Source organism: Vibrio sp. 1751 (genome assembly GCF_033339895.1).
Lineage (GTDB): Bacteria > Pseudomonadota > Gammaproteobacteria > Enterobacterales > Vibrionaceae > Vibrio > Vibrio alginolyticus.
Genome location: NZ_JAWOVM010000026.1, coordinates 1 through 49,970, shown reverse-complemented (window position 1 = coordinate 49,970; position 49,970 = coordinate 1). Strand labels below are relative to the sequence as shown.

Below are 49,970 nucleotides of genomic sequence, written 5' to 3'. Positions count from 1 at the left end.
TTTCCTTATTGTTTCAATGCTTGGAAAATAATTTCTGCTAAAGAGTGACTTATTCCCGGTACTTTGGCGATTTCTTCGACACTTGCACGTTTAAGTTCTTGTAACCCACCCATGTACTTGAGTAACGCCTGACGTCGTTTAGGGCCGATTCCCTCAATCCCTTCGAGTGCACTCGTACGTCTGGTTTTACCTCGCTTAGCACGGTGCCCCGCTATAGCATGGTTATGGCTTTCATCACGAATATGTTGGATAAGGTGCAGCGCAGGAGCATCGCTTGGTAAATGAAACTCCTCCCCATCGACTGTAATCAGCGTTTCTAAACCTGGTTTGCGAGTAACGCCTTTTGCAATACCAATCATGATGGGACGCTTTGGCCAATCCCCCCAATATTGCGAAATGATGTCATGCGCACGATTTAACTGACCTTTACCGCCATCGATAAAGATGATGTCGGGAATTTTCTCTACGTCCAATTGCTTCGAATAACGGCGCTCCAACGCTTGTCCCATTGCTGCGTAATCATCACCACCGGTAATCCCAGTAATGTTGTAGCGACGATACTCTTGCTTTACGGGGCCTTCGTTGTTGAACACCACGCATGACGCAATCGTGCTTTCCCCCATCGTATGGGAGATATCAAAACATTCCATTCGAGCTATAGACTCCAACTTCAATGTTTCGCGAAGCGCATGAAAACGCTGATTAATTGTCATCTTGTGATTGATTTTGGTGGTAATCGCCGTTAGTGCATTCGTGTTCGAAAGCTTGAGATACCTTGCTCGAGAGCCAGTTGGCGACGTATGAAAATGAACCTTACGGCCTGCCACTTCACTTAACGCTTTCTGTATTGGCGCAATATCTTCTGCCAACTCTTGATTCAAAATAATACGAGAAGGAATTGTACGTGCTTCGTTATGGCTCAAATAATATTGAGTCAGAAAACTATCGAACACTTCCTGCTGGCTTGTATTTTGTGGGATTTTCGGAAAATGGCTACGGCTACCAAGCACTTTGCCTTGGCGTATCATCAGGATATGGATACACGCGATACCATTCTCCTGAGCAAACCCGAGTACATCCATATCATCCATGCTGTCTTCTGAGACGTACTGCTGCTCTTGAACACGCCTAATCGCTTGGATTTGATCGCGAAATTTAGCGGCATCTTCAAAGCGCAATTGCTGACTGGCAACTTCCATTTTCTCGATCAGTTGTTTGAGTACTTGCTGATCTTTGCCTTGCAAAAACATGCGCACAAAGCCAACCAACTCTGCATATTCTTCATCAGAAATGATGGTATTAACGCATGGTCCTGCACAACGACCAATTTGGTACATCAAACATGGGCGCGTTCGGTTGGAATAGACAGTGTCTTCACACTGGCGCACAGGAAATATCTTTTGCAGCAAATGCAATGTTTCTCTTACTGCACCAGAATCTGGGTAGGGGCCAAAATATTCACCTTTGCGCTTCTTGGCGCCACGGTGGATAGAAAGCCGTGGGTGCTTATGACCGCTAATAAAGATATAAGGGTAAGACTTATCATCTCGCAGCAACACATTGTATTTCGGCAAATACTGCTTGATGTAGTTATGCTCTAAGATCAGCGCTTCTGTCTCAGTGTGAGTCACCGTGACGTCTATTTTGGCGATATTACTGACAAGCGCGCGAGTTTTCTCACTGTCTACTTTTTTCCGAAAGTAGCTTGAAAGGCGCTTTTTAAGGTCTTTGGCTTTACCTACGTAGATTACAACAGCTTCGGCGTTGTACATTCTGTAAACGCCGGGCTGATTAGTTACTGTCTTGAGAAAGGAAGCCGAATCGAAGGGAGGATTCACGCTAAAGGGTCTCGGTGTCCAGCATTCCGTGGCGAATCGCTAAGTGAGTTAACTCAACGTCACCATTAATGTCCAATTTACTAAAGAGTCGGTAGCGATAGCTGTTGACTGTCTTTGGACTTAAATTAAGTTGCTCAGAAATATCCGTTACCTTTTGGCCTTTGGTGATCATAAGCATGATCTGCAATTCACGCTCGGATAAGTCTTTAAAAGGGTTCTCAGAGGCTGGAGAAAATTGACTCAATGCCATCTGCTGCGCAATCTCTGGCGAGATGTAACGCTGCCCACTATTAACTACACGAATCGCATTCACCATTTCGTCAGGGCCAGCACCTTTGGTTAAATAACCAGACGCACCTGCCTGCATCACCTTGGTTGGAAACGGGTTTTCTGTATGAACGGTAAGTACGATGATTTTCACATCAGGATTCACGCGAAGAATTTTTTTAGTGGCTTCCAAGCCGCCAATTCCTGGCATGTTCATGTCCATTAAAACGACGTCAGCATGATTACTGCGACACCATTTTACTGCATCTTCACCGCTGTCAGCTTCTCCTGCTACGTTCATTCCACGGACGTCTTCAATAATACGTCGTATCCCTGTGCGAACCAGCTCGTGATCATCTACAAGGAAAACATTTATCAAACTTGTATCTCCACACTTTGTATTGGTTCTGCACCCACATAACCATTACTTGTTAAATGTGGATATCAGTATGACTGCCTATATACTAACGTAATCGACAAAAAATTGCTTTCTATGAATATGTGCTGAAACGCAAACTTTAGCAAGAACTTATTCATAAACCACTCTATTATTTTAGAGCGTGATGAGCAGAACCGAAATCTAAGAAAAGACAATTAACAACATTAAGTACAATAAATCAAGTAACTAGGTTTCATATTGCCCAGAGAAACACGCTATAACTTAAAATGACACTGTCCCTCTTGCACCAAAGACTAACTTGTAATCACTAATTCCAGCAAAAATTTGAGACGCTTTCTTTACTGGTTATTTTTACAGTTCTTAGTGTTAAACTAACGTTCTTCAAGTTTTCTAAGGTTTCTCACATTTGAATATTCAACAAGGCTTCCTGCTAACTCGACAGGCACGAGACATCAAAGGTCAAACTCAAATCGAGCTGTGGCTTTCGACAGAAGCAGGTCCTACTCAGTTACTTATTAATGGTGAGAAGCCAGTATTTTTCATCGCTCAGAAACACTCAGAGCAAGCAAAGACACTCGCACGAGAAAAAAACATATTCGTCGACATCCGCCTTTTGGATCTCAAAACGTTTGAACATACGCCTCTTGCTGCCTGCTATACCAATGTAACCAGAGACGCTCTCGCACTCAAAGACACATTCGCTCAAAAAGATATCACTACGTATGAAAGTGATATTCGCCTCGCCGATCGCTACCTAATGGAGCGTTTTATCAAAGGCAGTATCGAGTTTACAGGCAATGTGACTCGCACCAATGGCTACCAACGCGTCCAAAGCGCAAAATGCCGTGCGGGGCAATATGAGCCGAAGTTAAACGTTGTCTCGTTAGATCTAGAATGCTCTGAGAAAGGCATTCTTTACTCAATCGGATTAGACAGCGTCATGGATTCCCGCGTTATCATGATCGGAGAACCAGAACCTTCGGAGACACCGATACAATGGGTTAAGGATGAAAAAGCGCTTCTAGAAGCACTCATCGTTTGGTTTAAACAATTCGACCCCGATGTCATTGTCGGTTGGAACGTCATTGATTTTGACTTTCGTCTGCTACACAAACGAGCAGAATGGCACAACATGAAGCTAATGCTTGGTAGAGCAGACCAAGCCAGCTTTTTCAGAAGTTCATCTCAAAGCCAACAAGGGTTTATTTCCATTCCAGGGCGAGTTGTAATGGACGGTATCGATACGTTAAAAACGGCGACTTATCACTTTCGATCTTGGTCATTAGAGTCTGTATCTCAAGAACTCTTAGGGGAAGGGAAAGAAATCCACAACGTTCATGACCGCATGGATGAGATCAATCGTATGTACCGCTCCGACAAACCATCGCTGGCTAAATATAATTTACAAGACTGCGTGTTAGTGAATAAGATTTTCAATCACACTCACCTGCTCGACTTTGCAATAGAGCGCTCTCGTCTCACTGGTGTCGAACTGGATCGTGTCGGCGGTTCGGTTGCAGCATTCACAAACCTATACATGCCTCAGATACACCGAGCAGGCTACGTTGCTCCGAACCTACACCCTGAAAATTGGATTGCCAGCCCCGGCGGTTACGTGATGGACTCCATCCCTAACCTATATGATTCTGTTTTAGTATTGGATTTTAAGAGTCTATATCCATCGATTATTCGCTCTTTCTTGATTGATCCTATGGGTTTAGTTGAGGGGTTATTGCTCGATATTGGAAAAGAAGAAAATCAGGCTGTACCTGGCTTTCGCGGTGGGAAGTTCCATCGTACGAAACACTTTTTACCAGAAATGATTGAAAAGCTTTGGGCAGCACGTGATGTGGCAAAGAAGAACAATGAAAAAGCTTTTTCTCAGGCAATCAAAATCATCATGAACTCCTTTTATGGCGTACTGGGCTCATCGGGATGTCGTTTCTTTGATACTCGGTTAGCTTCTAGTATTACCATGCGCGGACATGAAATCATGAAGCAAACTAAGGTGCTGATTGAGGAGCAAGGATATCAAGTGATTTACGGCGATACGGATTCCACATTCGTGTCGTTGAATCGACCATACAGTCAAGTAGAAGCTGACGCTGTTGGAAATCAATTAGTTGATTACATCAACTCTTGGTGGAAAGAACACCTGCGTTCTGAGTACAACCTAACATCTATGTTGGAAATCGAGTATGAAACCCATTATCGCAGATTCCTTATGCCAACGATTCGTGGCGCAGAAACTGGCTCGAAAAAGCGCTATGCGGGTTTAATCGGTGAAGGAGAGCAAGAAAGGATTGTATTTAAAGGGTTAGAAAGTGCCCGTACTGACTGGACCTCGTTAGCACAGAAATTTCAAAATACACTCTATAGCATGATTTTCCATGGTGAAGATCCAAGCGACTATGTCCGAGAGATGGTTGAGAAAACTAACAACGGTGAATTTGATGAACAGTTGGTGTATCAAAAGCGACTGCGCAGAAAACTGCATGAGTATCAGAAGAACGTCCCGCCACAAGTGCGTGCAGCTCGTTTAGCGGATGAGATAAATGCCAAGCTTGGCCGCCCATTACAGTATCAAAACAAAGGACGAATTGAATACATTATTACCGTGAACGGTCCTGAACCTTATGAGTACCTCAATAGCCCGATTGATTATCAACATTACATTGATAAACAACTCAAACCCGTTGCAGATGCGATTCTCCCTTTCATTGGGACGGATTTTGACAGGCTTTCAGCGCCACAAATGGGGTTGTTTTAGCCGATACGAAACTCTGTTTTCTGGTACTGTTTGACTAACCAATCACCAAACGCATCAATTAGCCCGATAACAGAACGCTTGGGAATACCCCGGCCAGAAAGTAAAATTTCTAGCCGCTCGATCTCAAGCTGCTTTTCAGGATGATAAGTTAAGAATACCTTGCCACATTGTATAGGGTCATCAAACCAACGTTTATCTCGATACATCACCAAAGAGTATGACGCTCTTAGTAACTTTTTAGCAATCACTCGCTGGGCGGCCACCTGCTCTTCTATCGTCTTCGCTTGTACGATTTTTTTGCGATACACCGTAATCCAATCTTCCACATCCATATTCCAGTGCTTAGCAATTTCCCAACTTGGGACGTAATCACCGAAGCAGTCTGCTAGATCATCACCATAAACACAGACACAGCAATGCTTAAGCATAAAGCCCCAAGTAAAAATACTATCTAAATTAGCCACTTCGCTCACTAAGGCTGTACGGACCGATACACCATTAACGTGAGGGTAACTCTGCTGCGCACGCCACTTAATTGTGTTGAGCAAAGTCGCGCGATTGTGCTCAAAGGATGATTGAGTAACGACAACCAGGTCTAAGTTCGACCTCTCAACGATCGCTGTTTTGCGAGCAACACTACCGTATACATAAACGCTGTGTAAGTTTTGCCCCAGTCCACCTTTGAGACAAGCGGTGACTTCCCTAATTAAAGGCGCAAACTCTGGTTGAAATGGTTGTTTAGGATCGATAACAGGCAGAGACATGACTTAAAACGTGTTCTCAGATGGTTCAAGAAGTTGGGCTATATGTTCTCTTAGCCAACTCACCGAATCAAGTCCATTCAGGTGTTTAGTCATGGGAGTAACAACAAATTTCTGCAATGAATTTTAATGCTAGGCGGCTAACTTAGCGCTATAATCACCGGGTTTTGCTTAATAAGTATGAATAGGAATATACAATGCCAAAGGCAAGTGAAATCAAAAAAGGCTTCGCAATCGAGTCTAATGGTAAAACTCTTCTAGTTAAAGACATCGAAGTAACGACTCCTGGCGGTCGTGGCGGCGCTAAAATCTACAAAATGCGTTGTACAGATCTAAACACGGGCGCACGTGTAGATGAGCGTTACAAGTCTGATGACGTTGTTGAAACGGTAGAAATGAACAAACGTGCAGTTGTGTACTCATACGCTGACGGCGATGAGCACATCTTCATGGATAACGAAGACTACTCACAATACACATTCAAGCACAATGAAGTTGAAGACGACATGCTGTTCATCAACGAAGATACACAAGGTATCCACATTATCCTTGTTAACGGTGCTGCAGTGGGTATTGAACTACCATCTTCTGTTGAGCTAGTGATTGAAGAAACTGACCCTTCAATCAAAGGTGCTTCTGCATCTGCTCGTACTAAACCAGCACGCTTCGCTTCAGGTCTTGTCATCCAGGTTCCTGAGTACATTGCAACTGGTGACCGTGTTATCATTAACACAGCTGAACGTAAATACATGAGCCGAGCATAAGCATGTCTGATTTGATTTCTTACGACGACGTCATCGACGCAGCGTACGACATTTTCCTTGAGATGGCTCCAGATAACCTAGAGCCAGCTGACGTGATTCTGTTTACTGCGCAATTTGAAGATCGTGGTGCCGCAGAACTTGTTGAAACCGGTGATGACTGGGTTGAACATGTTGGCTTCGAGATCGACAAAGAAGTATATGCAGAGGTTCGTATCGGCCTAGTAAATGAGGAAAATGACGTTCTTGATGACGTATTTGCTCGTATGCTAATCAGCCGAGACCCTGAACATAAGTTCTGCCATATGCTTTGGAAACGCGATTAACGTTTCTTCATCATGAACAAAGATACCAGCCTAGTGCTGGTATTTTTTTATCTGTTGTTTTCGTCTAGCTGAGATATATGTTTATACAAAGCACCCTGCTCTATATAGGCTTTAGATCCTTTTGTTATGTAACAGATAAGAAAAAGGCTTGCCGAATTGGCAAGCCTTTCTGATGTTTTGCTATCGATTAACGATGCTTGTTGCGTGCGCCTTGGTCACCAGCAGTCTTCTTCGGCTTACGACGAGAAGGGTTGTTGCTGCGACCTTTTGGCGTGTTAACACGCTCTTCATGGCGCTTAACTGCGCGACGAATTTTTTGGCTGCGTGCACGCTCTCGTTTGCGTGACGTATTGTCTTTGTTCAGATCAAGCATGGTTTCTTTCTCTGGACGAAGCTCTACAAGCTCACGCAAGTAGTTTACTTCTTTCAGGTCAAGTTCCATCCAACCGCCACGAGGCAGTTTCTTGTCTAAGAAGATGTCGCCGTAACGAACACGTTTCAGACGGCTAACGGTACACTCTTGCGATTCCCATAGTCGACGAACTTCGCGGTTACGACCTTCGTTGATAACAACGTAAAACGTGTGGTTCATGCCTTCACCACCCGCGTAAACAACATCTTCAAAGCGAGCTAAACCGTCTTCCAGTTCAACACCTTTTACTAGATTACGAACTTTCTGTTCAGTTACTTCACCGAACACACGTACTAGGTATTCACGTTCAACTTGGCGGCTTGGGTGCATTAAGCGGTTCGCCAGTTCACCATCCGTTGTGAAAAGTAGAAGACCAGAAGTGTTCGCATCCAGACGACCAACTGAAATCCAACGAGAGCCACGAATTTTTGGCAGACGATCAAAAACAGTACGACGACCTTCTGGATCGTGACGAGTACACAGTTCACCCTCAGGTTTGTAGTACGCAAGTACACGACAAATCACTTCTTCTTGAATCTTTGCAGAGACAATGTGACCATCGATACGAACTACGCTGCTCTCGTCTTCAAGTCTTTCACCAAGCTTAGCGACTACACCGTTCACGCTAACGCGACCAGATTTAATTAACGATTCAATCTCACGACGAGAACCGTGACCAGCACGTGCTAATACTTTTTGTAACTTTTCGCTCATTTATCTACCTATGTGTCGTCTTCACAGACGTCTAGACCAGGATTGGTCTGTATTTTGCTATTTACCCATTTCAGTGGGATTTTTCGGTCGGACATTATACGTAACTTTCTTAGTTAATGTAAGCTAAATCGGCGCCATTCTCCACACCAAAATTCACTTCAAAAATGACCGAAATATTTGTCCTATTCTGCAACTTTTTTACTACTTAAAGCAGGCATTGCTCAACGAGAATCCCACTAATATCGGTCTTCCTGAACCACTTTAACCACGCGGTACCTGATAAAATTGTCAGGGTTACAACAATAACCACTTGGGGTGTGTTTACTGTTCGTATTGCTAGAAAGCAACGAAGAATAAGCCGTCCCTGTTTGCTGCTAAGTAATACCAATCACCGCAGACAATGAGCGCTCATAGCAAAGCAAGGTCGTGGGTAACAAGACAAAAATTGTCTTTAAGTCATTAGTTCACATCAAAAATAACACTAATGCTATCGTGTACTCTGACTCACTAGGTTCGCTCTGCACTCTCGGTGATTGGCATAAATCAGACAAAAAGGAATAGAACAATGTCTATGCTAAATCTCGACCTAAATTGGATTTTTGGGACATCTCAAGATGACGATATGACAGGCACAAAAGGCTCTGAAACAACCGATATTTTCTTCGGCTTCTGTGGTGATGATAAGTTTGTAGGATACGGAGGTAATGATATTGTCTTCGGTGGCTGGGGAGACGATACCTTGCTTGGTGGCCGAGGTAACGACTTTGTTTCTGGCGGCTTTGGAAACGATTTCCTATCCGGCGGATTAGGAAACGACAAACTCTTTGGTGGCTGTGGCGACGACACAATTTTTGATTATTCAGGCAACAACTACTTGAGTGGTGGCTGGGGTAACGACACACTCGTTGTTGGTGATGGTGAATCAGTACTGAGCGGTGGCTGTGGAGACGACACCTTCGTGCTTACAAACCGCCTGGCTATTGGTGTACCTGATCAGCCAGTATCTTCCAACGATATTGATGTCAAAGCCGACATTGTCGATTTTAATATTTTCCATGACAAACTTGTCTTTGATATGGGCCGAGACACTGATAACGATGGCATTCGAGATACGTTCTTGGATTCAGCGGATGATCTGACTTTATCTTACAATGAATGTGGCTGGGCAGTATTCTCAAGTGATGAATACAATGTTGAAGTGACACTAAACGGTGTGAGCTCTGCATACATCAACTATGCAGAACAAAATGGTATCGACATTTTCGATTTCGCTTAACCTCAATCAGTTAAGTTCAATGAGATATTCGATATGACAACTAAAATAGGAGGCGCGATGCCTCCTATTTTGTTTGGCGGTGGTGTGCGTCTACTATTCGAATGGTGCAGGGTCACCTGATCCCAAACGAACTACAACAGGTTCACCTTCGCTAAAGTCAATTACAGTCGTAGGTTGTTCACCTAGGTAACCGCCATTAAGAATCACATCAACCGCATGTTCTAGTTTATCGCGAATATCCTCTGGATCAGATTCTGTTACGTCACTGCCAGGTAGAATCAACGACGTAGACATCATCGGCTCACCTAATGCTTCCAACAAGTCCAAGGCAATTTGATTGTCTGGGACACGGATACCGATGGTCTTACGTTTTGCATTCATCAAACGACGCGGTACTTCTTTAGTACCTTTGAAGATGAAGGTGTAAGGACCTGGTGTGTTATTTTTCAGCAGTCGGAATGCAGAGTTATCCACTCGCGCATAGAGAGAAAGCTCCGACAAATCACGACACAGTAAAGTAAAGTTATGCTTATCATCCAGACGACGAATCTGACAGATTCGTTCCAGTGCCTGTTTGTTCTCCAACTGACAGCCAAGTGCGTACCCTGAATCAGTAGGGTAAACCACAACGCCGCCGTTACGAATGATTGCTACTGCTTGATTAATCAAGCGAGCCTGTGGGTTTTCTGGGTGAACGTAAAAAAACTGGCTCATTGTAATTCCTCATTATCGAGCCTCTCGGCTCTATATTTTTATGGGTTCTCGACTTCGTATTACTGAGTATTATTCAACGAAGGATCTATTCCCCAATCTTTCCAAACTGGTTCGACGCCAGCAGGCAACCATAGGTTCCTTCCTAGCTCCATCCACGGTGATGGGTAGTGAAAATCACTGCCTTGAGAGGCTAATAGTTTGTATTGTATAGCATAATCAGCCAAGTTGCGCCTTTCTTGTTGCGCTTGCTGTGGCTGTGCAACTTCCATCGCATCACCACCCGCTTCGACAAACGCTGCTAGAAGACGCTTAATCCACTTCGCTGTCAACTTATATCTACCAGGATGCGCTAATACCGCCATTCCACCAGCCGCATGGATAGCATCAACCGCATCCTTCATCGAACACCAATTCGGTGGTACATAACCTGGGTTATTACGCGTTAGGTATTTTTTAAACACCATTTGCATGGTTTTTGCGTAACCATTATCTACCAACCATTTCGCGAAATGCGCTCTTGTCACTGGAGCATCACCGGCGATTTGCCTTACCTCTTCAAGCACACCTACTCGAGTTGCTTTTTGTAGTCGCTCTGCAATTAACTCAGATCGTGTTATGCGATGCTGCTTCTGTTGTTCTATGAGGGCAGATAATTGTTCATTTTCCGGATCGATATTCAGGCCGACAATATGAATATCTTTGTTTTGCCAGACGGTCGATATCTCAATGCCATTGATGATTTTTATCGGCAAATTATTATCTTGAACGTATTGCTTAGCTAACGCCAAACCGTCAACCGTATCATGATCAGTGATCGCCAAAACCTCGATATCAAAACTCAGCGCCCTTTCCACTAAATCTTTAGGTTCTAACCGACCGTCCGATGCAGTGGTGTGACTATGTAAATCAATTCTCATATTTTTATCGTTTTAATGCCGTTTTGGGGTTGACTTTTTACTCTCGCACTAGTTAACTAGTACACAAATACAAAGTACGTAATTTAAGGTTCACCATGTTACAAGAATTTAACCAAAACCAAAAAGCGAAAGTTGCGGTTTGTCTTAATAAGGCAAACTCATCAGATCTTGCTTGGTGGCGCACTTGGACTAGTTCTTGGTGGGCAAACGTATACTTCTAGTTTATAGAACCAAACGTTGTAAAGCCCGCTACTTAAGCGGGCTTTTTTGTTTTGTTGCTCATTTCACATTCAACTGCCTAAACATTAATCGAATATAGCCAACTCTAGATTGGGAGAACGTTTGCTTTATGCGACTATGTACGGCAGGAAGATTTAAACAGCTACAAGGAGGTCTTGTGAACAAGGCCATTGAAATTAAGAAACTTGGACAGCTTGAAGCGCTAACGGCTTCCGTCCCTTATACTCAAGACCCGACTCGCTTGTTCCACACACTATGTGAGAACAAAACTGACAGCCTATTGCTGGAATCTGCTGAGATCGATTCAAAGCAAAATTTAAAATCCCTGCTGATCGTAGATTCAGCGGTTCGCATTGTTTGCTTCGGCCATACCGTTAGCATGCACGCCTTGAGCAATAACGGTAAAAACCTACTGTCTCACCTAAACCAGAACATCCGTGGTGACGTTGAGAGCAAGTTCGATGGCGAAACGCTAACTTTGCAGTTTAACCAGCCATGCGACACGTTAGATGAAGACTCTCGCCTACGTGAAGCCTCTTCTTTCGATGCGCTACGTTTGGTTCAGCATAGTTTTGATATTTCACAGCAAGACAAACACGCAATTTTCCTTGGTGGTCTGTTTGCCTACGACTTAGTCGCAAACTTTGAGCCGCTTGGTAATGCCGAAGCAACAAATCAGTGTCCAGATTACGTTTTCTACGTCGCGGAAACACTACTTGTTGTCGACCATCAAACGGAATCTTGCCAGCTTCAAGCGACGTTGTTTGTTGATGGTTCAGAGAAAACAGCGTTAGAGACTCGTATTGCAGAAATTAGCGCCCAGTGTGCAGCGCCAAAACTGTTGCCGAGTGCAGAGCAAATAACAGATGTAACGGTAGAACCTAGCGTGTCTGATGCAGACTTCTGCCAAACCGTTCGCGACTTAAAAGAGTTCGTAGTGAAAGGCGATGTATTCCAAGTTGTACCGTCTCGTAGATTCACTCTACCTTGTCCTTCTCCACTGGCGGCTTACAAAGAACTGAAACAAAGTAACCCAAGCCCTTACATGTTCTACATGCAAGATGAGCTGTTCACTCTGTTTGGCGCATCACCTGAAAGCGCGCTTAAGTATGAAACCGATACCAACCAAATTGAAATCTACCCAATTGCAGGCACACGTCGCCGCGGTAAGCGCCCGAATGGAGAGATCGATTTCGACCTAGATAGCCGCATCGAACTTGAACTACGCACCGACATGAAAGAAAACGCAGAACACATGATGTTGGTTGACTTGGCACGTAACGACGTCGCTCGTATTGCTCAAGCTGGCACTCGCCACGTAGCAGACCTTCTAAAAGTCGACCGTTACAGCCACGTGATGCACTTGGTATCACGCGTGGTTGGTCAACTGCGTGAAGACCTAGACGCGCTGCACGCATACCAAGCTTGTATGAACATGGGCACGCTCACTGGTGCACCAAAGATTCGCGCAATGCAGTTGATTCGCGATGTGGAAGGCGCACGTCGCGGTAGCTACGGCGGTGCGGTTGGTTACCTAACTGGTGAAGGCACACTCGACACGTGTATCGTCATTCGCTCAGCTTACGTAGAAAACGGCATTGCTCAAGTTCAAGCTGGTGCAGGCGTGGTGTTCGACTCTGATCCGCAAGCGGAAGCAGACGAAACGCGCGGCAAAGCACAAGCGGTAATCTCTGCTATCCAAGCAGCGCATAAGTCACAATAAGGAATAGGGTTCAGAGATGGCTAATATCATTTTTATCGACAACTTTGACTCGTTCACCTACAACCTTGTGGATCAATTCCGCTCGCTAGGTCACTCAGTCAAGATTTACCGAAACAACATTCCAGCAGAAACCATTGAACAAGCGATAAACGAGCTTGAAAACCCGGTGGTTCTGCTATCGCCAGGTCCTGGCGCACCGTCAGAGGCAGGCTCAATGCCGGAGCTTATCCAACGCATGAAAGGCAAAGTGCCGATGATCGGAATTTGTCTTGGTCACCAAGCGATTGTTGAAGCATACGGCGGCACCGTTGCTGGCGCGGGCGAAATCATTCACGGTAAGGTATCTATGATGGAGCACCAAAACCATGCGATTTACCAAAACCTACCATCACCACTTGCAATTGCACGTTACCACTCGCTGGTTGCGACCAAGGTTCCTGAGAGCCTAACCATCACAGCAGAAGTGGATGACTTGGTAATGTCTGTTGTACATGAAGAAGATAAAGTTTGCGGGTTCCAGTTCCACCCGGAATCTATTATGACGACCTACGGAGCAACACTGTTGGCCAATGCCATTGAATGGGCACTTGAAGAACAAACTTCAGCGACCCCACTCACTGCTTAAAAAGCACTTGGCACATAAGAAATTTAGGAGAGGAAATATGGAAGCAATCATCAACCCTATTATTACCAAACTGTACGAGCAAGAATCGCTTACTCAGGAAGAGAGCCAACAGCTATTCGACATCATTATCCGTGGTGAACTAGATCCAATTTTGATGGCGTCAGCGCTGACTGCACTAAAAATCAAAGGCGAAACGCCAGACGAAATTGCAGGCGCGGCAAAAGCACTGCTGGCAAACGCAAACCCATTCCCTCGTCCAGATTATGATTTCGCGGATATCGTAGGTACTGGCGGCGACGGTCACAACACCATCAACATTTCAACCACTGCGGCGTTTGTTGCTGCAGCATGTGGTCTAAAAGTAGCGAAACACGGTAACCGCAGCGTTTCAAGCAAATCGGGTTCTTCTGACCTTCTTGATTCATTTGGTATCAACCTAGCTATGAGCGCAGAAGATACGCGCAAAGCGGTAGACGATATCGGTGTTGCTTTCCTATTTGCACCTCAATACCACGGTGGTGTGCGCCATGCGATGCCAGTGCGTCAAACCATGAAAACACGCACCATCTTTAACATTCTTGGCCCACTGATTAACCCTGCTCGTCCTAACATCGAATTGATGGGCGTTTACAGTGAAGAACTGGTTCGTCCTATCGCAGAAACCATGCTACAAATGGGTATGAAGCGCGCCGCTGTAGTACACGGCAGTGGTTTGGACGAAGTAGCAATTCACGGTGAAACAACCGTTGCCGAAATCAAAGACGGTAAGATCACAGAATACAAATTAACGCCTGCAGACTTCGGTCTAGAAGCGCACCCACTAGAAGCAATCAAAGGTGGCGATCCTGAAGAAAACAAAGCGATCATTACCAATATTCTGACGGGTAAAGGTACAGACGCACAATTGGGCGCAGTGGCAGTAAACGTTGCTCTGCTAATGCGTCTATTCGGCCACGAAGATTTAAAAGCCAACACGCAACAAGCGATTGAGGCAATGAATTCAGGCAAGGCGTACCAATTGGTACAACAACTTGCCGCACACGCTTAAGGAATTGAAGAAGATGACTGACTTCAACACTCAGCAAGCTGACAACCTGTCTGAACACGTTTCTAAGAAAGAAGCAGAAATGGCAGAAGTACTGGCGAAAATTGTCCGCGACAAATATCAGTGGGTAGCAGACCGTAAGGTGTCTCAACCGCTAAGCACATTTCAGTCTGATTTGCTTCCATCGGACCGCAGCTTCTACGATGCTCTGAGTGGCGAAAAGACGGCCTTCATCACCGAATGTAAGAAGGCATCTCCTTCTAAAGGTTTGATTCGTGATCACTTCGACTTGGATTACATTGCATCGGTTTACAACAACCATGCTGATGCGATTTCAGTCCTAACAGACGAGAAGTACTTCCAAGGTAACTTTGACTTTCTTCCTCAAGTGCGTGGTCAAGTCAAACAACCGGTTCTGTGCAAAGACTTCATGGTAGATACCTACCAAGTTTACCTAGCGCGTCATTACAGTGCTGATGCCGTGCTATTGATGCTTTCTGTCTTGAATGACGAAGAGTACAAAGCGCTAGAAGAAGTAGCGCACAGCCTGAACATGGGTATCTTGACCGAAGTCAGCAACGAAGAAGAGCTTCATCGTGCAGTTAAGCTAGGCGCACGCGTTATCGGCATTAATAACCGTAACCTTCGCGACCTAAGTACTGATTTGAATCGTACTAAAGAACTGGCACCGACAATTCGCGAACTGGCTCCTAACGCAACAGTAATCTCAGAATCTGGCATTTATACCCATCAACAAGTTCGTGATTTAGCGGAATACGCAGACGGCTTCTTGATTGGTAGTTCACTGATGGCGGAAGACAACCTAGAGCTTGCAGTACGCAAAGTGACGCTGGGCGAAAATAAAGTCTGTGGCTTAACGCACCCAGATGACGCAGCGAAAGCGTACCAAGCTGGTGCGGTATTTGGTGGTCTGATTTTTGTCGAGAATTCGAAGCGTGCGGTCGACCTTGAAGGTGCGCGCTTAACCATGAGCGGTGCTCCACTTAACTACGTAGGCGTGTTCCAAAATCACGATATCGATTTTGTTGCTTCTGTCGTGACCTCTTTGGGTTTAAAAGCGGTGCAACTGCACGGTCAAGAAGACCAAGCTTACGTTAATCAGCTAAAAGCAGAGCTACCAGCATGTGTTGAAATCTGGAAAGCTTACGGTGTGACAGATGCGAAGCCAGAACTGCTTTCGGACAACATTGACCGTCACCTATTAGATGCGCAAGTTGGCACTCAAACAGGTGGAACCGGACAAGTGTTCGACTGGTCACTGATCGGCGACCCAAGTCAAATTATGCTAGCGGGCGGACTGTCGCCAGAAAATGCTCAACAAGCAGCGACACTAGGTTGCTTGGGATTAGATTTAAACTCTGGTGTAGAAAGCGCACCAGGCAAAAAAGATTCACAGAAGTTGCTTGCGGCATTCAGCGCCATTCGCAACTACTAAAGCTGGATATCAGCTAAAAAATTTAAAGCTATTCGTAGCGAAAAATACGAGAAGGAATATAACGATGGCAAAACTGAATGCCTACTTTGGCGAATACGGCGGTCAGTACGTTCCGCAAATTCTAGTTCCAGCACTGGAGCAACTAGAGCAAGCGTTTATCGACGCGCAAGAAGATCCAGAATTCCGCAGCGAATTCATGACGCTTCTCCAAGAGTATGCGGGCCGTCCAACGGCTTTGACTCTAACTCGTAACCTAACCAAAGGTACGAAAACCAAACTGTACCTAAAACGTGAAGACCTACTTCACGGTGGCGCGCACAAGACCAACCAAGTGTTAGGTCAAGCGCTACTTGCAAAACGCATGGGTAAAAACGAAATCATCGCAGAAACAGGCGCAGGCCAACACGGTGTAGCAACTGCACTAGCGTGTGCGCTGCTTGGCCTTAAGTGTCGCGTTTACATGGGTGCAAAAGACGTTGAGCGTCAAAGCCCGAACGTATTCCGTATGAAGCTAATGGGCGCAGAAGTTATTCCTGTCCACTCGGGTTCAGCAACGCTTAAAGACGCATGTAACGAAGCGCTACGCGACTGGTCTGCAACTTATGAAGACGCGCACTACCTACTAGGTACAGCGGCAGGTCCTCACCCATTCCCAACCATCGTGCGTGACTTCCAACGCATGATTGGTGAAGAAACGAAGAATCAGATTTTGGCACGTGAAGGCCGTCTTCCTGATGCGGTTATCGCATGTGTGGGCGGTGGTTCAAACGCTATCGGCATGTTTGCTGACTTCATCGAAGAAGAAAGCGTTCGCCTAATTGGTGTTGAGCCAGCAGGTAAAGGTATCGATACTGACCAGCACGGTGCACCACTTAAGCATGGTAAAACAGGCATCTTCTTCGGTATGAAAGCGCCATTGATGCAAGATCCAAACGGCCAAGTTGAAGAGTCTTACTCAGTATCTGCTGGTCTTGATTTCCCTTCAGTTGGTCCACAACACGCCCACCTAAACGCAATCGGCCGTGCTGAATACGACAACGTAACAGATGATGAGGCGCTAGAAGCATTCCAAGAGATTGCGCGTCACGAAGGTATCATCCCTGCTCTAGAATCTTCTCACGCACTGGCTCATGCACTGCGTATGGCTCGTGAGAACCCAGAAAAAGAGCAATTGTTGGTTGTTAACCTATCTGGTCGTGGTGATAAAGATATCTTCACTGTGCATGCCATCCTAGAAGAAAAAGGAGCAATCTAATGAGCCGTTATGAAAAGATGTTTGAGCGCCTAAACGAAAAGAACCAAGGCGCGTTTGTACCGTTCGTAACGGTTTGCGATCCAAACGCAGAGCAGTCTTACAAAATCATGGAAACACTGGTTGAGTCTGGCGCAGATGCCCTTGAACTTGGTATTCCATTTTCAGATCCGCTAGCCGATGGCCCAACCATCCAAGGCGCTAACATTCGCGCGTTAGATTCAGGTGCAACACCAGATATCTGCTTCGAGCAAATCGGTAAGATCCGAGCTAAGTACCCAGAGTTGCCTATTGGCCTTCTGATGTACGCGAACCTTGTTTACTCTCGTGGTATCGAGAACTTCTATGAGCGTTGTGCAAAAGCAGGCATCGATTCTGTTTTGATTGCAGACGTACCAACTAATGAAAGTGCTGAATTTGTTGCTGCTGCAGAAAAGTTTGGTATTCACCCAATCTTCATCGCACCACCAACGGCAAGTGATGAAACACTGAAGCAAGTATCAGAGTTAGGTGGCGGCTACACTTACCTACTATCTCGTGCAGGCGTTACTGGCGCAGAAACCAAAGCAAACATGCCTGTAGGTCATATGCTGGATAGACTGAACCAATTTGATGCGCCACCAGCACTACTTGGTTTTGGCATCTCAGAGCCAGCACAGGTGAAACAAGCACTAGAATCTGGTGCGGCGGGGGCTATTTCCGGTTCGGCTGTCGTGAAGATCATTGAAGCGAACGTTGAGCAGCCACAAATTATGCTCGACAAGCTAGGTGAATTCGTTTCTGCAATGAAAGCTGCCACTCAAAAATAATTTCAGTTTGATATGACACAACAACGCCCGCTTAACATTATGTTTAGTGGGCGTTTTCTTACTATCGCGTTTATACCACGTCATTTTTTGTTCAACGCCCGCACTTTCCAAATCTATCTCAAGCAGAGCACTCAAAGAGTGTTAAGCTTGGGTAACTTAACTAACTCAATAAAGCAATGTGCAGTAAGGTTGCTACATGGAAGAAGTCAAAACACTGCTAGCCAAATGTCCTGTACTATCAGGGCTGCCAGATAAAGGGCTTAGTGAAGCAGCGCAAATGACTAAGGTTCGCTGCTTCGACGAAAAAGCACTGATTTGCAATAAAGGTGCGCTTCAATCTTCTCTTATGGTCATAGCTCAAGGTGCAGTGAGAGTGAACTCAATTAGTTCAAAAGGCAAAGAAGTCACACTGATGATTTTCGAAGCTGGTGGTTGGTTTGGAGACAATGTTTTTTCTCCCGGCATGCCTCGTATTTTTGGTGCGACCGCTCATTCTGACGTGACTGTAATGGAGCTTCCTGGAGATAAATTTCGCCAATTACTCGCCAAATACCCTCAAAGTTACCCCACTATACTCGACTTACTTAGCCGCCGCTTGTGGTCTGCTATTTCTGTTATCGAAGATGACGCGATTAGAGGAATTGAAGAACGAGTCGCCAAAAGGTTGCTGCTGCTTGCTGAATACCAACTTAATCAAGCGATCGATACTCGACCATGCGTTGTCAGGGTAACAAGAGAACATATCGCTAACATGATGGGGCTAACTCGTCAGAGCGTACACAAGATACTAAAACGATTAGAAAGTATCGGGATGCTAGAGCTAAACTATGGCTCAGTAACCATTACCAATCCGAAACGCTTAGAAGAATACTTTAAAGAACTCGAGCAATAGATCCATTCAGCAAACGGTAAGTATTGTCTGACGATAGCTAAAAAACTTATGCATCTAATTGGTCAAGAGCACAACACCATTTGCGCTTAGGCAAGTGGCGCTGTGACACAAAAACCATTGAATTGACTAAGCTATATTCAATTCAGATTTCAACTCACGTTTCAAAATCTTTCCTGTCGCACTCATCGGGAGGTGTTCACGAATTTCGACATAACGAGGATATTTAAACGAGGCTAATTGCTCTTTACCCCACTTTTGTAATGAATCGGCGTCAATGTATTCTTTTGGTTTAAGTACAACGTAAGCTTTTATCTCTTCGCCATACTCTTCATTTGGAATCCCTATCACCGCGACCATTGAAACTGCAGGATGAGTCATGAAAACTTCTTCAATTTCTCTGGGATAAACATTAAATCCACCTCGAATGATCAGATCTTTCATTCTATCGACAATAAATAAATTACCTGAACTGTCAAAGCGGCCCACATCACCAGTATGGAACCAACCATTTTGTAGCGCAGATTCAGTAACTTCTGGACGGTCAAGATATCCCTTCATAACATTATGACCACGCACAACAATCTCACCTTCTTCGCCTATCGGTAGTGCATTGCCTTCAATGTCGATAACTCTTACTTCGACGCCTTGAACCGGTTGACCTACCGAGCCTGGTATACGCTCCTGATCTAAATGATTAAAACATGCAATAGGACTTGTCTCCGACAACCCGTATCCTTCTAAGATCGGCACATTAAATGTTTCTTCAAAGGTTCGAAAGATTTCGGTTGGCAATGACGCACCACCGCTTACTGCAACACGCAATGACGAGGTATCAAATTGATCCTGCACATGAAGCAGACCGATGTACATCGTTGGCACACCAGCAAATATCGTCACCCTATGTTTTTCCACCAGCTCAAGAACATGTTTAGGCTCAAACCTAGGCACTAACACCAATGTTGCCCCGCCCAAAACACTAGCATTTAAGTGGACGGTTTGACCAAATGTATGAAATAAAGGCAAAGTTACTAAGTGAATATCATCGGCCTGGCTGCCCATAATATTTTGTGCCACCAGAGCGTTCATTATGATGTTCTGCTGAGTCAGCTCAGCGCCTTTTGGTAAGCCTGTCGTGCCTGATGTATACAAAATCACACAAGTATCATCCGCATTACGCGGTATATAATCCGGCAACGGTTGGACATCGGCTATAAACGCATTGAGAGTTATTACACCATTCCAATAGCTTTCATCTTGAGATTGAGTCAATACGACTATGCCTTCGCATGTATCGACTTGTTCAAAGGCTTTGACACCCTCTTTTGCCATTGGCAGTTCTTTCGTCCCTTCAAAGCAGAAATAAAACTTCGCTTTTGAATCTTCTAAGTGATACTTAATTTCTCGCGCTTTCAAAAGCACATTTAATGGGACTGCAACCGCGCCAGCTTTTTGTATTGCATAATAAACAAACGCGAAAAAAGGAATGTTTGGGCATGAAATCGCAACGCGGTCACCTGGCTTTACGCCTTTATTGATTAAAGACGCTGCGATCTTGCCGGCGATCGCATCAAACTGCGCATAATTTATCTTTTCAGTGCCACATATCAACGCCGTTTTATCTGGTTTACTCGCAGCATTTCTTTGTAACGCAGCAGCAAGATTCATCATAGTCTCTTCACCTCTTACTTGTCTTTCTCGTCTAATCAGCTCAGGAGCATTAACTAAGCAAGTTATCTCTAACACTGGATCGTCAGCATTTGAGTCTCACCAGTCATTGGCATTTAACATTATGTTTACAACGCAATTAGAACCAAGAATGTAAAGCAATTAACATTTCAGAAGGCAAATTAATAAAAGTGTGAGCTTGAAAGAGATGAATTGTTATAAATATCAACCCAAGTCACTAAAAATTCTGACTGCAATAGCAAATACAAAAGCGGTTAAAATTAACAAAAAGAAAACAAATAAGAAAAATAAACCTGAACAATCCCAAGCGCGACCCTTATAAGAAAAATCAATAGCAAACGTTTGCTATTGAGCAAAACTTTATCGTTCGTCAATAAAATATCGATTAATCCATCAATAATACCTTGCTGCATATTGCCAATTGTAAACGATAAGTGTAAAAAGCAAGGCGAGATAATTATCCGTAAATCCATTTATGGTTAGTGGGTAATTTTAGGATTTTACATTTTATTAGCACAGAGGTTATGGAAGTGTTAAAAGAAAAGAGTTTGCTAAACAACATTGGCGTACAAGTCGTAATCGCCATGATCGTGGGCACAGCCGTTGGTGCCATGATGGGTCATGATGCGACAGTGTTCGCTCCTTTAGGTGCTATCTTTATCAACTTAATCAAAATGTTGGTTATTCCTTTGGTCGCTGTAGCCTTGATTTCTGGCGCCGCTGGTCTTGGGAACAGCCAGTCAGCAGGTAAAGTTGGCATCGTCACTCTAGGTTATTTTGGTTTAACATCCGCCCTAGCCGTTGCACTTGCACTATTTATGGGTGAAGTATTCCAACCAGGCATGGGTATCGACGTCTCTAGCGTTGAAGGCATGTTCTCAGCAGAATACGCTTCAAAAGGTGAACTACCTACTTTCTGGGCAACCATCACTGGTATGATCCCAACCAACGTTTTCCAATCACTAAATGAAGCAAACATCCTACAGATCCTCGTTTTCTGTATGTTCTTTGGTATTGCGATTTCTAAGCAAGCAAAAGAACGTCGTGAACCAATCATCAATGGTGTTAACTGCATCGTTGACGCAATGGTTTGGATGATCAACAAAGTAATGATCATTGCACCTATCGGTGTATTTGGTCTGATGGCAGAAGCAGTCGGTACGTTTGGTTTTGGTGCGCTAATGGTGGTATTCAAACTGTTCGTTGTTTACGTTGCTGCCATCCTAATCTTCGGTTTCGTTGTTTACCCAGCAATGGTGCATGTTTTCACGAAGACATCTGCGAAGAAATTCCTGTCTTCAATGAAGAAACCGCAAGCAGTTGCGCTTTCAACAGCGTCTTCTATGGCAACACTGCCTGTCACAATGGACACCTGTGAAAAAGAGCTGGGCGTAAAAAATTCAACTGCATCATTTGTTCTGCCTCTAGGCGCAACGATCAACATGTCAGGTAATGCGATTTACTATGGCTTGGTTGCTATCTTCTTTGCTCAACTGTTCAATATCGATCTAGGCATGGGCGCTTACATTGCAATTATCGTAACGTCTACATTGGGTGCGGTTGGTCAAGCGGGTGTTCCTGGCCCTTCTTTCCTAGTGGTTGCCGTGCTTCTTGCCGCTGGCATACCAATTGAAGGTCTACCGCTGCTATTCGCTCTTGACCGTATTTTCGATATGATTCGTACAGCACTGAACATCACAGGTGATGCTGCATGTGCAGTTATCGTTGATGCGCTAATTGAAGAAGAAACGGCAGAAGCTGAGCTAAAAAAGCAAGAAGCCTAACCCTTTCTTGAATAGACCCAAAACCGCTCATAATGAGCGGTTTTTTTGTCTTTTCTTGCATTACGTAACTATACAAATAGAAACCGATGGCATAAATTTTTCAAAATGATATAAACCATTACAAAATATAACAAAACGTTAGAACTAGGTTATATCATGAGTCTTGAGCAATCTTTGGAATATCTCACCAAAACAAATTTGCCGATCGAATCAAAGCAGCAGGCACTGATTGACTTAGTTATTCTTACCCTAACGAAACAAAAACGAGATGCTCTTTTTCAACAGGTTGCTCTGTATCGAATAAAACTGCTTAAATCTCTCTTTCCTAAACACGCATCAAAAAGTCTTTCTGCACTATTTGAGTTAATGGATTATCGAGATTTAGTGCAACAATATCCGACAGGTTTCTCCGAAGAGATTCGTTTACTTGAACAACTTGCCGCAGATTGTTACCCGCATTGGATGGTTTTCTGGTGTCAATGCGAGATCGAAGCAATCAAGCAAAAATATCCTTCAAACGAAGCTGCGATTCCTACTCCGCTTCCGTTTGACGACCACAGCTATACTAGCGTGTTAATTGAAGATATCGCAGATTGCGATCTTGAGGTAATGCTGCCAAATCATGCAGCGTTAATGCCGATTTCCGAAGCGATCACACTGAGTAATCTTGAGCTTTTCGTCCAAACTGAACAATGGTTTGAAATCTTGCCTCTTTTATCACTCTCGCAAAAAGGGCAGCACTTTGCGCTCTTGCTCAAATCGTCATCTTCACCAATCATGGTCTCCTCCGCTTTAGTGCAAAGCTGGCATCAACGAAATAACTGGCTCAGTTACTCACCACAGTTTAGTAACGAACAATGGCAGTTTTGCTTTCCTAATCATGGGTACAGTGTTCTCAATCAACTGGGTATTTTGGAGTGTCGTGCTCTAACTCATGAGCACACTCTTATTGGGTTTGATGCTCAGTTTCAATCTCACGTAAAGAACAGTGAAGCGGTTTGCGAAGTACTGCGTCTTACGGTGGGAGGCAACATTCAACAAAAGCTGTATTTTTTGTATCTGGCGCAAAAAACTATGATGAGCGAGCTCTATAAAGCAGGCTATAAGCTCGGCTTTACCATTATTGAGCAAGTGTTTATGTTAAATTTCTATCAATCTATTGATTTAAGTGCCTACTTTCACTCAGGATACCGCGACATTAACGGTGACGGTACCAAGACATACCGCGGTTTCTGGAATTTAGGTATGATGGTTGAAGCATTTCAAGACATACAATTTCGCGACTACAAACATTGCGTACGAACAAAAAGAATGGATAAAAAGGTGAATGAGCATGCTTGATGTTCATTTGCACGGTCTCTTTTACCCAAAAGCAATGGCATTGTACGCGACTGTACTAATAGTATTCGCTTGGTTACTGTATTACTGCTATCGCCTAAAACAGAAGAGTGAATCAATCTTAGGCTCGCATCACGCGCCTTACATCGCTTATTCCAGCTGTATCATTGTTTGGATAAGCAGCAACGCCTATTTCCATACCGATTTATTGCCAGAATTAGGCTCTGTTGGTGGCATTTTTATGGCTAAGTTAGCGAACTTAGCGTCTTTTTTCGCCTTTGCGTTTGCATTCTATTTTTCTTGCCAGTTAACCGCAGATGTAAAAAAAGCAGCGGTCAAAGTCTGGCAAAAAGTCGTCTTTGTCGCACTAGCAACGTATTCACTGTACATCAACTTAGTGCCGAATCTTACTGTCGAAAATGTCACCATTAGTGGTCCAAGCCAGTTCGTCATTGAATTTGGCCCACATACCTCATATTTTTTCATTAGTTTGCTAGCTTTCGTGGTACTAACGCTGCTTAACTTGATTGCCATGCGCGCTAACAGCAGCAAGCTCACGCTAGCAAAAAGCAACTATATGATCGCTGGCATTTTGGTATTCATGTTATCTACGGCAGTGATACACCTTGGAATGACGTATTTCCTTGGCGACTTCTCCCTAACTTGGTTACCACCAGCACTTTCAATCAGCGAAATGTTGTTTGTGGGCTATGCCCTACTTACCTCTCGCTTCTACAGCGCTAAATATCTCACGTACTTAACGGTAAGCGCGCTCTTAGTCTGCGCCATTTTTGTTCTGCCGCTAGGGGCGATATTTATTCCTATCTCTGAAGATAACCAATGGCTTGTTGCGGTACCTTTATGTGCGCTTATCGGTATCACTTGGCACTTGCTTTTTAAGCGAGTCAGTCGTTTCGCTTCGTATTTTATTTATGGGAAACGACACACTCCCGTTCAGCAAATCCTTGGGTTAGAGGAAGAGTTTAAACGCTCAATAGATGATGCTATGCGTCAGTTGGCATCGTTACTTAACATACCAAACAACAAGCTACAGCTAGTCACTAGCAATTACACAGAAACGTTTTACGAAGAGTACCTGCCGTCAAGCAAGTCAGTTCTCGTGCTTGATGAGTTGTCTGAAGAAATTGATTATGCCTCCTCTTCTAAAGGGTCGATGAGAAAGCTCTACGAGCGCATGCGCTCAAGCAATACTGCGCTCGTTATGCCTCTCTTCGGTCGTGGAAAATCTGTTACTCACTTGCTGATTTCTTCACATAAAATAGATAATAAGCTGTTTTCTAATGAAGAAATCTCAGCTCTGCAAACGTTATTAGTTCGCATCCAGAGCACCATTGAAGCCGATAGAAAGGTACGCCAAAGCCGTGCGCTGGCTAACTCCATTGCACATGAAATGCGTAACCCTCTCGCTCAAGTACAATTACAATTTGAAGCTTTAAAACAGCATATAGAGTCAAACGCCTCACTGGATACGCTAAAAAGAGAAATTGATAAAGGTGAAGCCGCTATACAACGCGGTCGACAACTTATCGATATTATTTTACGAGAAGTTAGCGACAGCTCACCAGAGCATGAGCCTTTAGCTCTCACTTCCATACATAAAGCCATCGACCAAGCAGTAAGCCGTTATGGGTTTGAAAACGATCAAATAATAGAGAGAATTAACCTGCCACAGGCACACGATTTTGTCGCGAAGTTAAATGAGACCCTGTTTAACTTTGTCATTTTCAATTTGATTCGTAACGCTATCTACTATTTTGATTCTTATCCCGACAGTCAAATTGAGATTCGTACCCAGACGGGGGCTTACGAAAACATTCTGATCTTCCGAGATAGTGGGCCAGGTATAGATAGCAGTATCTTACACAAGATATTTGATGACTTTTTCTCGTATCAAAAAAGCGGAGGCAGTGGCTTAGGTTTGGGCTATTGCCAACGTGTTATGCGCTCCTTCGGAGGACGAATAGAGTGCCAGTCTGAATTGAACGAGTTCACAGAATTCTACTTGTATTTCCCAGTCGTACCAAACGCACCAAAACCAGAGACATTGAGAGCACCGGACTTTGATAGCTGGAAAGCAACTCCATCACATTCTGAAAATCATTCAGCTCAACACGTACAAATATGTAACGATGCACCAACAGTGCTCATTGTTGATGACAAAGAGGTGCAACGCACCTTGGTACAGATGTATTTGAAAAGACTGGGAGTCAACAGCTTACAAGCAAATAATGGAGCCTCTGCGGTAGAACTATTCCACTCTCACAAGATTGATCTCGTTCTTATGGATGTCCAAATGCCGGTAATGAATGGATTTGACGCAAGCCAACGGATTAAGCAAATCACATCCTCCGTTCCAATCATTGCCTTATCTGGTGAGTCTGGAGCTAGAGAGTTGGAGCTAATTTCGAAACTCATGGATGACAGACTCGAAAAGCCCACCACGTTAAATGCACTTCAAGTCGTCATCCAAAGATGGTTACAGAACGAGAATTTTGCACCTTCCAACACTTTTTAATCTGCAAATATAGAATTGGCACTAGATGTGCATTATTGGAGTAAATCGAATTATCCAGAAGGTCAAGCAGGCTGCAAAAGAGTAGCGTATGAGCTTGATAAGGAGATCGCCATGTTACTTCATCGACATACATACTACGGCTTGATTCATCATGGAATCAAAACACTGTTACTTGATCGCTTAGGCCACTATACAGAAGAAGAGTATCATCAATATCTGAGCCTGATGACAGGTAAATCCACTTGCTTCACGATGTCTCTCGAAGAGCTAGAAGCAACGGTCGATAACTTACTACGGGAAGGCTATTTAGAAGATGTAAAAACGCTTATTTCCCAATATCAACGTGTGGCTTAAGGTTTAAAACTCTCAACTCTATTGCCGCTTCACGCGGCAATTTTTATTCCTTCCATATGCTGTTTCGACATGGAAGAATCTTGCGGTCTATACGATATACTAAGCGTTACTATTCTTACCTTAACTTCCTCAGTATTCACATCTTGTCAGATTCCGTTAGACTGTCTTCAATTCAATAATTAGGTAGATTTTGCCATCATGAAGCAGATCCTAGACTTTATACCACTCATCATTTTCTTCGCTTTATACAAGCTGTACGACATCTACGTGGCGACAGGTGCACTGATCGTAGCAACAGCCATTCAGCTTGTCGTCACCTACGCGCTGTATAAGAAAGTCGAAAAGATGCAACTAATAACATTTGTTATCGTCACTATCTTCGGCGGCATGACCCTTTTCTTCCACGACGACAATTTTATAAAGTGGAAAGTCACCATCATTTACGCGATTCTGGCGATTGGCTTAGCAGTGAGCCACTCATTGGGAAAATCAGCCATCAAAGGTATGCTAGGCAAGGAAATTACGTTACCTGACGCTGTTTGGGCAAAGATTAACTGGGCTTGGGTTGGCTTCTTCTCATTCTTCGCTGGCCTAAATATTTATATTGCTTACGAATTGCCGTTGGATGTTTGGGTTAACTTCAAAGTATTTGGAATGTTGATCGCGACATTTGCCTACATGATTGTGACTGGCTTTTACATTTATAAATACATGCCAAAAGAACAAAAAAATAACTCATCCGATGTGTCCACTGATGATTAAAAACTCAGTTTTGCTATAATCCGCGACTTCACAGCGACCTTTGGGTCGCTGTTTTGCTCCATGTATCAGTAAACCGCTCAAACAACGTACCGTTTTCAGACCATTCTTGCTGCTGTAAACCAACTTTCTCTGGTCCGGTATCTGCGGTTTTTTAAGGACCTTTGGTTCTAGGTATTTACTATGTTGGCGCTTAGTTTGAGCGCCTTTAAGATTTAGGATGTCACAATGAGTCAAGAAATTAGCTCTCCGAAAGGTCAAATGCTGCTTCGTACCCTTGCAATGCCTGCAGATACAAACGCCAATGGCGATATTTTTGGCGGTTGGATAATGTCTCAGCTCGACTTAGCGGGCGCGATTCTGGCAAAAGAGATCTCTTGTGGTCGCGTTGTCACCGTTTCGGTATCAAGCATTACGTTCAAAAAACCTGTTGGTGTGGGCGATGTCGTATGCTGCTACGGCGAATGCACTAAGATCGGCCGCACATCCATGAGTGTCGATTTGGAAGTATGGGTCAAACCCGTCAAAGCTCACGGTGTTGGCGAACGCTTCATGGTTTGTGATGCGACCTTCAACTACGTAGCCATTGACAGTGAAGGTAAACCACGTCCGGTTCAGAATTAGTCAACCTACAACGCTAACAGTTAGAAAGGATCTCACATTTTCTGTTGTTCACTTGTGAGAGACACAAAAAAGGCGTTAAATTAACACTTTACCCTACCAATTAAGGAACTATGCTATGTGGTATGTCATCTTTTCACAGGACGTTGAGAACTCGTTGGAAAAACGCATGAGCGTTCGCCCACAACACTTGGATCGCTTACAAAAGCTACAAGACGAAGGTCGCCTTCTTACAGCTGGTCCGATGCCTGCGATAGATTCTGACAATCCTGGTGAAGCTGGATTTACGGGCTCAACTGTCATCGCTGAATTCGCCTCTCTAGAGGATGCTAAAGCGTGGGCAGAAGCCGATCCTTACGTAGCGGCTGGTGTTTACGATCATGTAATCGTGAAACCGTTCAAAAAAGTGTTTTAATTTATGAAAAAATTACTGTGTCTTTTCTTGGTATTTGGTGCTCTGGCTGGCTGCTCATCAACCGATGATAAGCAGCGCCAACTTAAGCTTATGGCATCAAACCGAGCAGGAGTCTTGTCAGCGGGTCTCCCTTTAGAGTACGGTCCACTGCAAATAATGCGTGTCTCATCCAACAAAAATGTTGTAGAGATGATGATGATTTATAACGATGGCGCCCTCGGTGCAAAGCCGTTAAATCAAGTACTGAATACCAGTATCTATACCTACTGCAGCAACCCAGAAGTTCGCAAGCAAATTGATATGGGCTTGATGTATCGTATTAAAGTACGTAATTCTCGCGGTCAGTTGATGGCAGATGAGTTGGTTTCCGCACAGACTTGTACTCAGGTGAAGTAGCTACAGTAATTTTTGTTGCTTTCGGCATGAGACGATGATTCGCTATTATTGGATAATCTGAAAACGAAAGTTAACAATTAAGAATAGAAAAACGGAGACCACAGTCTCCGTTTTTATTTGCTGTAACGACGTGTTACGCCAGCTCAGCACGGAGCTTCTTCGCCGCTGAAACCAGATTTGCCAATGCGGCTTCTGTCTCCTTCCAGTTTCGTGTTTTCAGACCACAATCTGGGTTTACCCACAAACGTTGAGCCGGAATTTTTTCTGCCGCTTTCTTGATTAAACCTTCAATCCATTCTTCCGTAGGAATGTTTGGTGAGTGAATGTCATAAACACCAGGGCCAATTTCGTTCGGGTAATTGAACTCTTCAAATGCTTTCAGCAACTCCATATTCGAGCGAGATGTTTCAATGGTAATGACGTCCGCATCGAGTGCCGCAACCGAATCAATGATTTCATTGAACTCGCTGTAACACATATGAGTGTGAATCTGAGTTTCTGGTTTTGCACTTGCCGCAGAGACCTTAAACGCATTTACGGCCCATTCTAAGTACGCTTTGTGATCGCGTTTTTTGAGTGGTAAACCTTCTCGAATGGCTGGCTCATCAATTTGAATGATATTGATGCCTGCATCTTGCAGGTCAGACACCTCATCACGCAGTGCCAAAGCAAGTTGCTGCGCAATTTCTTGACGTGTGATGTCTTCACGTGGGAACGTCCAACACAAAATCGTAACTGGTCCAGTCAACATGCCTTTCATCTGTTTGCTGGTTAGCGACTGGGCGTACGTCGACCATTCAACCGTGATCGGTTTTTCACGTTCAATGTCAGCAACTACAATGGCAGGTTTCACACAGCGAGAGCCATAACTCTGTACCCAACCAAATTTGGTCGTTTGAAAACCCGCCAAGTTCTCAGCGAAGTATTCCACCATGTCGTTACGCTCTGCTTCGCCGTGAACAAGCACATCTAGGTCGAGCGCCTCTTGACGTTTTACTGCGTCAGCAATATGTCCTTTAAGTGCTTGGATATATTCAGACTCAGATAATTGACCTGTACGATAAGCGCTGCGCTGCACCCGGATTTCACCCGTTTGAGGAAAAGAGCCGATTGTCGTTGTTGGCAACAAAGGCAAGCCCAATACTTCAGCTTGATGCGCAGCACGCTCTGCATAAGGTGCGCTGCGCTCGGCAAGTGACGCGGTAATGTTGTTTAAACGCGCTTGTACTTGAGGTTTATTCACATGTGTTGCTGTCTTGCGCGCTTTGATTGGCTGGCTATAGGTATCACAAGCGAGAATCGCATTTTGGTCACCATCGAGCGCTCGGCCAAGCAAGGCGACTTCTGCCACTTTTTGTTTTGCAAAGGCAAACCAACTTTTTACTTCTTCGCTCAGTTCTGTTTCCAGTGCTAAATCAACAGGGCTATGTAGCAGAGAACATGAACTGGCAACCCAAAGTTTGTCGCCCAGTTTCTCTTTGACTGGCTGTAGACTCTCGAGTTGGGCACTTAAATCTGAACGCCACACGTTACGACCATTCACAACGCCGGCAGAAAGCACCCACCCCTCCGGTAACTTGGCAACCACATCGTCAAGCTGCTGAGGGACGGCAGATAAATCGATATGCAAACCATCCACCGGTAGCTCTACAATTTTGTCTAGCGTATCGCTTACGGAGTCAAAGTACGTCGTTAGCAGCACTTTTACATCGCTTCGAATCACTTGGTAGGCTAGCTTAAACGAATCAGCCCATTTGCTTTCTAGCTCCAGTGACAAAATTGGCTCATCAATCTGAACCCACTCAACACCTTGACTTGCTAGCTTTGCCAAAATAGCTTGGTAAGCAGTAAGTAAGCGTGGTAGCAGGGTTAAGCGGTCAAACCCTTCTTCGACCTCTTTGCCCAAGTAAAGGTAACTGACTGGGCCAAGCAAAACAGGCTTCACTTGGTGGCCAGCTTGAAGCGCTTCGTTGACTTCTTCAAACAGTTGCGGCCAGCTCACTTCAAACGTATCGTCCTTGCTGAACTCAGGGACAATGTAATGGTAGTTTGTGTTGAACCATTTGGTCATATCCGATGCCGCAGCGCCCGCACAGCTGCAACCCGCCTGAGATTGACCGCGACCCACTTTAAACAACGTATCCAGGTTAGGGAAACCATCAGCGTGACGCTTTGGCACATGACCCAATAGCAACGTGGTCGTCAGTACATGATCGTACCAAGCGAAGTCGCCAGCGGTGGCAAAACTCAGACCAGCATCCGTTTGTGTTTGCCAGTTTTTGGCGCGTAGATCTGCCCCAACCTTTTTAAGCTCAGCTTGATCAATTTCTCCTCGCCAGTATTTCTCCTGAGCGAATTTTAATTCTCTTTTTTCACCAATGCGTGGATAACCTAGTATGTGAGTCGTTGTCGCCATGTCCCTATTCCTTTCTCAATTTTGTTCAATTTGTTTGGGTCAGAGCATCTTTCGGTAAATAATAAGATGTCTGGATGGCTAAACTATCGCTCTCATCTGATATTAGAACAACGTCCATTTATTCAACTTGTTTATTAAAAAAATTCATCATGAAGCGACATGATTCGCAAATAAAAACAACAAATAGACGTCTAGACGTTTACATATCCATTTTTTGTCGTTAAGTTATTTACACGATTGCTATTCTGTTCATAGCGAGCAACAAAGGATGAAAGGAATTCATGATAGAGCTAAAACATTTGCGGACACTCACTTCGCTTCGAGACACTGGCTCTCTAACGGCGACAGCGACCGCTTTGCATCTCACTCAGTCGGCACTGTCTCATCAGATCAAAGATTTGGAGGCGCGAATTGGAGGGCAACTGTTCCTGAGAAAGACTCGTCCGGTGAAGTTCACTTCAGAGGGAGAAATCCTATTACGTCTTGCAGAAGATATCCTTCCGAAACTCGCAAGAGCAGAAAATGATTTAGCGAGCTTGAAAGAGGACGTCAATGGCCGATTACATATGGCCATTGAATGTCACTCTTGCTTCCAATGGCTAATGCCTGCACTTAGGGAGTACCAACTTGCTTGGCCTAGCGTAACATTGGACTTTTCCTCTGGTTTTGGCTTTGAACCACTCCCAGCTCTATTGGCAGGCGAACTCGATCTCGTTATTACTTCCGATATCCAACCTCGATCTGAAGTCCACTACGAGCCTCTATTCGACTTTGAAATGCGTTTAATTACCGCAACCAACCACCCATTGGCGGAAAAAGAAATTATTGATCCGCAAGATCTCGCAGATCAAACCATGCTCTCTTATCCGGTTCAAAAACAAAGGCTAGACGTCGTAAAACACTTTCTTCAGCCAGCAGGAATAGAACCTGCGAAATGGAAGCAAGCCGACAACACTCTCATGTTAGTTCAGATGGTCTCTGCTGGATTAGGGGTGGCGGCACTACCCAATTGGGCGATTTCTGAATTTTCTCGCCAAGGTCTTATTACCAGTAAACCTTTCGGCCAAGGCTTATGGCGTCGCTTGTTTGCTGCAACGCGTCACTCAGAGAAAGAAAAGCGTTACTTACAAGCTTTTTTCGCAACCGCGAGGCTACAATGTAAAAGCCACCTTGACGGAATCAAGGTGGCTTAAAAGATTTGGGTTATGAAAGGCTTAGCGTTGATATGCTTTAAATTGGTTAGTCAATGGATCGTACTGATAACCGAGCATATCAAGCTTGCCGACTACAGACTCTACATCCATCTCATACACTGATACTAACTCGTCAAAACTGTCGCACTCTAAACGTAGCTTTTCGTTGACGATACCTAGCAAAATAGTGCTGTCCAGATTACCTACATTGCTTAAATCCATCGCGACTCTCCTCTTCGACAAGGTATATAAACAAGCGTAGTAGCAATTATGCGAATTTAAAGTGAGTGCGATCTAAAACGTGATCACCTTATACCCAAACACCAAGAAAGCACTTGGATATAAGCCGTCTAGCTTTGTCTTTAGAATAGAGGTTAAGCCGCGAGAGAGAATAAACCTTGCAGGCTCGTCATCGACACGAGTGCTAGCAACAAGGCTACGCTCAGTTGCACCTTTTCTGGTTTCTTATGCGTAAAAATATGCCAACACCACACAATAATTGAAGAAATTAGCATAGCTAAAGACAGCAAGATCGGCTTTGTTGCAGCGTTCAGTGCAGCTTCATTTAACTGGTAAGAAGCAAACAACGTTGCGATGACTAATAGCATTCCAGACACAATGCCCGTAACTGGTAAAATGCGGTGAAATGCCTGTAATCTGCTGCGAGATATCGTAAGCAGCAATTGAGAAAATGACGCCCCAAGGAAAAATATCATTAGCGCCATCGCTATCGATGCTGGCCAGCTTGATTGCTCAAATACTTGAATACTCACATACGCAAAGGCCAAACCATTCGCTAAATGCATCGCCCATAGTGGCCCTTTTTCACGCGTTTTCTTGGTTTGAACCTGAGAATAGAAGTAGAAAATAGCAAACACGATCATAAATGCTTCAATGCGAAGTGACGCAACAGCGAGCCACAATACAGCTACTGCTGGCAACATTTTATGAAGACGTCCTCGCTGACCAGGACAAATATCGCCCTTTATTAGAAGCAAAGTCAGTAGCGCTTGTGCGCCAAATAGCATCGGAGGGAAAGTAACCAGCAATTGTTGAATCATGTTGAATGCACGCTCAAAAGTCATTTTGGGGGGCGATAATATCAAATCAACTATCGCCAAACCACCGAAAGTCGGCCCCAAAATGAGCTAAAACGGTAAGACAATTTTATTCACAGAGAAGCAAGATACTTCAACGCGTCTTCCTGCGTTAAAACTCCACGGTACTCTTCTTTGGTATTACACAGTACCCAAGGGAAACGAATCCCGGTTTTAACCAACTCTCGAATAACAGAGACAGGTAAATCCTCATCAACCAACACAAATTCGGTGCTCATTATCTGATTAACAGGACGTTTCCAAATTCGGCTTTCTCGTTCAGTTTCTCGCTCTGTGCCCATCGAGGGCGTTAGGTGTAAATTCACCGTCTCTTTCATAATTAACCCAACACAACGATTTTCATTGAGAACAACTAAAGGCAAGCTTGGATTCAAATTCATGTACTCAACTGCCAAGGAGAGCGGTTCTCCAGGGTCCATAGACCTGACTTGTTCATGGCTCAAAGATTGCAACACATCACTTTGCTTAGACTCAATCGCGATGTCAGAGAACAGATGCTCATAACTGTCCGCTTTATCCATCAAATCGACAGGCACGGCAGCAGAAAATAGAAAGCCCTGCATGTAATCGACACCGATTTCTGCCAATACTTGAAGTTCTTGCTTAGATTCCACGCCTTCAGCAACCACTTTTACATTCATTTGCTGTGCAAGCTCGGTGACCATTTTCACAATGTTATAGCTAGTGCTCCCTTTATGAATGTTCTTGACGAATTTTCGGTCTATTTTCAGTAAATCAAACTGCCCTTTTTCTAGATAAGAAAAAGAAGAATACCCAGTACCGAAGTCATCAATCGCGATCTCAATGCCCTCTTTCCGCACTTCCTCTAGAGCTCGAGTATGCTCCTCATCTTGTTCAAAATACGCGGTTTCTGTTAGCTCGATAGTTACTCGCTTAGGGTCTACACCACTGGCTTTAATCAAATCATGCGACCGCTGAAGGATCTGAAGAGAATCCAATTTCGTATTGAGGGAGCGATTGATGGTCACGCCCACTTCCTCGCCATAAATTTCTTGTAAGCGCGGAAAGTGCTTCAACGCAGCTTGGCAGACCACATCATCAAGTGCCGCTATGAGTTCTAGATCTTCAATAATAGCGATCATCTTTTGCGTGCAATACGCATCATTTTCATCATAGAAGCGTGCGAGAGCCTCGAACTTAACCACGCTTCCGGTTTGAACGTCGATAATCGGTTGAAAGTAAACGTCCACTAGCCCACTCTCTATTTGCGCCTCCAAAAACGCCTCGAGATGTTGGCGCTTCACTAATTCAGAGTGAAGTTCACTGTCGTAAAAGTTGAAATAGCTACCTTCACCGGAAATAGAGGACAACATTGCTTGCGCTGCATGTGCTAGCGCTTGTCTTGGTCGGTTCGTATCATAGCCAAGGATTGACACACCAGTTTGGCCTTTAACGATAGTGGCATGCATTTTTGTGCCCATTTCATTTCTAAGCTCATTAAAGAACCCTTTCATGGCAATTTGGATCAAACGAACCGGGCTCAACCATTGACAATGAGGGGTCTGCAAGCATACGACAAACACATCCCGAGATAACTGCCCCGCAATACTGGTGTAGCGACTTCGCATAATAAAATCTGCAAAACCTAATTGCTGTTCAAGCAAGTATCTCTCCGAAAACTTGGGTCTTAGTGTCATAACAATGTTGAGTTCTTTATTTCTGCTTTCATTCGCTAAGGTAGCTAATTGGAGTTCAAATTCTTTCCTCGTCGGTAAAAAGGCAGCCCAATCATGCTGTTGTTCACAACGATTTTTCATCCACAACAACGAAGCAGAAATATCCGTAGAAAATCCGAGATAAAGAATTCGTCCAGAATGAAACGTAAGTCGGTAAATACAAAGATGATGAGCTTGGTTGCTACCGTTTGCTGTTTTGCTCAGCAAGTTACCACACCAACATCCTTCATCATTAATTTGCTGCCACAGCTGATCATAAAACGCTTGGCTATGGTGAGAGGTACTGAAAATATGAGTTTTAAGCCCAACCAGATCTCGGTTTTGATAGCCCATTTGTAACTCAAAGGCACGGTTACAACCTAAGATGCGCGTATCTTCATCGGCAACTAAAACGCCCACATTCGGCAAATCAAAAATCGTTTCGAGGATTGTCGCTAACTCCTCGCAACCAGTGATTGTTAATTGTGGAATGATAGTGCCTTGGATAATGCGCTTATTGAGCCTTTCAAAACTAATAGTCACGTGCACTAAGTTAACGTTTTTTAGCATCATGCAACAAGAAAACCGCCCCCGTCCGCCAAAGAGTTCCACTTCTAGAATTCGTTGTTTTAGCGTTTCTTGTTGCCCCATCAGCATATGATCAAACAAGTTATTTAGGCTGGTTACTGGCGTACTTATCCCAAATGCCTTTGCCATTCCTTGCTGATCACATTCGAACTCGCGAGTATCAATATCGTAAGACCACTCTATAACAGGAGTTAGACTGGAAGTCGTTTGCATTTTTGGATGCACTGTTGTCGTAGATTCACTCATACCCTAGCCCCTTTTTTTTTGTAATTAGCCCAAGGCTCAAAATTCACAGTCAATTCGCGACATTCCAGTTGGGACCTGCCGATCCTCTTTATAGATGGATTGTGTCAACGATAAGCCTATCGACTTAGAACTATTTCCAGAGCAGCTCAGCCTTTTGCATTTAATATGCACTAATTTGATTATAGGCTTTACCCCACATAAGCACACCATTGCTTATTCTTTGTATTAAGATTGCGACATTTTTCATGAACCGATCTATAACCATGAGGCTTTCAAGGTGAAATTAGACAGAAAATCGCCGATAGAGCATTGATATTTTTACAAACCAAATAAAACTCGATGAACTAAGCTTGAATAGATGAGTTTGTTATAGATACCTGATAATCAAATCGCTATAATTCGCGCTCCCTGGAACAGAGAGCAAAATATGACCAATAACATCACTCCTATTCATGAGTACAAAAAATACTGGGCAGAGTGTTTTGGTACGGCACCTTTCTTGCCGACCAGTCGCAAAGAAATGGATGCCCTAGGATGGGATAGCTGTGACATTATCATTGTAACCGGTGACGCTTATGTGGATCACCCAAGCTTTGGTATGGCTATCATTGGCCGCCTGCTAGAAGCACAAGGTTTCCGTGTCGGTATCATTGCTCAACCAGAATGGCAAAATAAAGATGCGTTCATGCAACTTGGTAAGCCAAATCTGTTCTTCGGGATCACTGCGGGTAACATGGACTCCATGATCAACCGTTACACCGCGGATAAAAAGCTTCGTCACGATGACGCGTACACACCGAATAACGAAGGTGGTAAACGCCCAGACCGAGCAACGTTGGTTTACTCTCAACGTTGTCGTGAGGCATACAAAGAAGTACCTATTGTTTTAGGTGGTATCGAAGCTAGCCTACGCCGTGTGGCACACTACGATTACTGGTCAGATAAAGTTCGCCGTTCTGTACTGTTTGATGCAAAAGCAGACATCCTACTTTTTGGTAACGCAGAGCGCGCACTTGTCGAAGTAGCACATCGCATCGCAAACGGCGAAGACATCAGCACCATGACCAATATTCGTGGTACTGCCGTGAACTTGCCAGCGGCGCCAGAAGGCTACACGGTTATTGATTCTTCTCGCATTGAAAAACCTCGTAAAGAAGCGTTCGTACCAAAGAACCCATACGAAGTAGAAACTCAGTGTGAAACTAAAAAAGACGAGCCAGTTGCACAACCAATCACAATTCGCCCATCACGCCACGATGCTGCGACGACTGCGGTCCGTTTACCTTCGTTTGAAAAGCTAAGAAACGATCGCATTCTTTATGCGCATGCAAGCCGTGTACTGCATTTAGAAACGAACCCGTACTCTGGTCGAGCGTTACTTCAAAGCCATGGTGATCGTGAACTTTGGGTAAACCAAGCTCCAATTCCATTGACGACCGAAGAGATGGACTTTGTGTTTGGCCTGCCTTACGCGCGTGTCCCTCACCCTATGTACGGGAAAGCAAAAATTCCTGCGTACGACATGATCAAGACGTCTGTAAACATCATGCGTGGTTGCTTTGGTGGCTGTTCTTTCTGTTCGATTACCGAGCATGAAGGTCGAATCATTCAAAACCGTTCGAAAGAGTCTATCATCAACGAGATTGAAGAAATTCGCGACAAAGTTCCAGGCTTTACCGGCACAATTTCCGATCTTGGTGGCCCGACTGCAAACATGTACCGCCTGGGCTGTAAAGATCCAAAAGCGGAAGCGAACTGTCGTCGTCCTTCTTGTGTATTCCCGGGCATCTGTAACAAGCTAAACACAGACCACAAACACACGATCGATTTATACCGCGAAGCGCGTAAAGTTGAAGGCGTGAAGAAAGTGATGGTTGCATCTGGCGTACGTTACGACCTTGCGATTGAATCACCAGAATACGTGAAAGAGCTCGTGACTCACCACGTGGGCGGTTACTTGAAGATTGCACCGGAACATACAGAGAAAGGTCCTCTTGATCTAATGATGAAGCCAGGCATGGGTACGTACGATCGCTTTAAAGAGATGTTCGAGAAATACAGTGCAGAAGCAGGCAAGAAGCAGTACTTAATCCCTTATTTTATCTCTGCGCACCCAGGCACAGAAGACGAAGACATGCTGAACCTTGCTCTGTGGCTCAAAAAGAACAACTTCGAATGTGACCAAGTACAAAACTTCTACCCTTCGCCAATGTGTAACGCAACGTCGATGTACTACTCAGAGACAAACCCTCTGAAACGCGTGAAGTACAAAAAACGTGAAGATGTACCTGTAGCAAAAGGTGAACGTCAACGTCGCCTACATAAAGCGCTGTTGCGTTACCACGATCCAGCAAACTGGCCAATGATCCGTGAAGCCCTAGTCAGTATGGGTAAAAAACATTTGATTGGTGACAAACAAGGCTGTCTCGTTCCTGCAGAAGACATTGAAGCACAAACACCTGCGCAACGTCGTAAATCTGGTCGTCACGGGGCAAACCGCTTTGCAACCAAACATACCAAAAACCAACCAGGCTTCGGTGGTCATTTGAACAAACGCTCTGAAGGCGGTTCAAAAGATGGTAAACCATCTGGCAACCGTAACGGTTCGGGTAAAGCTACAGGTGGTCAACGCCCTGCAAGCAACGGCCAACGTCCTAGCGGCAACGGTGCAAACCGCCCGGCAGGTAGCAAGCCGCAAGGCCAAGGTCGCCCACAAGGACAAGGCAAACCAGCTGGTCAACGTAAACCAAAGCGTCGCTAATTATTTAGAGCTTAAATACTAGAAAGGGCTCCAGAGTTAACTCTGGAGCCCTTTTGTTTTGTCAGCTCATTGAGGCATCACTAATAACTCAAACTTTGATTCAATCAATACAAAAAATGGTAAACACCAACCAACTTATTGGAAAAACAAACAATTATTTGATTGAAGCAAAACCATAAAAATATAACTCATTGATTTTTAATTGCTTTATTTTGGTGCGATATTTGCGTAACAGAGTAAAACTCTTAAACATGGGCTAACGATGAATAATCCACTTCCCCCAAAAACTTCTATGTTCTGGTATGACAACAGCTATACCTATGAGGAGGCCGTTCAGGCATTTGAAAGAGATGGTACACTGAAATCGCTGAATATCGTTCCAACCACGGAATCCGATGATCTTGCTGGCTCACCCCCAGAGCGCAGTATGTTTTGGGAGGGAGAAACAAAAAAAATCGATCCGCCACCGCCGTCTGAACCAGAGCCTCTCAATTTAAAAACTGAAAAAGAAGCAACGGAAGCATCACCTGCGCACTTTATCCCAGTCCGCTATGCCATCGATCAGCTAGAAACAGAAGAGACACAACCTTTTGGTTTGCCTGAAGAATGGAAAGGCCAAGGCCCAGCCAAACTCAATACCGTTGGTTACACCCTGCGTCAACTGCGCGACGGTTGGCTGTATGTGTATGATGCAATCAACAAAAGCTTAGACGAATACGAAATCAAAGGAACGCAATTCACGCTCTATAAGTTGGGAGAGTCAGAAAGCCCAAAATCAGAGCTGCGTGGGACACCACAAGATGCAAAGCCCTTCCTTACTTACGTCAACGGAAGCGTACTATCGATTTGCTTCTCTGAGCACCGGTGGACATGGCACACGTTCATGCGCGTACTTAACAATCCGAGTAATCATATCGATCGCATGCAAACCATTGTTCTGTCCTCAAACGAGAATCAGCACAACATTGCACCAATAGATAAGTTAACCCAAGTCGCTGATATTGAATCTTCTGCCGTCGATGATGGTCGCTTTGCGGATTCTGGCATCGCCACCAAAGCAGATGAAGATGGTTCTGTCTTTAAACCTGTCGCAGTCGAAAGCGATTTAACCTCTGCGATTCCAGAAGAAGAATCAGGCTACTTCGTCGCGATAAAAGATTACGCCGCAGACATTCAAGATATGTCACTGCATTTTGTTGGTGCCGCAAGCCCTTACCGCCTTTTCACTGACCAGTTTTCAAACCAGTGGAACTTGATGCAGACCGCCATGCAACTGTGTATGTTCGGGGCAAGTGACAATATAGACATGCCCACAGGAGTAAAGCGCAAAAACCAAGAGCTTGAATTCTATATGGACATGGCGGATTACTATGACAACTCAGCAATGGTTGACCTTACCAGTGAATCTCAAGCAGCTATCATCAAAGGAATGCCATCTTCATTTTCCCAGCAAGCTATCGATGATTACCAAAAATCCACTTCAGAAATAGCAGGGGCCATACAGAAGAAATATGGCATTTCAGCAAACCGATTTGGTAAATACGAGCAATGGATAGCGACTGAGCGTTGGCGTAAGCAACTCAACTGGAAACAAATGCTGAGCGAAATGCAAGAGCTGTCAGAACAAAAAGAAACCATGCTAGCCCAAGTTGTCTCGGTCAAACGCGACTTTATCGCAGTAATGGAGTCCTTAACGCCGCATCATCTCGAAAGAACCTTCGACCTATACAGCGAAGACACACAGTACAGCTTGTATCAACTGCACAAGCAAGCGGTTGAGTCATTTACTTTGGTGATACAAGAAGAAGACCGACAGTGGGCTGAAAGCCAATGGGAAAAACCAACCAGTTTACTTGCTCTCTATGCCTCTGGGTTTAGTCGTAGTTTATTTAAAGTGATGGAGAAGAATATTACTGAGGCGCAGAATGAACAGTCGATCACCTCAGAAAATTCTGATGCTGATAATCAGTTGATGGACCGGATCTCGGCTACCAGCAACCGTGTGAGCATGTACTCTAAGATCATGGATTTTGTTTCCAACCCAAACACTGCGGAAACGGACTTTCTCAAGGATATCGCCAAAGGTTTCCAAGAGCTGGACATTATCTTTAAATCTGCAATAGGTGCACTTGCAAAAGGCGTTGTAGAGTTTGGCGTTAGCATGACTTCACAAGCATCGATTTTACTGATGCCTGTTTTAGCTAAACCTCTGAACCGTCAGAGCTATTATTTGTTTGCCGTTATTGCAGAGCATATGGCACACAATATGCCGGTGACTGTAAATGAAAGCTACGCTCGCGATTTTGAAAAATGGAAAACACGCGTAAATGATTACCTAAGTGAGCTCAAGAAAAACGATGCGGTCATTGCTGACTTCCAGAAAAACAACCGCAAAGCTGACTCTAAATACACAACAGCTTTAAAAAATAAAAAGAGAATTAAGAAGGCACTCGCTGTGGCTACATTGGAGTACCCACAGTATATTGAATTACCCGATGATCTACCGCAAAGAACCGTCGAGCTTAGAACTGGGATCGCTATGAATAAGCTCGATGATTTGAATAAACTGTTCGAGAATGCCGGTGGTCTAGGCTTTATGGCATTAGTATTTAACTGCATCGCGCTTGGTGATGCCATGAGCAGTATTCAAGACACTGGATTAATGTCCTCAGATGAATTTTTGGATATCCAACAAAAGCTTTTTTATACAGTCAACGCTTGGACGGGTATTCGCACCGGTAAACTTTGGGACAACGTAAGAGTAGATAAAACGCTACGAGCACGTTCTTTATCTGCCCTAAAAGAAATGGCGAAACGTGATACCACAATACCTATTTCTTCTTTGAGTGATCTTAAAATTTTCAACAAATGGCTTGCGGTAACAGGAATAATAGGTGCTTTAGCTTCAGGGATAGAAGCTTACCGGTCGTTACAACAACTTGATAGTTTGAATGGCACTGCAAAAATTGCGGGATACTTCAACTTTTCTTCTTTAGTTGGACTTACAGCAGTAGGGACCTTTCAAGCTGTAGGAGGAATAACTGGCGTATGGTCAGCAAACGTTCTTTTCGGTGGGCCAATCATGTTTGTCATTATGGGGCTAACTGCAATTTACCTTTTGAGCAACTATGTAATGAGCAAGTTCAAACAAGACGATTTTCAAAAATGGTTAGATAAATTACCGTGGGGATATAATTCCGCCAGAGCACAATGGAGTCAGTCTCCAGATCTGTTAGAACGAGAAAAACACAACTCTTCATTAGTACAAAAGGCACTATTTGATTTACAAACCATCATAAATAAACCATCAATCTACCAAGTGCCAATGATGCGGGTTGTTCCCAATTCATCAACGCAATACCCATCAGCAATGCAGGAGCTGTTTGGTATTGCGTTGCATATCCAAGTTCCTACCAAAATAGCAAGAGATGGAATTAAACTTCGGACAAATACTTCTGTAACTAAGGGAGAATTGATATCAGGAACTTGGTACACCGGAGTAGATCTAGAAACCTTGAATAGCCCGATGAACTCCACAAACTCTCAAAGCGTGTATAAATTGAGTTTACCTATGAAAGACTCAACTGACTATCTAGCATTTGAGATAGAATACATCCTCGATGATGAAAACGAATTAAGCCGTAAGTACTGGTTCCAAAATAATGCAAAACAGCGTGCAACTTATACGGCGATTTCAGACAATACTAAACAAGCAACGATCAGAAGTTCATTAACTTCAGATACTAGTGAACTTAGCTTACAGGAGTAACCCTTGGCTTATTTACCTTTTTACATCACGCCAGACGAGTTTTCGGCTTATCAAGAAGAACAAGAGCAACAAATTCTAAAAGGGAAAGAGCTCACAACCTGGCACAAGCACGATATTGAAGAGCCTTTTCGATACTTATACTTATCAATTGCTATAGCCGCAGTCAGCCCATTATTTTTCCTTACCTACTTTCTGCACGATAGTAGTCAGATGCTCTTGACCTACATATTATCAGGCTTAACGATAATCATGTCCGGTGTTTCTTATCTTACATTTGGTTTAGACAATCGTTATGACTACACCATATCCGAGCAAGGCATGGTCTTGAGAAAGAGACGTGATCTCCCTACTTGGGTGAACTCAGCAGCGCAAGTGATGGGTTGGTTTGGAGCAGTAGTCTGCGTATTTATGGTAATCGCAGTAGGACCAATGGCTCTAGTCGGTGCTGGTGGATTTATTTTAGTTTCATTTCGCATGCTGAAGCGCCAACCTGAAGAAGAAACTGAAGTACGAGTGGGGCTTCGCAAAGATTCATTGTTTGCTCAATACAACAAACAGCGAAAACTCATTGTGATTTATCACAAATTTGACGACTGCTATTTCTTTGACATTGAGCATAAAGAAGTCAGTCGAAACCAAACTCGTGGTCGAAGTTATATATTTTGCAAAACTGAATCAGAAGTGGATTACTTGTTGAAGTTGTTAGTTAACAAGTGGAACATCGAATGCTCTGAAGAAAACAACATTAAACAGCTTTTCAATACAGGCCTAATGTACGAAAAACTTCAAGATATTCCAGTAAGAGGAACTAAATATCTACTAAGCGAAGTAGATAGCCTGAGAAATAAGAATGCCACATTACCCGAACTAAAATACTTGCGTGGTGACTTATGGCTAAGCGAAGCGGAAATCGACCAGCGCAAAGCAGAACTGAATACAACCAAGGAGTAACCCTTGGCATATTCACCATTTTACGTCACCCCAGAAGAATTAGCAGTTTATCAAGAGGCGCAAGAGCAAGAAATACTCGCAGGCGATAATGTCAGAACATGGCATAAGTATGATGTAGAGGAACCATTTCGCTATTACTTTAAACTTTTTGCGTTTCCATTTGTGATCGCTCCATTCCTATTAACTTTGTTTATACATACGAGTGACACGGTTGACGTAACTATTTTTTCTTTTATTTTATCGGTGATGGTGTCTGGAGCCTTTTACCTTACGATTGGCCTCGACTATCGCTATGACTATATTTTTTCTGACAAAGGCTTTGTGATGAAGAAACGTCGCAACATGCCTAAGTGGGTGAATACCGCCACGCAAGCCGTTGGCTGGATAGGTGCAGTGGTGTGTGTGGTGATGGTAGCGATGGTTGGCCCGATGGCGTTAGCAGGCGCTGGTGCTTTTATATTAGTCTCCTTTAAAATGCTTAAACGCAAGCCTGATGAACCAACAGAAGTAAGAATCGGAGAACGTGAAGACTGGCTCTTTGCTGATTACAATAAGAAAAGAAAAGTAATTAAGTTCTTTTTTAAGCATGACACATGCGAATATATTAATATAGAACATACTAAGATTTCACGCTTACACAACCGATTCCACTATTACGTATTTTTCAAAACCGTGTCTGACTTAGAGTCTATGGTCAATCAGCTAGCCACGGAATATAAGCTTGACTGTACAGAAGTCGCCGACCACAAAAAGCTATTTGAAGCTAAGCCAGAGGCTAGACTGTTTGGTACGCCAGTTTGTTATAAAGAATATCAAACCGATGAGGTATTTGATTTAAGGGCGTCAAATGCCCCGCTCCCAGAGCGAGAGTACCTATATAACGGCAAGTGGCAAACCGAGTCTGAAATCGAACAATCAAAATCTGAACTAACGGCAGCCAAGGTATAAACCTTGGCTTGTTTACCTTTTTACATCCCCCCATGAAAAGCTTTAGGTTTACTCTGATGTACAAAAAGAAAAATTGGTTCAAATAACGAATTTTTAACTCGAGGATAGGATAGTAAGCCCGAACCTTTCTATCCTCAACTAAACACCCATTTTGCACTGAGTAAATAGTTACTCACCATGCCTGCCAATATGCCTAAGATCAAAGCCAAATAGACCATCACCCCTTGCGTTCCTAGCGCGAGCGTTACGCCTTTGAACACAATAAAGTTAGGCAAAGCACTGATAAAGGCACTCGCCATAAATTTTTGCCATTGAGCGAAAGGGTTGGTTTTTTCTGCTTGAGAGAAAGTCAGCCAGCGATTGCCAAGCCACGTTGTGGTAGCTGCAAACAAAAATGCTATCCCACGAGCCAGCATCAGATCCAGACCAAACCTATGGAACAACACAGAAAAGATAAGGGTGTCGACCATAAAGCCGACACCACCTACTAGAGCAAACCTTGTTAACGAAGCAAACCTTTCCAGCGAAGTAAATTTTGGTAATTTGCGCATTCCGTTATCCAACCACACAGGTGTAGAGTGAGCGTTTCGATTTTGCTGTGAACTCGTTGGTACAACTCAACGCATTTTCATGAATCATGCTATCCACTTGCTGCGATTTACCAATCAGGCGGAATTTCTTCAGATTGTTTAAGTCATTCTTATCTTCAAGCTTTTTCGCCTGACCATGACTATAGAACTGGCCTGAGAACGGGCGCTTACCAATATAAAAGACCGGAGCGTTGTCATTAATTTGCGCGAAGATAATGCGGTCGCTGCGGCTATCCGCTTTGCCCATATTCAAAACCAACATCGCAATCATAAGCAGGGCTGGCAACACCGCTGCCGTTCCGGTCAACCATTTGAAATCGTGTTTATCCACCAGCATCGCAATCAAGATACCCAACGCAGGCACACCCGGTAGTACGTAAGCAGGCAAAATATTCCCAGCCATGGTGAACAAGAGCATTGGAGAAATCAGCCAACACATCAGGAAGCTAAATAGACCTTGATGATCGGTTTCAATGGCTTTGAGCACCTTACGACGTTTCCACGCCAAGATAGGCAATACAATTGACCAAGGCGCAGCCGACTGCAGCCAGAATACCCAGATCATCCCACGTGGTTGATCATGAGCAGAGCCATACAGGTCCCCTTCCCAACCGCTGACAACAAAACGCTTAAAGTGCTCGCCAACAATGAAGTAATCAATAAATCCAGGCGTCGCCATTTCAGCCATGATGTACCAAGGCAGAGCAATCGCTAACATGAACGCCAACCCCGATACAATTGGAAAACGCTGCCACAAGGCTTTGAAGGCACCAAAAAAACCATGCTGAATCACGAGCCAAGGAAATACTGCGATGCCCATGATCACGATCGCCACCGGACCTTTTGCTAACAGCCCGCAAGCCAAGCCAAAGAAACCGAGGTAACCCCACAATCGGCTGTGTTTGTCTTTGCCAAGCCAGCAATAGTAAAAACCAACCATCGCCATCGTCATTGCCAACGTCAGTGCCATGTCTGTCATCACCGCACCCGCCGCAATTGAAAAGATGCCACACGTCGCCAGTACCAACGCTGCGATGACAGCATTAAAGCCAGCGCGATGCGCCATGAAAGCAACAAAAACAATCGTCGCAACGCCCGCTAACCAATGAGGCGCGCGCACTGCAAATTCATTCAATCCAAACAGCTCAATGCCGTAAGCACTCATCCACGTGAACAGGGGTGGCTTCCCCCAAAAAGGCACGCCATAATCAAACTGTGGGGTAAGCCAATTGCCTGTTTCCACCATTAAGCGCGCCATTTCGCCGTAGCGGGCTTCTGTGGTGTCCATCAAAGGGTAAGCGGCAAGTGAAATAAGACGGAGTAAAAGAGCAAACGCCAACAACAACCACAGATGGGTTTTATTAATACTCATGATTACGCGGTTTCTCCCAGTTTAAACTTCATGGTTTGGATGGATTGATGTTTTGCAGGCTGCTCGTAAACAGACTGAACAAGATAAAGAGGACGTTGCTTGGTCTCGATAAAAATGCGGCCAATGTATTCGCCCAAAAGGCCAATCGACAGCAGTTGCACACCGCCCAATGCAAGTTGGACGACCATCATGGATGGGTAGCCAGTGACAGGCTCACCAAATACAACAGTTTTCATCACAATGAATGCGCCATAGATAAAGGTACTGAACGCCACTAACGCACCAGCAAGTGTCGCTAAGCGCAAGGGGCGAATGGAAAACGAGGTAATACCGTCCATTGCAAGGCCAATCAACTTGAGGTAGTTCCATTTAGTCTCACCACAGAAACGAGCGTCACGCTCAAACTGAACCGTCACTTGCTTGAAACCCGGCCAAGAGAAAATGCCTTTCATGTATCGGTTACGTTCTGGCAGCGCACTGATGTGTTTGACCACTTTTGCGCTCAGTAAACGGAAATCGCCCACGTTCTCAGGCACATCTAATTTCGCCATGCTATTGAGCACTTTGTAAAAGCAAGCGGCCGAGAAGCGCTTGAACCAAGTTTCACCGTGGCGTTCGCTGCGCTGCATGTTCACCACGTCATACCCTTCACGCCATTTTGATACCATTTGCGGGATCAACTCCGGCGGGTCTTGCAAGTCGGCATCAATCACGATCACCGCTTCACCTTGACAGTGTTCCAGACCCGCACTCATGGCGGACTCTTTGCCGAAGTTACGGCTTAGTGCAATACAACGAACGTCGCTAGAAGATTGAGAAAAGTTTTGCGCGATCATTAGGCTCTCGTCTTTGCTGCCGTCGTCCACATAAACGATTTCACAGCGTTCTGGCATTTCATCCAAAACGGCGGCTAAACGACGATGAAATTCAGGTAAGACTTCTTGCTCGTTAAAGAATGGCACCACAACAGACAAAACTGTTTTAGGCTCAGTGTGTTGGCTCACCTTTGAAAAGGTTGCAGCGTGAATGTTGAAGGTTGACATGCTACTCTTCCACTAAATCCGATGAATGAATCCAGTCTACAAACATCAACGTGAAAGAGATGTTATTGACATCTTTTTCACGTCCTTAGTGAATAATGTTCGGTTAAGACGAAGTCTTATTTTCGAACACCTGCCCACTTGGAGAGAAATACATGAAACGCGTACTTTTAGTCGAAGATAATCGAGAAATTGCAGGCATGCTGTTCGATTATTTTGAGTGTGCAGGTATGGAACTCGATTATGCAGACAACGGCGAACTCGGCCTGAAACTAGCGATGGAAAACACCTTCGACATCATCTTGCTCGATCTCATGCTGCCACGCATGGATGGCCTGACCATGTGTAATAAACTTCGCGACGCGGGCAACAACACACCGGTACTTATGCTGACGGCGCTCGATAGCCGTGACGATATGCTCAAAGGCTTCCAACACGGTGCGGATGACTATCTGACCAAACCTTTCGATCTGGATATTCTTGAAGCGCGCATGATGGCACTGATCCGCCGTTACCGTGGCACTGTCGCATCGAGCAAGTTGGAATACGGTGAAGTGTCTATCGACCAAAAAACGCGTAAAGCTTATCGCCAAGATAAACTGTTGGCGCTAAACCCTACCACTTACACCATTCTGGAAATGCTTGTGAAAAGCGCGCCAGACGTAGTGACACGCGAAGAAATTGCCTTCCAACTTTGGCAAGAGAACGAGCCGAACAACGACGTTCTGCGCAGCCACATTTACCAACTTCGCAACCAACTTGATAAGCCATTTGAACAACATGTGCTTATCACCGTGCCGAAAGTTGGCTTCCGCTTGGAGACAAGTGCATGATCAATCGCTTACTTGCTAGCACGCAAAGCACACAAAGTATGACAGGGCGACTCGCTCTGTTTTTCTCTTTTGTGTCGGTCGTGATTGGCATCTTCTGCTTTTTGTTGATTACCGGCTCCCTGCTTTGGTCTGAAGACCGCGTGGGCGAGCGTCGTATTATGGTCGACAAAAAAGAAGCAATTGAACATTTCCAGTCCCACCCAGAGCAAGGCAGTATTCAGCTTGACCTGCTCACCACTGCATACAACGACATCTCATTGGTTGCCGAGCGCTATCAAAAATACCTGATTGGTCAAAAGCACTTTCTTGATGAAGTAGAAGACGGTGAATACTCGCGCATGGTTTACATGAGCGCTTACACCTACAAAGGCGTTGAACATCCCGTTATTCTGGTTTCCTTGATTGATGAAATCGAGATCACCTCAGAGGAATTCATTCTCGTCGTCGCTATGGTGCTGTCCATTGTCGCCGTGCTGGTGTTCCTGTTTGGTAGCCTCCTGCTGCGCTTATCACAACGCTTGATTGAACCCGTCAATGCGCTTAAAACTCAACTCGACCATCATCAAGGCGATGCTACGCAAACTTTTAGCGTGCCAGAGGGATCAGCCAAAGAGTTCCAAACCCTCGCGGATGAGTTGAATGAGTATCGCCACAAAATCAACCAAGTCATCAAGCGCGAGCAAGCCTTTGCACGATACGCAAGCCATGAACTGCGTACACCGTTAACCGTAATGAAAGGCTCAAGCAGCCTACTGGCGAGAAGTGCGAACACGGATTTCCAGACTCGCCAAGTGAACCGAATTCAAGATGCAACGCAGCAGATGTCGACCATGGTAGATGCCCTACTCGGCTTAGTGCGTTACGAGCGTAATGCAGATGATTCACCAGTGCGCAGTATCACCGAAGAAGAACTCAACCAAATCATCTTCCAAAGCCAAGCTCAGGCGGATGAGAAAGCACTCAGCTTTGATGTACAGATCGACGGCAACCCTAGAACGCGCGCGACCAATGCCGTGTTGACCATTATTCTTGGCAACCTGATTCGCAACGGCATCGCTGCGACACCTTCGGGATCAATTCATATCAATATGGATGAAAACACCATCTCGGTGCGCGATGAAGGTGAAGGCTTTTCGACCATTCCACATTCTGATGGGCACGGATTAGGTTTGATGATTGTGGACGATTTGTGCCAACGCTATGGCTGGCAATTTAAGATTGGTACACATCCAGAAGGTGGTTGTGAGGCAGTAATTGATCTTGCGTCAGAGCATCAGGAATAACCGAAATGGATGTACTGAAACCCAGACTTTTTATCTGGGTTTAATGGCGTTACACTACGCGCCCTTTTTAACGGCAAGGTCGCGTGGTTGGACACGTCA

General features: G+C 44.5%; 41 protein-coding genes and 1 other annotated feature. Of the genes, 27 read left to right on the top strand and 14 right to left on the bottom strand.

Annotation, left to right across the window (positions count from 1 at the left end):
• Nucleotides 1–5: 5 nt before the first annotated feature.
• Together uvrC and uvrY are read right to left on the bottom strand one after the other, a co-directional pair.
• Complete coding sequence (gene uvrC / locus R7041_RS10990; protein WP_080960110.1) at nt 6–1,838, bottom strand: excinuclease ABC subunit UvrC; 1,833 nt, start codon at nt 1,836–1,838, stop codon at nt 6–8.
• 1 nt (nt 1,839) lies between these two features.
• Entirely contained in the window at nt 1,840–2,484 is a 645-nt protein-coding gene (gene uvrY / locus R7041_RS10985; protein ID WP_005386783.1) for a UvrY/SirA/GacA family response regulator transcription factor, read from the bottom strand.
• A 427-nt stretch (nt 2,485–2,911) separates the two neighbouring features.
• Here uvrY and R7041_RS10980 point away from each other — a divergent pair, with 427 nt between their 5' ends.
• Nucleotides 2,912–5,275, top strand: a complete 2,364-nt coding sequence (locus tag R7041_RS10980) for a DNA polymerase II (RefSeq protein WP_206949233.1) — start codon at nt 2,912–2,914, stop codon at nt 5,273–5,275.
• Here R7041_RS10980 and R7041_RS10975 read toward each other — a convergent pair.
• Nucleotides 5,272–6,039 (bottom strand): nucleotidyltransferase, encoded by a 768-nt coding sequence (locus R7041_RS10975; protein ID WP_025767268.1) that lies wholly within the window; start codon nt 6,037–6,039, stop codon nt 5,272–5,274. The genes R7041_RS10980 and R7041_RS10975 overlap by 4 nt on opposite strands.
• A 194-nt stretch (nt 6,040–6,233) precedes the next feature.
• Between R7041_RS10975 and yeiP the strand changes: the two genes are divergently transcribed.
• On the top strand, nt 6,234–6,800 hold the full coding sequence (gene yeiP / locus R7041_RS10970) for an elongation factor P-like protein YeiP (RefSeq protein WP_005376801.1): 567 nt from the start codon (nt 6,234–6,236) through the stop codon (nt 6,798–6,800).
• A gap of 2 nt (nt 6,801–6,802) precedes the next feature.
• Entirely contained in the window at nt 6,803–7,123 is a 321-nt protein-coding gene (locus R7041_RS10965) for an HI1450 family dsDNA-mimic protein (RefSeq protein WP_005376800.1), read from the top strand.
• Nucleotides 7,124–7,310: 187 nt separating this feature from the next.
• Here the strand turns inward: R7041_RS10965 and rluB are convergent, their stop codons facing one another.
• A complete protein-coding gene (gene rluB, locus R7041_RS10960) occupies nt 7,311–8,249 on the bottom strand; it encodes a 23S rRNA pseudouridine(2605) synthase RluB (protein ID WP_005376798.1) in 939 nt (312 codons plus the stop codon).
• Between the two features lie 565 nt (nt 8,250–8,814).
• On the opposite strand from rluB, the gene R7041_RS10955 reads away from it, so the two are divergent.
• Nucleotides 8,815–9,525, top strand: coding sequence for a calcium-binding protein (locus R7041_RS10955; RefSeq protein ID WP_005376796.1), 711 nt, complete (start codon nt 8,815–8,817; stop codon nt 9,523–9,525).
• A gap of 93 nt (nt 9,526–9,618) precedes the next feature.
• Here the strand turns inward: R7041_RS10955 and R7041_RS10950 are convergent, their stop codons facing one another.
• Both R7041_RS10950 and rnm read right to left on the bottom strand, forming a co-directional pair.
• On the bottom strand, nt 9,619–10,239 hold the full coding sequence (locus R7041_RS10950; RefSeq protein WP_005376791.1) for an L-threonylcarbamoyladenylate synthase: 621 nt from the start codon (nt 10,237–10,239) through the stop codon (nt 9,619–9,621).
• A gap of 59 nt (nt 10,240–10,298) precedes the next feature.
• Nucleotides 10,299–11,156, bottom strand: a complete 858-nt coding sequence (gene rnm, locus R7041_RS10945) for an RNase RNM (protein WP_005386777.1) — start codon at nt 11,154–11,156, stop codon at nt 10,299–10,301.
• 95 nt (nt 11,157–11,251) lie between these two features.
• Between rnm and R7041_RS10940 the strand changes: the two genes are divergently transcribed.
• The 8 genes from R7041_RS10940 to R7041_RS10905 all read left to right on the top strand — a co-directional run bounded on the left by R7041_RS10940 (nt 11,252) and on the right by R7041_RS10905 (nt 19,198).
• Nucleotides 11,252–11,377 carry a trp operon leader peptide gene (locus R7041_RS10940; RefSeq protein ID WP_005376787.1) on the top strand — a complete coding sequence of 42 codons (126 nt, stop codon included), beginning with the start codon at nt 11,252–11,254 and terminating at the stop codon, nt 11,375–11,377.
• Nucleotides 11,324–11,427, top strand: a sequence feature (Trp leader region). Its footprint overlaps the gene before it by 54 nt.
• Before the next feature lie 126 nt (nt 11,428–11,553).
• Nucleotides 11,554–13,119, top strand: a complete 1,566-nt coding sequence (locus R7041_RS10935) for an anthranilate synthase component 1 (protein ID WP_154205181.1) — start codon at nt 11,554–11,556, stop codon at nt 13,117–13,119.
• A gap of 16 nt (nt 13,120–13,135) precedes the next feature.
• A complete protein-coding gene (locus R7041_RS10930) occupies nt 13,136–13,744 on the top strand; it encodes an aminodeoxychorismate/anthranilate synthase component II (protein WP_206949235.1) in 609 nt (202 codons plus the stop codon).
• Nucleotides 13,745–13,781: 37 nt separating this feature from the next.
• Entirely contained in the window at nt 13,782–14,792 is a 1,011-nt protein-coding gene (gene trpD / locus R7041_RS10925) for an anthranilate phosphoribosyltransferase (protein WP_017635721.1), read from the top strand.
• 13 nt (nt 14,793–14,805) lie between these two features.
• On the top strand, nt 14,806–16,245 hold the full coding sequence (gene trpCF, locus R7041_RS10920) for a bifunctional indole-3-glycerol-phosphate synthase TrpC/phosphoribosylanthranilate isomerase TrpF (RefSeq protein ID WP_206949236.1): 1,440 nt from the start codon (nt 14,806–14,808) through the stop codon (nt 16,243–16,245).
• A 64-nt stretch (nt 16,246–16,309) separates the two neighbouring features.
• Nucleotides 16,310–17,500, top strand: a complete 1,191-nt coding sequence (trpB, locus tag R7041_RS10915) for a tryptophan synthase subunit beta (RefSeq protein ID WP_005445041.1) — start codon at nt 16,310–16,312, stop codon at nt 17,498–17,500.
• Nucleotides 17,500–18,306, top strand: coding sequence for a tryptophan synthase subunit alpha (gene trpA / locus R7041_RS10910; protein ID WP_025767264.1), 807 nt, complete (start codon nt 17,500–17,502; stop codon nt 18,304–18,306). The genes trpB and trpA overlap by 1 nt, the downstream gene beginning before the upstream one ends.
• Nucleotides 18,307–18,502: 196 nt before the next feature.
• Nucleotides 18,503–19,198 (top strand): Crp/Fnr family transcriptional regulator, encoded by a 696-nt coding sequence (locus tag R7041_RS10905; RefSeq protein ID WP_005376777.1) that lies wholly within the window; start codon nt 18,503–18,505, stop codon nt 19,196–19,198.
• Nucleotides 19,199–19,324: 126 nt separating this feature from the next.
• Here the strand turns inward: R7041_RS10905 and R7041_RS10900 are convergent, their stop codons facing one another.
• Nucleotides 19,325–20,866, bottom strand: coding sequence for a long-chain-fatty-acid--CoA ligase (locus R7041_RS10900; RefSeq protein ID WP_206949237.1), 1,542 nt, complete (start codon nt 20,864–20,866; stop codon nt 19,325–19,327).
• Nucleotides 20,867–21,408: 542 nt separating this feature from the next.
• On the opposite strand from R7041_RS10900, the gene R7041_RS10895 reads away from it, so the two are divergent.
• The 8 genes from R7041_RS10895 (at nt 21,409) to R7041_RS10860 (ending at nt 29,087) form a co-directional block, all read left to right on the top strand.
• Entirely contained in the window at nt 21,409–22,668 is a 1,260-nt protein-coding gene (locus tag R7041_RS10895) for a dicarboxylate/amino acid:cation symporter (RefSeq protein ID WP_206949238.1), read from the top strand.
• A gap of 156 nt (nt 22,669–22,824) precedes the next feature.
• Nucleotides 22,825–24,009, top strand: coding sequence for an acyl-homoserine-lactone synthase (locus R7041_RS10890; RefSeq protein ID WP_151514975.1), 1,185 nt, complete (start codon nt 22,825–22,827; stop codon nt 24,007–24,009).
• Nucleotides 24,002–26,542 (top strand): hybrid sensor histidine kinase/response regulator, encoded by a 2,541-nt coding sequence (locus R7041_RS10885; protein ID WP_206949239.1) that lies wholly within the window; start codon nt 24,002–24,004, stop codon nt 26,540–26,542. The genes R7041_RS10890 and R7041_RS10885 overlap by 8 nt, the downstream gene beginning before the upstream one ends.
• Nucleotides 26,543–26,653: 111 nt before the next feature.
• Nucleotides 26,654–26,896, top strand: a complete 243-nt coding sequence (locus R7041_RS10880; RefSeq protein WP_005376770.1) for a hypothetical protein — start codon at nt 26,654–26,656, stop codon at nt 26,894–26,896.
• 198 nt (nt 26,897–27,094) lie between these two features.
• Nucleotides 27,095–27,658: a septation protein A gene (locus tag R7041_RS10875; RefSeq protein WP_132936810.1), complete on the top strand. Its 564-nt coding sequence runs from the start codon at nt 27,095–27,097 to the stop codon at nt 27,656–27,658.
• 225 nt (nt 27,659–27,883) lie between these two features.
• Entirely contained in the window at nt 27,884–28,279 is a 396-nt protein-coding gene (gene yciA, locus R7041_RS10870) for an acyl-CoA thioester hydrolase YciA (protein WP_005376768.1), read from the top strand.
• Between the two features lie 115 nt (nt 28,280–28,394).
• On the top strand, nt 28,395–28,691 hold the full coding sequence (locus R7041_RS10865; protein WP_005386727.1) for a YciI family protein: 297 nt from the start codon (nt 28,395–28,397) through the stop codon (nt 28,689–28,691).
• Nucleotides 28,692–28,694: 3 nt separating this feature from the next.
• Nucleotides 28,695–29,087: a GspS/AspS pilotin family protein gene (locus R7041_RS10860; protein ID WP_206949240.1), complete on the top strand. Its 393-nt coding sequence runs from the start codon at nt 28,695–28,697 to the stop codon at nt 29,085–29,087.
• Nucleotides 29,088–29,220: 133 nt separating this feature from the next.
• Here the strand turns inward: R7041_RS10860 and metE are convergent, their stop codons facing one another.
• Nucleotides 29,221–31,503, bottom strand: coding sequence for a 5-methyltetrahydropteroyltriglutamate--homocysteine S-methyltransferase (metE, locus tag R7041_RS10855; RefSeq protein ID WP_053306592.1), 2,283 nt, complete (start codon nt 31,501–31,503; stop codon nt 29,221–29,223).
• A gap of 281 nt (nt 31,504–31,784) precedes the next feature.
• On the opposite strand from metE, the gene metR reads away from it, so the two are divergent.
• Nucleotides 31,785–32,696, top strand: coding sequence for an HTH-type transcriptional regulator MetR (metR, locus tag R7041_RS10850; protein WP_005376763.1), 912 nt, complete (start codon nt 31,785–31,787; stop codon nt 32,694–32,696).
• A 21-nt stretch (nt 32,697–32,717) separates the two neighbouring features.
• On the opposite strand, the gene R7041_RS10845 is transcribed toward metR, so the two are convergent.
• The 3 genes from R7041_RS10845 to R7041_RS10835 form a co-directional block, all read right to left on the bottom strand.
• Nucleotides 32,718–32,918, bottom strand: a complete 201-nt coding sequence (locus R7041_RS10845; protein WP_005376762.1) for a DUF4250 domain-containing protein — start codon at nt 32,916–32,918, stop codon at nt 32,718–32,720.
• Nucleotides 32,919–33,070: 152 nt separating this feature from the next.
• Complete coding sequence (locus R7041_RS10840) at nt 33,071–33,781, bottom strand: hypothetical protein (protein WP_165935360.1); 711 nt, start codon at nt 33,779–33,781, stop codon at nt 33,071–33,073.
• Between the two features lie 86 nt (nt 33,782–33,867).
• Nucleotides 33,868–36,324 carry an EAL domain-containing protein gene (locus tag R7041_RS10835; protein ID WP_206949241.1) on the bottom strand — a complete coding sequence of 819 codons (2,457 nt, stop codon included), beginning with the start codon at nt 36,322–36,324 and terminating at the stop codon, nt 33,868–33,870.
• A 427-nt stretch (nt 36,325–36,751) separates the two neighbouring features.
• Here R7041_RS10835 and R7041_RS10830 point away from each other — a divergent pair, with 427 nt between their 5' ends.
• From R7041_RS10830 to R7041_RS10815, 4 genes are all read left to right on the top strand, one after another.
• Nucleotides 36,752–39,085 (top strand): YgiQ family radical SAM protein, encoded by a 2,334-nt coding sequence (locus R7041_RS10830; protein WP_064368606.1) that lies wholly within the window; start codon nt 36,752–36,754, stop codon nt 39,083–39,085.
• Between the two features lie 262 nt (nt 39,086–39,347).
• The gene (locus tag R7041_RS10825; protein WP_206949242.1) at nt 39,348–42,854 is read left to right on the top strand and encodes a T6SS effector BTH_I2691 family protein; all 3,507 of its coding nucleotides are present in this window, start codon (nt 39,348–39,350) and stop codon (nt 42,852–42,854) included.
• Nucleotides 42,855–42,857: 3 nt separating this feature from the next.
• On the top strand, nt 42,858–43,805 hold the full coding sequence (locus tag R7041_RS10820; RefSeq protein WP_064368608.1) for a hypothetical protein: 948 nt from the start codon (nt 42,858–42,860) through the stop codon (nt 43,803–43,805).
• 3 nt (nt 43,806–43,808) lie between these two features.
• A complete protein-coding gene (locus R7041_RS10815) occupies nt 43,809–44,753 on the top strand; it encodes a hypothetical protein (RefSeq protein ID WP_064368609.1) in 945 nt (314 codons plus the stop codon).
• 134 nt (nt 44,754–44,887) lie between these two features.
• Here the strand turns inward: R7041_RS10815 and R7041_RS10810 are convergent, their stop codons facing one another.
• Genes R7041_RS10810 through R7041_RS10800 form a run of 3 tightly spaced genes read right to left on the bottom strand, consistent with a single transcriptional unit; the run spans nt 44,888 to nt 47,758 of the window.
• On the bottom strand, nt 44,888–45,304 hold the full coding sequence (locus R7041_RS10810) for a GtrA family protein (protein WP_064368610.1): 417 nt from the start codon (nt 45,302–45,304) through the stop codon (nt 44,888–44,890).
• A gap of 4 nt (nt 45,305–45,308) precedes the next feature.
• A complete protein-coding gene (locus tag R7041_RS10805) occupies nt 45,309–46,715 on the bottom strand; it encodes an ArnT family glycosyltransferase (protein WP_064368611.1) in 1,407 nt (468 codons plus the stop codon).
• A gap of 2 nt (nt 46,716–46,717) precedes the next feature.
• Nucleotides 46,718–47,758, bottom strand: coding sequence for a glycosyltransferase family 2 protein (locus R7041_RS10800; RefSeq protein WP_081048904.1), 1,041 nt, complete (start codon nt 47,756–47,758; stop codon nt 46,718–46,720).
• 152 nt (nt 47,759–47,910) lie between these two features.
• On the opposite strand from R7041_RS10800, the gene R7041_RS10795 reads away from it, so the two are divergent.
• Both R7041_RS10795 and R7041_RS10790 read left to right on the top strand, forming a co-directional pair.
• Complete coding sequence (locus R7041_RS10795) at nt 47,911–48,588, top strand: response regulator transcription factor (protein ID WP_199454849.1); 678 nt, start codon at nt 47,911–47,913, stop codon at nt 48,586–48,588.
• A complete protein-coding gene (locus R7041_RS10790; RefSeq protein ID WP_064368612.1) occupies nt 48,585–49,871 on the top strand; it encodes a sensor histidine kinase in 1,287 nt (428 codons plus the stop codon). Before R7041_RS10795 ends, R7041_RS10790 begins: the two co-directional genes overlap by 4 nt.
• Nucleotides 49,872–49,970: the final 99 nt, after the last annotated feature.

Excerpts from the sequence above, each read along its gene's own strand:
- R7041_RS10975 (WP_025767268.1), bottom strand. The coding sequence starts at position 6,039 with ATGTCTCTGCCTGTTATCGATCCTAAACAACCATTTCAACCAGAGTTT.
- yeiP (WP_005376801.1), top strand. The coding sequence starts at position 6,234 with ATGCCAAAGGCAAGTGAAATCAAAAAAGGCTTCGCAATCGAGTCTAAT.
- R7041_RS10965 (WP_005376800.1), top strand. The coding sequence starts at position 6,803 with ATGTCTGATTTGATTTCTTACGACGACGTCATCGACGCAGCGTACGAC.
- rluB (WP_005376798.1), bottom strand. The coding sequence starts at position 8,249 with ATGAGCGAAAAGTTACAAAAAGTATTAGCACGTGCTGGTCACGGTTCT.
- R7041_RS10955 (WP_005376796.1), top strand. The coding sequence starts at position 8,815 with ATGTCTATGCTAAATCTCGACCTAAATTGGATTTTTGGGACATCTCAA.
- R7041_RS10950 (WP_005376791.1), bottom strand. The coding sequence starts at position 10,239 with ATGAGCCAGTTTTTTTACGTTCACCCAGAAAACCCACAGGCTCGCTTG.
- rnm (WP_005386777.1), bottom strand. The coding sequence starts at position 11,156 with ATGAGAATTGATTTACATAGTCACACCACTGCATCGGACGGTCGGTTA.
- R7041_RS10940 (WP_005376787.1), top strand. The coding sequence starts at position 11,252 with ATGTTACAAGAATTTAACCAAAACCAAAAAGCGAAAGTTGCGGTTTGT.
- R7041_RS10930 (WP_206949235.1), top strand. The coding sequence starts at position 13,136 with ATGGCTAATATCATTTTTATCGACAACTTTGACTCGTTCACCTACAAC.
- trpD (WP_017635721.1), top strand. The coding sequence starts at position 13,782 with ATGGAAGCAATCATCAACCCTATTATTACCAAACTGTACGAGCAAGAA.
- trpCF (WP_206949236.1), top strand. The coding sequence starts at position 14,806 with ATGACTGACTTCAACACTCAGCAAGCTGACAACCTGTCTGAACACGTT.
- trpB (WP_005445041.1), top strand. The coding sequence starts at position 16,310 with ATGGCAAAACTGAATGCCTACTTTGGCGAATACGGCGGTCAGTACGTT.
- trpA (WP_025767264.1), top strand. The coding sequence starts at position 17,500 with ATGAGCCGTTATGAAAAGATGTTTGAGCGCCTAAACGAAAAGAACCAA.
- R7041_RS10905 (WP_005376777.1), top strand. The coding sequence starts at position 18,503 with ATGGAAGAAGTCAAAACACTGCTAGCCAAATGTCCTGTACTATCAGGG.
- R7041_RS10900 (WP_206949237.1), bottom strand. The coding sequence starts at position 20,866 with ATGATGAATCTTGCTGCTGCGTTACAAAGAAATGCTGCGAGTAAACCA.
- R7041_RS10895 (WP_206949238.1), top strand. The coding sequence starts at position 21,409 with ATGGAAGTGTTAAAAGAAAAGAGTTTGCTAAACAACATTGGCGTACAA.
- R7041_RS10890 (WP_151514975.1), top strand. The coding sequence starts at position 22,825 with ATGAGTCTTGAGCAATCTTTGGAATATCTCACCAAAACAAATTTGCCG.
- R7041_RS10885 (WP_206949239.1), top strand. The coding sequence starts at position 24,002 with ATGCTTGATGTTCATTTGCACGGTCTCTTTTACCCAAAAGCAATGGCA.
- R7041_RS10880 (WP_005376770.1), top strand. The coding sequence starts at position 26,654 with ATGTTACTTCATCGACATACATACTACGGCTTGATTCATCATGGAATC.
- R7041_RS10875 (WP_132936810.1), top strand. The coding sequence starts at position 27,095 with ATGAAGCAGATCCTAGACTTTATACCACTCATCATTTTCTTCGCTTTA.
- yciA (WP_005376768.1), top strand. The coding sequence starts at position 27,884 with ATGAGTCAAGAAATTAGCTCTCCGAAAGGTCAAATGCTGCTTCGTACC.
- R7041_RS10865 (WP_005386727.1), top strand. The coding sequence starts at position 28,395 with ATGTGGTATGTCATCTTTTCACAGGACGTTGAGAACTCGTTGGAAAAA.
- R7041_RS10860 (WP_206949240.1), top strand. The coding sequence starts at position 28,695 with ATGAAAAAATTACTGTGTCTTTTCTTGGTATTTGGTGCTCTGGCTGGC.
- metE (WP_053306592.1), bottom strand. The coding sequence starts at position 31,503 with ATGGCGACAACGACTCACATACTAGGTTATCCACGCATTGGTGAAAAA.
- metR (WP_005376763.1), top strand. The coding sequence starts at position 31,785 with ATGATAGAGCTAAAACATTTGCGGACACTCACTTCGCTTCGAGACACT.
- R7041_RS10845 (WP_005376762.1), bottom strand. The coding sequence starts at position 32,918 with ATGGATTTAAGCAATGTAGGTAATCTGGACAGCACTATTTTGCTAGGT.
- R7041_RS10840 (WP_165935360.1), bottom strand. The coding sequence starts at position 33,781 with ATGACTTTTGAGCGTGCATTCAACATGATTCAACAATTGCTGGTTACT.
- R7041_RS10835 (WP_206949241.1), bottom strand. The coding sequence starts at position 36,324 with ATGAGTGAATCTACGACAACAGTGCATCCAAAAATGCAAACGACTTCC.
- R7041_RS10830 (WP_064368606.1), top strand. The coding sequence starts at position 36,752 with ATGACCAATAACATCACTCCTATTCATGAGTACAAAAAATACTGGGCA.
- R7041_RS10825 (WP_206949242.1), top strand. The coding sequence starts at position 39,348 with ATGAATAATCCACTTCCCCCAAAAACTTCTATGTTCTGGTATGACAAC.
- R7041_RS10810 (WP_064368610.1), bottom strand. The coding sequence starts at position 45,304 with ATGCGCAAATTACCAAAATTTACTTCGCTGGAAAGGTTTGCTTCGTTA.
- R7041_RS10805 (WP_064368611.1), bottom strand. The coding sequence starts at position 46,715 with ATGAGTATTAATAAAACCCATCTGTGGTTGTTGTTGGCGTTTGCTCTT.
- R7041_RS10800 (WP_081048904.1), bottom strand. The coding sequence starts at position 47,758 with ATGTCAACCTTCAACATTCACGCTGCAACCTTTTCAAAGGTGAGCCAA.
- R7041_RS10795 (WP_199454849.1), top strand. The coding sequence starts at position 47,911 with ATGAAACGCGTACTTTTAGTCGAAGATAATCGAGAAATTGCAGGCATG.
- R7041_RS10790 (WP_064368612.1), top strand. The coding sequence starts at position 48,585 with ATGATCAATCGCTTACTTGCTAGCACGCAAAGCACACAAAGTATGACA.